Raw genomic sequence first — 57,671 nt, 5'->3', positions numbered from 1 at the left:
TCTTGCGATGCAGAAATAGTTGCGGTAGCCACTTCGGTACGCTGTTTAACTTGAGCTTCAGACTTTGCCTTGCGTAGACCACCTAAGGCTAGACCTACGGTAGGCAGAACCTGAACATCTGCGTTCTCGAGCACCGCTTTATAACCTTCAGATGTTGGCCATGAAGCACGGTGAACTGAACCTGAACGCCACCAGCTCCACACCTCATCAGTAGCAAAGGGTAAGAACGGCGCAAAAAGACGCAATAGTGCGTCAAGAGTTGTTGCCAAAGCCGCTAGGACAGAAGCTTGTTCTTCTTCACCACGAGAACCATAGGCACGATCTTTAATAAGTTCTACAAAATCATCGGTGAAAGACCAGAAGAACGTCTCGCATAATTGTAGAGCACGAGCATACTCGTACTTTTCAAAAGCAAGAGTGGCTTCTTCTACTACCTGTGCAAGTTTTGCCAGAAGAGAACGATCCAAAGCGTTGGTCAGAACACTTGTTTGTTCTGCAGTAGTCAATACAGAATCTTGTGTAGCGCCAAGACCGAGCACGAACTTTGAAGCGTTCAACAGTTTGATGGCAAGACGACGACCGATTTTCATTTGTCCTTCGTCATAGGCGGTATCTGCACCAAGACGAGCAGAAGCAGCCCAATAACGCACCGCATCGGAACCGTACTTTTCGAGGACTTCATTGGGGACAACAACATTGCCCTTAGACTTAGACATCTTCTTACGGTCTGGGTCAAGAATCCACCCTGATAGAGCAGTACTTGCCCATGGAACAGAGTTCTCCAAAGAATGCGAACGGACCACCGTGGAGAATAACCATGTACGAATAATGTCATGCCCTTGAGGACGCAAATCCATCGGGAACGTTACCTGATGAAGCTGTTCATCTACTGCCCATCCGGTAGCAATCTGTGGAGTCAGTGATGATGTAGCCCAGGTGTCAAGAACATCGGGGTCTGCAACGAATCCGCCGGGTACACCGCGCTGATCTTCGGTGAACCCAGGGGCAGGCTCTGCTGCCGGATCCACCGGAAGCATCTGCTCATCAGGAATAATGGGCTCGTCGTAGTTTGGTTCGCCATCTTCATCAAGCGTGTACCAGATAGGGAACGGCACACCGAAGAATCGTTGGCGAGAAATCAACCAGTCGCCGTTAAGACCCTCCACCCAATTCTCATACCGTGAACGCATGAACGAGGGGTACCACGTCATCGCACGGCCACGTTCGAGTAGTTCTTCTCTACGTGATACGTCACGTCCACCATTGCGGATATACCATTGACGGCTTGCCACAATTTCAAGAGGCTTATCGCCCTTTTCGTAGAACTTAACGGGGTGAGTAATCTTTCGTGGCTCGCCATCCATCTCTTGAGCTTCAACAAGCATCTCAACAACAGTTTTCTGTGCAGTGAAAACGGTGGCACCAGCCATACGTTCGTAGTTAGCTCGTCCTTGCTCGTCAGTAATCCACTCGGGGGTGTCACGGCTGAAACGTCCGTCACGACCAATCAGAGCACGAGTAGGAAGCTGTAGTTCACGCCACCATGTGACGTCTGTGGTGTCGCCAAATGTGCAAACCATTGCGATACCCGCACCTTTATCGGGCTGAGCCAACGGGTGAGCCTTAACCTCCACACTGACACCAAATAGCGGTGAAGTAACAGTAGTACCGAAAAGTTCTTGGTACCGTTCATCATCAGGGTGAGCTACAAGAGCTACACAGGAAGGCAACAATTCGGGGCGGGTCGTTTCAATCCACACTTTTTCACCATTGGGGCGGTGGAAAGAAATACGATGATATGCACCTTCACGTTCTTTATCTTCTAACTCTGCCTGTGCAACTGCCGTGCGGAACGTGACATCCCACATCGTAGGTGCCTCTGCCATATAGGCATCGCCATTTTTGAGGTCGTTAAGAAACGCAAGCTGAGAGACCTTACGTGAATGAGCATCAATAGTTCGATACGTATGAGACCAATCAACAGAAAGCCCCAATGTGGTGAAAAGCTGCTCAAAGACCTTTTCGTCTTCAGTAGCTAGAGTCTCACATAATTCAATAAAGTTTTGGCGCGAAATACGTGGCCAGTCACGCTGATTTTTTGCGGGTTTTTCCGGTGCTACAAACTCTGAGTCGTAGGGGATAGCTGGGTCGCAAAGAACACCATAATAGTTTTGTACGCGACGTTCAGTTGGCAGACCATTATCGTCCCAACCCAATGGGTAAAAAACATTTTTTCCACGCATGCGCTGATAGCGGGCAATAACGTCAGTCTGGGTATAAGAGAACATATGCCCCACATGCAAAGAACCCGATGCGGTCGGTGGTGGGGTGTCAATAGAATATACTTCTTCGCGTGTTGTCTCACGGTTGAAAGCATACGTTTTTTCGTTAGCCCAACGTTCAGAAAGTTTCTTTTCGAGACCTTCTAAGCCGGGACGGTCAGGAACATTAATTGTTACGGGCGTGTCTGTGCCCTGGTTATTTTCAGCCATGCTGGTAATTCTCTCATGCTCTGGTTCTGTTCTGGGGGAAATCTGAGGTGATATCGGCAGGTGAACCCCCAAAAAATGAAAAAATACTCTGTCATTTTTAAGGAATAACTTCCGAAGATGAGCTATCTGTCGGTAAGTTGGAAATATGGTAGAGACTTATATTCCTCAAAATCCTTTTGATGCTCAAGCCCGTCACGGGAAAATTGCTGTTGTTACCGGCGCTTCCTCCGGTATTGGTAGAGCCACCGTCGAACAGATGTGCGCTAGCGGATGGACAGTATATGCCGTCGCACGTCGTGTTGAACGTCTTGAAGAACTCGCTCAACGCACTGGAGCCATCCCCACCCCACTAGATATTACCGATAGTGAAGCCGTTCAGACTGTTCGCACACAGGTCCTTGAACAAACTGACGGAAAGCTACACGCCCTCGTCAACATTTCTGGTGGTGCTGTAGGAGTCGACTCCGTCGCTGAGGGCAACCCCGAAGACTGGGCTTTTATGTATCGACTGAACGTCTTGGGTACTTTAAACATGATTCAAGCGTTTTTACCAGCACTGCGTCAGTCTGAAGAAGGAACCATCCTCAACCTCACATCTACTGCTGCTGAAGCTGGATATGAAGGTGGCGGCGGATATAACGCCGCAAAATTTGGGCAACGTGGACTGACCGAAGCGCTCCGTCTAGAAGAAGCAGAACACAATATCCGAGTCATTGAAATTAGCCCAGGAATGGTTCACACTGAAGAGTTCTCTGCTAAGCGTTTAGGCTCTGCTGAAGCTGCCCAAAAAGTCTATGAAGGTGTCGAGAATCCTCTGACCGCAGCAGACGTTGCACAAACCGTAACTTTTGCTGTCAACGTTCCGCACCATATCAATCTAGACCGAGTGGTGATGCGCCCAGTAGCTCAAGCTGCACAATATAAAGTGATTCGTCATCTTTCTTAAACTTCTCAAGAAAGTGCTCAACGCGCCAGAACAAAAATTGTAATTTGGGTGAGTCTGCTCGCCACCAAAAACTCCATAACCACCATTATGTAGCGTTCGAACATAGCTTTGACACAAGATATGGGGTTAAAAGACCTCAAAAACACTATTTAGCTGTGGATAACCTCCAGAAAGGTGAACACTTCAGAAAACACCCTGTTAGACAGACTCCCAAAACCTGCCTAAAATTAAGGTAGTTGCAAAGACCCGGCCATCACCGGCGAGCAATCCGGAAGAACAGGCCGTACCTGCACCTAACCACTATATCGTTGCGACGAGGATAGACTGCGGAATAGATACAGCCCTAGTAGAACCGGACGGGTAAGCCCGTCACAGCAGTCACGAAGCGACTGATAAACGCTCGACTGCATTGTCTCCCCAACAGTAGACTGTTGGGGAGACAATGCACGTTAAGTAAAATCAGTAAGCAAGGTGGTACCGCGCCATATCAAGAGACCTTGAACGGCGTCCTTGCACGACCCATAAACTGACAAAACTTAAGGGATCATTCGTGACCACGAACAACATCTACCCACGCGTTAGCGCATCCGGCGCACAAAACGTCGAAGCTTCTCCCTCATTTCCCGCACTTGAAGAATCCATCCTCGAATACTGGAAGAACGACGGAACCTTCGCCGAATCAGTCAAATACCGTGAAGCAGGAGAAAACGGCTCCAACGAGTTCGTCTTCTACGACGGACCTCCCTTCGCCAACGGACTACCACACTACGGACACCTGCTCACCGGATACGTCAAAGACCTTGTAGCCCGCTACCAAACCCAACGAGGCCACAAAGTTGAACGCAGATTTGGCTGGGACACCCACGGACTTCCCGCCGAGCTTGAAGCAATGAAACAGTTGGGAATGACCGACAAACAAGAAATTCTCGACATGGGAATTGACAGCTTCAACGACGCCGCACGAAGCTCCGTGCTCAAATACACCAATGAATGGCAAAACTACGTCACCCGTCAAGCCCGCTGGGTAGACTTCGAAAACGACTACAAAACCCTCAACATCGAATACATGGAATCGGTGATTTGGGCCTTCAAACAACTCTACGACAAAGGCCTCACCTACCAAGGCTTCCGCGTCCTGCCGTATTGCTGGAAAGACGAAACACCGCTATCCAACCACGAACTCCGCATGGACGACGACGTCTACAAAGACCGTCAAGACCCATCTGTCACCGTAGCGTTCACCATTACCAACGACACCTCACTAGCGAAGAACCCTACCATCGCACAAGAACTCGCTGGGGTAGAAGCCATGGCATGGACAACCACACCATGGACCCTACCGACGAACCAAGCGCTCGCAGTTGGTCCTGAAATCACCTATGTGGTGGTCGCTGGTGCCGGCAACTACTCAGAACGTCGTTTCCTTATCGCCGAAGACTTGCTCAACAACTACAGCAAAGACCTCGGCTACAATGAGGCTCAAGAGGCGCAAGAAGCTATTATTAGCCGCTACCAAGGTCGTGATTTAGAAGGTCTACGATACGAGCCACTATGGGACTATTTCACCGATACCGAAAAATGGAACACCTATAAAGCGTGGCAAATTCTCGTCGCTGAATACGTCACCACAAGCGATGGTACCGGCCTTGTTCACCAAGCACCCGCCTACGGTGAAGATGACCAAAAAGTCTGTGAAGAATACGGCATTCCCGTCATCCTCTCTATTGATGAGGGCGCAAAGTTCTTACCTCTCTTTGGTGAAAAAACTCCGAGCGGGCAGAATGATCTTGCCGAAATCGCTGGCGTACAAATTTTTGAGGCGAACCGTACCATCATCAACGCGCTCAAAGCGCAAGGTACTTTATTGCGTGAAAAATCCTATGTGCACTCCTACCCCCACTGCTGGCGTTGCCGCACACCGTTGGTCTACCGTGCTATCACCTCATGGTATGTCAAAGTCACCGACTTCAAAGATCGCATGAGTGAACTGAACCAGCAGATTAACTGGATTCCTGAAAATGTTAAAGACGGACAATTCGGAAAATGGGTAGAGAACGCTCGTGACTGGTCCATCTCCCGAAACCGTTTCTGGGGTTCACCCATTCCCGTGTGGGTTTCAGACGACCCAAATTATCCTCGCATGGACGTGTACGGTTCATTAGCTGAACTCGAAGCTGACTTTGGACGTCTGCCTCTGAACAAAAATGGCGAACCAGACCTACACCGCCCATACATTGACGAATTGACTCGTCCCAACCCCGATGATCCCACCGGAAAGTCAACGATGCGTCGTGTAGAGGATGTCCTTGACGTATGGTTCGATTCGGGTTCTATGCCTTATGCACAGGTACACTATCCCTTTGAAAATAAAGAATGGTTTGACAGCCATAACCCCGCTGACTTCATCGTAGAGTACATCGGTCAGACCCGTGGCTGGTTCTACACCCTTCACATTCTCGCTACAGCGCTTTTTGACCGTCCCGCATTCACGAATGTCATCTCTCATGGCATTGTGCTTGGCTCAGACGGACAAAAAATGTCGAAGTCTTTACGAAACTACCCAGATGTCTCTGAAGTTCTGGACCGTGATGGTTCTGACGCAATGCGCTGGTTCCTAGTTTCTTCACCTATTTTGCGTGGCGGAAACCTTATTGTGACAGAAGAAGGCATCCGCGAAGGTGTACGTCAGGTGATGCTTCCGTTGTGGAACGTCTACCACTTCTTTGCTCTATATACGAACGCCGCTCACCAAGGTGCCGGATATCAGGCGCAGCTACGCTATACCTCTGAACATGTGATGGATCGCTTCATCCTCGGTAAAACTCGTGAACTTATCACAACCGTCACCGAGGCGATGGATTCTTATGATGTAAGCGGTGCAACTGAAGCGTTACGCCACTACACGGACACTCTCACCAACTGGTATGTGCGCCGTTCACGCGAACGTTTCTTTGAAGAAGATACCGTTGCTTTTGACGTGCTCTACACGGCACTAACCACTGTGGTGAAAACGGCTGCTCCTTTATTGCCACTTGTTAGTGAAGAAATTTACCGTGGGCTCACTGGGGAACGCTCTGTGCACCTCACCGACTGGCCAGAGGCAGAATTATTCACTGACGAAAGCGATTTGATTCGTCTCATGGAGACGACTCGTTCGATTTGCTCGGCAGGTTCATCCCTCCGTAAGACTCATAAACTACGTGTTCGTCAGCCTCTACGCTCAATGACTGTTGCCGTCACTCACGGTGCAGCACTATCTGGTGTCTATGAGAACATCATTGCTGATGAACTGAACCTGAAAGAAGTGCGACTTCTTGACGCTGCTGATGTGAAACCAACAGATTTTGGTATTTCGCAGCAGCTTAAGGTTAACGCTCGTGCAGCTGGGCCTCGTCTTGGCAAAAATGTGCAACAAGCGATTAAGGCGGCTAAAACCGGAGACTGGTCCGTTGCAGAGGACGGAACAGTCACTGTAGCTGGAGGGTCTATCGCACTAGAATCTCATGAGTATGAGTTGCAAACTATTGTGGATGAAACGGCTGGGCAGTCCCATCAAGCAGTGTCTGTTCTTCCTGGTGGTGGTTTCCTCGTTCTCGACACTCAGTTAACTCCAGAGCTTGAAGCAGAAGGAATTGCTCGCGATGCGATTCGTACAATTCAGCAGGCTCGTAAGGATGCCCAGCTCGTAGTTTCTGACCGTATCGAGCTAACTGTTGCCGCACCCGAGAGAACTCGCCAAGCTATTCAGAGCTTTGAACAGCTAGTTGCTGGTGAGACCCTTGCAACTTCGGTACACTATCAGGACGCTTCAGAACTTTCTATTACAGTGAAGAAGGCCTAATTTGTCAGAAAACATGGATTCTCAATCCTTGTTGAACACCTCAAACGCCGTAGCTACTTCTGATGAAGGTAGCTACGGCGTTGAGGACGTTTATCAAGAGTTACTCTCTCGAGCCCCCGAAAATGCGATGGCACCAAGGTTGAACGCCGTTCAGGACGCCCTAGATATTTTGGGTGCGCCTCATCAGGCGGCTCCGGTTATTCATATCACCGGCACAAACGGCAAAACATCGACAGCTCGGATGATTGAGCGTTTGTTAATTGCTCATGATTTACGAACAGGGCGATACACTAGCCCGCATTTGAGCAAAGTAACAGAACGTATTAGTATCGACGGCCGTCCGGTATCAGATGAAACTTTTGTGCGTATCTGGCAAGAAATTCGCCCGTATCTGGATATGATTGACACCCAGTTGGGTGCTGCTGGTGAACCTCGTATCACCTATTTTGAGGCGTTGACTATTCTTGCTTTCGCTATTTTTGCTGATGAGCCGGTGGACGTGGTTGTCCTTGAAGTAGGTATTGGTGGGGTTTGGGATGCTACGAATGTTGCGCAAGCTCAAGTTTCTGTCGTAACACCTATCTCCTATGACCATACTGATATTTTGGGGTCAACATTGGCTGATATTGCTGCTGAAAAAGCCGGCATTATCAAAGAACAAGGTACGCTCATTAGCGCTGTGCAAGACCCCGAAGCTGCTCAGGTTCTCTTAGAACGTGCTCAAGAAGTTTCTGCTGGCTATCGTTTTGAGGGAGTAGAATTCGGTGTTCTTGCTCGTCGCCCTGGTGTTGGTGGGCAAATGGTAGATATCCGTGGATTAGCAGATACGTATACGGATGTTCCCGTTCCTCTTTTTGGCGAGCACCAAAGCCAGAATGCTGCGGTAGCTATTGCAGCTGTTGAGGCATTTTTGGGAGGAGCTGAAAAGCCTCTTAACGTTGAGCTGATTCGACAAGGATGGGAGGAGTTGACTTCTCCTGGACGTCTGGAGGTTCTTAAAACTGCTCCAACGATTATTCTTGATGCAGCTCATAACCCTCATGGTATTCGGGCTTCTGCCCACGCTTTTAAAGAATCTTTTGCTGTCGGTTCTTTAGGTATTGTCATCGGCATTTTACGAGAAAAAGACGCAGTAGGTATTTTTGAAGCGATTCGTGAAGAATACTTTGATTCTGCTGATTTCCAGACGAAGCTATACCTCACCGCATCTGAATCTGCTCGGGCCATTGACGTAGAAACCCTTAAAGATATGGCTCTTGACGCTGGTCTATCAGAATATGATGTGCAGACATACGAGTGCCTTGACGATGCTTTGAGTGCCGCGGTAGACCAGAGTCTAGAGCATGAGGAACATTCTTCAGCGATTCTTATTACCGGTTCAATTACCGTTATCGGTCAGGTGCGTTCGTCATGGTTACCTGATGGGGAAGGATCATAATGGTTCGTTTGACAAAGGCTCAACGCCAGTGGCGACCAGGGCAGGTAAAGAAACCAAGCTCTATTAAAGTGATGTTTTCTTCTACGGTGCTAACACTGGAAGCTTTTGTGGCGTTCTTTGCGACGTTGGCGATTTTTGGACTAAATTTTAATAGCCCTCTCATCTATAAAATCATAATCTGGGTGCTAGGTCTTGCTTTGATTGGCGCATTTTTAGCTGCGCCAGCGTTTTTACGTAAACCGTGGGGCTATACCTTTGGTTGGGCTTTGCAAGGTTTGTTGATTCTTGCTGGTGTGGCTTTGCCGTCTTTGATATTTATCGGGTTGTGCTTTACGGCTGCGTATTGGTATGCGGTACGTACGGGGGAGCGTCTTGACCGTGAGAATAAAGAGCGTGAACGTGAACAGCTTGAATGGGAGAAGCAGCAGAAAAACCTGTAACCCCTGTTACACTAGGTTGCAAGATGTTGCTTCACAAGGAAGGTTCCGTTCATGAGCGAACGTACTCTGATTCTGATTAAACCTGACGGTGTTAAACGTCAACTGGTCGGTGAGATTCTTCATCGTATTGAGCGAAAAGGATACACTCTAGCTCAGATGAAAATGCTCACGCCCACTGAAAGTCTTTTGGCACAGCACTATAGTGAACACCTTGAAAAACCGTTTTATCCGGCGCTTCTAGAGTTTATGCTCTCTGGTCCTGTGGTAGCAGCTGTTTTTGAAGGTGAGGAGGTTGTAGAAGCTATCCGAACTATCATGGGACCGTCTAACCCCGTGAGTGCCCCTGCCGGAACGATTCGTGGAGATTATGGACGGGCGTGGAGCACCTCTGTGCAACAGAATTTAATTCATGGTTCTGACTCTGTGGCATCTGCTGAGCGTGAGATTGCTATCTGGTTTAATTCCTAAGCCAGTATCGTGCTAATAACCTTCGAGCGGGTGGGGACAACCAAAATTTTGGTTGTCCCCACCCGCTCTTGTCTATCGGTATTGGTAACGTTTTAGAACATTCCAAGAATAATGTCGGAGAATCGGATAAAAATGATTCCGAAGATGAGAACAAAAACTAAAATGATAGCAAACCAAGACCATCCAGCGACGCTCTCACGCAAATGAGAAGGAGCTGGTATAACCCCCGCAATAACGTTTCGTGCAGTAACTCTACCTGTCATGATTATTTGGGCAACCCACACAAACATGCAGAAAAGACACAGAGCATTGATTTTGAACGTGGTGTTATACCAGAGCCAAAAGACGAAGAACGTTGCTAATAAATGCCCGATATTCATGGCTAACCAGTACCAGCGATGAAAACGGGCACCTGTCAAAATAGCGGTGCTAATAGTAAGAACAATGGCATAACCGACTAACCCAATAAATGGATTAGGAAACCCAAAAGCCTCAGCATAGGGTGTGCGCATGACCGTGCCGCAATTGAGTAGCGCGTTAACATCGCAGGAAGAAACATGTGAAGCGTCGATATAAATTTGTAGACGTTCGAAAACAAGCATGCATGAAGATATAAAAGCAGCTGTACCGGCAATCAGCATCAAAAAGGCAAGTCTACGGTCAAAATTTGCCTGTTCTGTGGCGTTCATTGTTAAAGAGCCGTTATCGATCATGTTTTCTTCTGAGGTATAGGTCATGGGAGTCTCCACATGGGGGTACAAAACGTTAACTATCCTACTGTGTGAATCTAGATATTGGCTTTTCTTTTCTCGAAAGAATGCTTTAAGGGCGCTTATTTTAGGAAGTATATGAGAGAATGAGTAGTGGTAGTCTTCTGCCCGCATACAGAAGTAGCTATCCAGTAGGTGGTACCGACACTGCGTTAATCAGTTTTAGACATAACGCTTAAAAGTTCAGTGCACAACGCACAGACTCGGGGAAACTACTGGCTCAGCTCATAGCGTGAAAACCTGTAATATGCCTTCAGACGTGTTCTAAGGTGAAGATATGACACGCTAGACCTTGTATCACATAACGAATAATAGCGTTGCTATAACGTTTGAAATGAGCTGAGTAAGAATAAGCTTTTGTGAGATTTTCTCACCTGAAGCGTAAGAACTAAATGCGGTTAGTTCCTTATGCAGGAGAATGTACATACTATGAGTGAAAACATCAAAAATGATGTTGAGGTGAATGAAACCGAAGCGGACTCATCATCACAAACCGTGTCAGAGGATAACTCGTTAACACTGGATTTAGAAGAAACTCCAGTAGCAGAAGAAACCTCTGAAACTGAAACGCAAACTCCCAAGACTGAGGAAGAACACACCTCAGAACTTGAGAATTCTGAAGCAGAAGATTCTTCTGAAACAGAAGCTGAGCCAGAAGAAAAATCTCAACCTAAAACACAAAAAGAAATTCTCGCAGAAGAACTCAAAAACCTTACTGCTGCAGCTTCAACCTCAAATCTGCTGTTCTTCTCACCAAATCTTGAAGAAATTGCGGAAAAGACGCGTGCAGAACGTGAAGCTCGCCGTGAAGCGCTTGAAGCAGAACGCCGTCAACGTCGACTCGCAGAAATTAATCTTGACGACGACGAAGTTACTTCGCGGCGGCGGCGTCGTCGCCGCCGTGGAGAGCAAGATATCGAAATTGAAGGTGGTACTGAAGGCGATCCTGAAAACACCGTCACCAAGGTACGCACTCCACGCCTATCAGACTCACACACCACCAACCGTGTCACCGGAGTCCGTGGCTCTACTCGCCTTGAAGCTAAGAAGATTCGTCGCCGTGAATCACGCCATTCAGGACGTCGTCAACGCGGTATCACCGAAGCAGAATTCCTCGCGCGCCGTGAATCTGTTGAACGCCAGATGATTGTCCGCCAAAAAGATGACCGAATCCAAATTGGTGTTCTCGAAGACGGTGTACTAGCAGAGCATTTTGTCTCAAAAACTCAACAAGATTCTCTCATCGGTAACGTCTACCTTGGTAAGGTTCAGAATGTTCTTCCTTCCATGGAAGCAGCCTTCATCGACATCGGACGTGGACGAAATGCAGTACTCTACGCCGGCGAAGTTAACTGGGATGTCTCCGGGTTAGAAGGCACTCCACGAAAAATCGAAAATGCCCTCAAATCAGGTGATTCCGTACTTGTACAGGTCACCAAAGACCCTGTAGGCCATAAGGGCGCTCGTTTGACGAGCCAGGTATCGTTACCAGGGCGTTTCTTGGTATATGTTCCTGGCGGTTCTATGACCGGCATTTCCCGTAAACTGCCCGATACCGAACGCGCTCGTCTTAAGAAAATTCTCAAGGATAAACTTCCTGAAGGTGCCGGCGTTATCGTGCGCACTGCTGCTGAAGGAGCTTCTGAAGATGAGCTCACACACGATATTAATCGTCTGCGTGCTCAATGGGAAGATATTAAGAACCTTGCTGAAGCGCCCAAAACCTTGGCTCCTGAGATGTTGTATCAAGAGCCAGATTTGACCATTAAGACCGTTCGTGATGTCTTCAACGAAGATTTTAGTGCCATGGTTGTTCAAGGAGACTCTGCGTGGGACTCTATTGAAGCTTACTTAACTTATATGGCACCGGATCTCGTAGACCGTCTACAACGCTGGGATAACGAAGAAGACGTTTTTGAGCACTACCGTATTGAAGAACAACTTCATAAAGCTCTCGATCGTAAAGTTTTCTTGCCTTCTGGCGGTTCTTTGGTCATCGACCGGACCGAAGCGATGACGGTTGTTGACGTTAACACCGGAAAGTTCATCGGCTCTGGCGGAAACCTCGAAGAAACCGTTACGAAAAATAACCTTGAAGCAGCTGAAGAGATTGTTCGTCAGCTACGTTTGCGTGATATCGGCGGAATCATCGTCATTGACTTCATCGACATGGTTCTAGAATCAAATCGCGAATTGGTTTTGCGTCGTCTGGTAGAGTGCCTTGGCCGTGACCGCACCAAACACCAAGTTGCTGAAGTAACATCTTTGGGTCTGGTACAGATGACACGTAAACGTATGGGAACTGGGCTACTTGAAGTGTTCTCAGAAGCTTGCGAACACTGCTCTGGACGCGGACTACTTGTTCATGACCAACCTCTTAAAGGACGCTCCGGCGGCGCATCAGACTATATTCATCGTTATGAACGTACCGATCGTGAAGATCGTCGCCGTGCTCGTCATCAGAAGTCTGCGCGTATCCGCGAATCTCATGTTGAGACTCCTGCAGAAGAGTCCAACCTTGAACAGGAACATCGTGAAGAGTCTCGTCGCGCCGCAGTTGCTTCTATTGCTGCTGCAACACATGAAAATGACTCTTCTGAAGAATCCTTCGAACCTAAGAATCATCGTAAACGGAAACGTCGTAAAGCCTCACGCCGTGATGAGGATACGAAGAATACCGAACCGTTAGAGGACTCATCAGAGTTGGTGCTGACTATCGGTGGGGAAGTCGTTGAACTTCCTCATGCGCATGATCATGTAGAAGAACAGGAGTCTTCACCGGAAGATTCCTCCTTCACCTTGGAGTCTTTGGAACAAATCTTTGACTCTAAAGAGGGACAACAGCCTAATTCCACTGATATCAATGAGTCTGACAATGATGAAGACGTTTCTTCCCGTTTTACTCAAAACTCAGAGCGTTTAGCTGCCATTCAGGCGGGGGAGGCGCGAGCTCGTGCGGCACAAAAAGCTGGACGAGACGTGCAACGTAAAGAAGAGCAAGACTCTGCTCAGAAAGACGATGCTCCGGTGAAGCGTCGTCGTTCTCGTCGTGCTTCTGCACCGGTATCTTCTGCTGGAGCATCGGTGGCAGTAAGTGTATCTACGGGGGCTAAATCACAAGAGGTTCAGGAGCCTCGAGTCACTGGTGTTGCCCAACCTGGTCGCCAACAGTCTGTTGAGGAAGGAACTGCTCAAGAGGGCAAAGTTTCTGAACAATCTGCTGAGAATATGCCAGCACCTCGCAAGAAGCGTCGTTCTCGTCGTGCGGTAAGTGCTGGTGTAGGTTCTGCGGTTACGCGTCAAGAACTCTCAGAAGGGCATGCAGCTAAAAGTGTTGTTGCTTCTGTCATCGAAGTTTCAACGACTTCATCGCACGAAGAGCATACGGTAATGCTTGGTGTTGGTGTTTCAGCTGACCAGATTAAGCGTGAGGGACAATAATCCTATCGTTTTAAAACGCTAAAGAGGTGGTGTGCTTCAGATGGAGCGCACCACCTTTGTTTTATCTGCTTGTAAAGAAGAGTCATAATCGTTGTCTTCGCTGAAAACTCTAGCTGGTAGAAGCTATTTTTTCTAGGCTAGGTTTAAGCACTTTTACTATAGGTGCGTGAATATCAGGACACGGGGTGCTCTCTGTTGAGAGCTGAGAAAAACCCGCAGAACCTGCTCTTGTTAGTACAAGCGAAGGGATGTCGATTCTATGGGCGACACTTTAACATCACATAGTCTTTCTACCCAAAAATGTGAGTATCCACGGGTGCTTACCATTGCCGGTTCTGATTCTGGCGGTGGGGCGGGTATCCAAGCCGATTTAAAATCTATTGCAGCCCATGGCGGGTATGGTATGAGCGCTATTACTGCGTTGACTGCTCAAAATACTCGTGGTGTGCAACAGGCCTTTTTCCCTCCTGCACAGTTTCTATCCGAACAGTTAGAAGCAATTAGTGCTGATATTGATATCGATGCTGTCAAGATTGGCATGTTGGGAACTTCTGAGGTTATTACTGCGGTTCGTTCATGGTTACAGAAATATCGTCCTCCTATTGTGGTATTAGATCCTGTCATGGTAGCTACAAGTGGAGATTCTCTAGCAGAAGAAGAATCCGTATCAGAGCTTTCTTCATTATTTTCTTATGCTGATGTCATCACTCCTAATGCACATGAGATGGCTGTCCTTTTAGGTGAAGACGCTACGGAGCAATGGGAAGTGCTATGTTCTCAGGGGCAGCGCCTAGCTGATCGTCATGAGGTTGCAGTTCTTGTTAAAGGTGGCCATTGTTCAGGGGAGTGGACTTCTGATGCGCTGATGATGCCAGGTCATAGTGAACCAGTATGGGTCGGATCCTCTGAACGTGTGCAGGTTCGCACGACACACGGTACTGGTTGTTCTTTCTCTGCTGCTTTGGCTACCGAGCTTGCGCGTACAGGATGTTGGCAAACGGCCTTGGAACGCGTCAAGCGGTGGATTACTGGGGCTATTAAAAATGGTGAAAAACTTGATGTTGGTGGCGGCAACGGGCCGATTGACCATTTTTATCATGTTCATTCTGTAATCTCTGAACAAAGTGCGCGACTAAGCGACCTTGATAGGTACCTTCTGCATGCACAGGAGGTCGATATGGTTCGGGTGCGTGAGAGCTTTTCTGAATATGTATGGGAGTTAAGTACCTCTATCAGAGAACAGGTTAACAGCTGTCCTTTTGTTGAAGGTCTTGGTAATGGGTCTTTATCTCAGGACGCTTTTATTTATTATTTAGACCAAGATGGTTTATATCTTAAGGAATATTCTCGGGCGTTAGGTCAGGTTGGTATCGCTGCGCCAGATACTGAATCACGGATGTTCTTTGCTCATGGGGCGGTGGAGGCTGTTGAAGTTGAATCTGAATTGCATCGTCGCTGGGTGAGCCGTTTTAGTGATTCTGCGTATGTTACGGGTATCCCAAGTGCGACGACAGAGGCTTATACCGATTTTCTTCTAGCGCGTACTGGTGAAAGTTATGGTGTTGGTGCGGCTGCTGTTCTGCCGTGCTATTGGTTATACGCTGAGATTGGGAAAAACTTATATACTGCTTATCAGGAGTATGAGGGAAAGCACCCCTACGGGGAATGGCTTGAAGCGTACTCTTCGGAGGAGTTTCAGACATCAGCTCAGCAGGCTGTGAAGTTCGTCAACAAAATAGCTAGAATAGTGCCAGATTACGAGCTTATCTGCATGAAAAACGCGTTTTTGAGGGCTTGTTGGCTAGAGCTGCGTTTCTTTGAAGAACCAATTTCGGCGTGTCACTTGCCCTTGCGGGGGTAGTTGTCGTAGTCTTGTCTTTCGGTGCTTCTTAAGTTCGTTTTACACGTTCGAACCTGAGGGAGATACCACTGGTAGGAAACTACTAGATATGCTCGATGAGCGCGAATCCTTAGAAAGCTCAAGATTCAACGAGAAATCTTCTCAGAGTCTTGTTGCACTACATGTTTTGGTACCAGGATCTGCGCTCTTTCGAAAAATTGTTCAATATAAAGACGTCGAGAGAAGTGAGTTCCCAAGTGGCATACGCGATTGTCCGCGCTGGCGGCCGCCAGGAAAAGGTTTCCGTAGGAGACCTCGTTACCCTTGACCGCGTCGCTGGCGAGCCCGGTAGCACCATTGAGCTACCTGTACTGCTGCTGGTAGATGGGGACAAGGTCACTGCAGATGCAAAGACCCTGGCTTCCGCCAAGGTAACTGCTGAAAAGATTGAAGACCTCCGCGGTCCTAAAATCGTTATTCAGAAGTACAAGAATAAGACCGGTTATAAGAAGCGTCAGGGCTTCCGCGCAGAACTTACTACCGTTAAAATCACTGCGATTAACGCGTAAGTTCCCAACGTCCCGGATTTTCACATAATCTTTTACCTAAGGTAGGCACAGATGGCACATAAGAAGGGCGCAAGCTCCACCCGCAACGGCCGTGACTCTAACCCCCAGTACCTCGGTGTTAAGCGCTATGGCGGTCAGACCGTCAACGCAGGCGAGATTATCGTCCGCCAGCGCGGCACCCATTTCCACCCCGGCAACAATGTTGGCCGTGGCGGAGATGATACTCTGTTTGCTTTGGCAGCAGGTCAGGTTGAGTTCGGTACCCGTAAGGGCCGTAAAGTTGTCAACATTCTCGAAGTAGCTGAGTAATCTTAGCTATTACAGAATGAATAGAAGAGGGCATGCACACCTTGTGTTTGCCCTCTTTTGCATATAGTAAGCTGTTAACCTTCAGAGGTATAGCGTTAAATATCAAGACACTATTGTCAATAGGCGAAATATACGAGAAATAGTGTCTCAACGAAACAAGGAGAATTTTTCGTGGCAGAATTTGTTGACCGCGTTGTACTACATGTATCTGGTGGCCATGGTGGCAACGGTTGCGTATCTGTTCGTCGCGAGAAGTTCAAACCACTGGGTGGGCCTAACGGCGGTAACGGCGGTAACGGCGGAGACGTTATTCTCACCGTTGACGGGCAGTCCACTACTCTATTGGAATATCACCATACTCCACACCAGCGTGCCCCTCATGGAGATATTGGACGAGGCGATATGCACCATGGGTTTAACGGGGAAAATCTCGTACTATCAGTACCTGAAGGAACCGTCGTCAAAGATAAAGATGGCAACGTTCTTGCGGACTTATTGCACGTTGGCGATGAATTTATTGCTGCCCGCGGGGGACAAGGCGGACTAGGGAACGCTGCCTTAGCGTCAGCAAAGCGTAAAGCACCAGGATTTGCTTTATTGGGTATCCCCGGTGAAGAACGCGACATCGTTCTCGAACTCAAATCAATTGCAGATATTGCCCTTGTCGGTTTTCCATCAGCGGGTAAATCTTCGCTGATTGCAGCTATCTCTGCTGCTCGCCCTAAAATTGCTGATTACCCTTTTACCACCCTTATTCCTAACCTCGGTGTAGTACAAGCTGGTGACGTTCGCTATACGGTAGCGGACGTTCCTGGCCTCATTGAAGGTGCTTCGGACGGTAAAGGGTTAGGACATCGTTTCCTGCGCCATGTTGAACGTTCTTCTGCTCTTGTTCACGTTATCGACTGCGCCACTTTAGAGCCGGGCCGTGACCCTATCTCTGACTTTGACATTATTCGCGGTGAACTTGAAAACTACGAAGTTGATCCGACCGCTGGTGTGACAGTTCCTTTGCACGAACGCCCTCAAATCGTTGTATTGAATAAAATTGATGTGCCTGAAGCACGTGAATTGGCTGATTTTGTTCGTCCTGAATTTGAAGAGCGCGGCTACGAAGTATTTGAGATTTCTACTGCCTCGCATGAGGGGCTACGTCAACTGACTTTTGCGATGGCAAAAATTGTTCAAGAAGATAGAGATCAAAGAGCTGCAGAAAAAGAACAAGCTGGTGAAGATATCGCGGTGATTCGTCCTAAAGGATTCCGCCATCGTAAACAGCAAGAATTCATAATTCGTCGCGAAGAACGAAACCTTGAGCCATTGTTCCGTGTGATTGGTAAGAAACCTGAAAAATGGATTTTACAGACAGACTTTAATAATGATGAAGCTGTCGGCTACCTTGCTGATCGTTTTGCTCGTCTGGGTATTGAGGAAGAACTCTTCAAACAGGGTGCTCGCGCTGGAGATGCTGTTGTGATTGGAGAATCAAACGATTCTGTTATCTTTGACTGGGAACCTACGATGGTTGGCGGTGCAGAACTTCTGACCTCTCCTCGTGGAACCGATGTGCGTCTTGAAGAAATTGTTCGTCCAACCCGTGCTGAGAAACGAGCTGAGTACAAAGAACGTATGGACGCTAAGGCTGCTGCTCGTGCAGAGCTTGAGGCTGAAAGAGCAGCGGGGGTTTGGACAGAATCTGTTGATGCTAAGAAAAAAAATAGCTAATTTTCTGGGCTTTCTTTGTCGTATAAGAGTGTCTTCGCAGAGCGCATAATTGCTAAGATTCTATTTTCTCATTGGTGTTATCTCACATTAAGAGTGAGATAACAGGTAGCATATGAGTGGGCTTTGAGCCTGCACCGCACAATAATACTTTGATGGAAGGAACTTCGAATATGCGTGAGGCACTAATTTTAGCGAGTGAACACGGCGAACACGCTGAACATCTTGTATATGGCATCCCAACCTATGTGTATCTAGCATTAGCTGTGATTGCCTTTACCGTAATGTTCTTTATTTGCATTTCTTTTAGTGGTCGTGGTCTTGTTCGTCCTGAACATGCTCCTAACCATATTGGTAGCGATGAAGTTGAAGCACTTGCTGATTATCACGCAAAGCATGGTCACTAGTCTTTGCGTCTTTGGCTCATGAGCTATAACTTGGTGTAGCTTTCGAGCTGATGAAGCATAGCTTTCATTTCAAGGAGTCCTGTGCAGCAGGAAAATGCTGGTCAACCAGCCCCAAAAAATATGCATTTTCGTGTCCCCGGCCGTACTCGGCTGGGGGTTATGGGTGGCACTTTTGATCCCATTCATCATGGTCACTTGGTGGCAGCTAGTGAGGTTGCTGCTCGTTTAGATTTAGATGAAGTCACTTTCGTTCCGACGGGGTTACCTCTTCAGAAAAGTAAGCAGCGGACGGTAACTCCTCCCGAAGACCGCTATTTAATGACGGTGATTGCGACTGCCTCTAACCCTATGTTTACGGTGAGTCGGATTGATATAGATAGAGCTGGCCCAACGTATACGATTGATACGTTGACGGAGCTACGAGCACAACGTCCTGATTGTGATTTGTTCTTTATCACTGGTGCTGATGCTATGAACCAACTTTTGACGTGGAAAGACGCAGATAAGTTATGGGATCTTGCGTATTTTGTGGGGGTGACCCGTCCTGGTCATGAGCTAGAAAAACCAAAGGTTGATCAACAAAACTATGCGTTGATGGAAGTTCCTGCATTGGCCATTTCTTCAACGGATATTAGGGATAGGGCGATGGCGCAAGCACCTATTTGGTATCTGGTTCCTGATGGTGTTGTGCGATATATCGATAAACATCATCTATATGATGGAAAATCTTTGGATGAAAAGAATACGTTAGAACCGTAAAAGAATTCTGCTCATGCGTTATCGTGCAGAGAATTGGTCTTCACCATAGGTTTTCTAAAATGTTGGTATCTTTTACTGTTCAGTATTGCGCAAGAGAATAAACAAGACACCAACACAGAAGTAGCAGCTGTTCTTTTCTTATGAACATATAATGAGATAAAGATCGTGCTGCACTATAGTAGTTGGTAAAATCTTCAAAAGAATATTATCTATTTGATGCTAATAGTTTGAGGGGAATCAGTGACAGAACATAACGCTGAGGAACAGAAAGATTCAGTCGAGGACTCTTACCTCTTCGAATCCTTTGTGACCGAAGACGGAATTGAGGTTCCGCCTCCTACTCGCCCTATGGGGCCACGTCGTCTTGCGCGTTATCGCATTGATGCCGCAGCATATTTGCGTGCTTTACGCGACGGAACTGAATTGCCTGAAGAACCTGTTGCATACATGCCAGCTACCAAGGTTAGCTCACCTGAAACATCGATTAGTGATGAGGCTTTGTCTGTTCAACAACGCTTTTCTGCGTTAGCTGAACAAGGTGACATTCGCGCTCATGATGATTTAAACGGCGAACAGTTCACTGGCGAGAATGATACGCGTGCAGATGTTGGCGTGATAGCAGCTACTCCCGGTGAAGAGGTTTCTTCCTTGCCATCAGAAGGCGAGCAAGAAGATACCCCTGATGCTTCTACGCATGCTGTTTCTGCAAGTGACTATTCTTTTGATGATGAACTCGTCAGCGTAGAAGATTTTGATGACTCCAAAACAACTGATGCGGTAGTGGCGGATGCTGACGAGCCTTCTCTTTCAGACGCTTTATCTGAATCAACATCTGAAGATGAAGCAGAAGAATACCGTGAAGAGCCAATCCTGCCCAAGCCGGTGGCAGCGGTAGATGCACACGGCTTAGATTTAGAATCTTGTGACTATCATCTGTCAGAAGATGTCTCTTCTGCTGGGGAAGAGGATTCTCTTGTGCAGCAGACAGAAGATTCTAATACTTCTATTCCGTGGGAAGGTACTCTTTCGTCTTCTGCGCAGGAAGCTTCCGCAGATTCTGCTGGAGCTAAAGAAACAGCCTTGACTCTAGAAGATACTGTAGAGTCTGAGGAAGAGGAAAGTTTTGTGGGAGTCCTTCCTGCCGCAAGGAAAGATACTTCCTCTGAAGCAACAAACTTTGCTGACGACGTTGCCTCTATCGCTCAGAAAACAGCTAAAGGGCAAGAAGCTCTTACTCAGAGTTCTGTTGTAGAGCAAGAGACATTGAGTATTCGTGAACAGCTTGCTGCTTCAAGTGCGGAATATCATCATGACGCTTCCTCGCCAGTAAATGTAGAAGATTCCGAGAATATGGATTATTCAGCACCTGAGAATGCAGAGAGCGAAGTAGAGTCTTCTTCTAAGATTTGGCTCTTTATTGTGCTGGCTCTTGTTCTTGTGGCTGTTATTGCTGTATGGTTTGTATTCTTTCAATAATTTTTATTCTTAGATGATTCGTATCCTCGGTTTTAGTGGATATGAAGTGTCATGAAAGGACACGATGACTGCTTCCCCTCGATCCGTCGAAGCATTGAAAATTGCGGCTCAAGCTGCTGAGGACAAACAAGGGACAAACCTCTTTGCTGTAGATACTGCCGAGAGAATGGGCCTTATTGATGGGTTCCTTGTTGTTTCTGCGCATAATGAGCGCCTTGTGAACGCCATTGTTGATGCGGTGGAAGATGACCTTCGTGAAAAGATGGACATGAAGCCCACTCGGCGTGAAGGCCGTTCTGGTGGGCGTTGGGTTCTTCTAGATTTTGAAGATATCGTGATTCATGTTCAGCATGAAGAAGACCGTGCTTTCTATGCTCTTGATCGTTTGTGGTCTGACGCTCCGCGTATTCCCCTTGGGTTAGAAAGCGAAGCGCCAGCGTTAGAAGAGGTCGATCAAGAAAAAGATCAGCAAATGATTCGTGAGGATGAGCTCTAAAGCTTGAGGTCATCTTTCTTGCAGAGGCTAAACGTAGAGCAAGCATACAGTTTGAGGTAGTTTAGCTTCTGTAAGAGGGTCTTTGGAGACAAAGAATCATAGCAAAAATCTTCTCAAGATATTTGCCTCCTGTCTTTTTTGTCGTGTATGATAGATGAGTACTTCAGTACAAGAAAAATATATATGGGGATATGGCGCAGCTGGTAGCGCACTTGCATGGCATGCAAGGGGTCAGGGGTTCGAGTCCCCTTATCTCCACCACTTAGGTGCTGGTTTGGACGTAGTCCGAGCCAGCATTTTTTGTCATCAGGGTAAAAGGTTTGAGCCGTGATGACTGTAGATCTGATAGGTTTGCTGGGAATAGTATGTTGGGGGATACTTGAAAAGAAAGGTTCACCCGCAAAATTTATTGACGAACTGTCGCAAAATACCTGAAATATACCCCGTATTTTACTCGGAACACGCTATATTTTTGGGTATGGCTAATAAATCAGTTTTCGCTTCAATTGCATTGGTCGCAACGGCTCTACTTAGCGGTTGCGCTGAAGGATCAGTTCCTGGTCTTACCATCGAAAAGACCTCAGGTTTCGAAGAAAATCGTGACTTCGTGGTTATTGAGACAGAAGTGGTCACTGGCAATGCAGAAATCGGCGAAAAGCCACAACCTGGTACAGCGCGTTTCTTTATCGATCAGAAAGAATTCTCTGGTAACGAACATTCTTTTGGCGCAGAGCCAACTTTCTACCGAGTTAACGCAGACGACATTCATGACTTATCAGGTCATGTTATTGCGGTATCTGTTTATGCTAAAACACCTGAAGAGACTGTTCGGTGCGCTATCAAATCGATGGGAATTTTTGAGCCTGTAGAATCTGCTGAAGCAGAAGGTAAAGGTGCTGCCCACTGTGTTTTGACAATGCACTAAAAGAAAAACTTTTTAATGGTGTGAAGGTTCGTTATAAGACGAATCTTCACACCATTGTTTCGTTAATGTGAAAAACTAGAGGTATGGATTCATTAGGCACTCAAGACCTACGTCAGATGGCGAGTGAAGCAGCTGATGGTGCTGCTCATCTGGGATATCGTATGGCGGGTTATATCCACCAATGGAGAGAAAAACGAGCGCGCAGAGCAGATAAAGAACCTGTTTTTGTTCCTAGCGTTGGCTATGGCACAACACACTGGGTTCGTGTCCTAGGGCGAGCACTCTATAAAACTGATCTCTTCGAAAAGTTTTTTGATGCAGGGCATGATGATGCGCCCGAACAAAAAATCCGTGGTTGGCGTTCTTTCACCGCAATAGCGATTGCTCATGCTGAAGTGTCGGTTCAGATTGGTTCACAGACATTCTTATTGCGAACAGACCGTGGCGGTGTACTAGACGCACAACTAGAAATCTCTCTAGAACCTGGTTTACATCAGGTGATTATGTCAGTTCTTGGGGGAGAGAGCGCAGAAACAACTGTGTATGTTGTTCCACCAGACCAAAAAATTGGTGTTATTTGCGATGTCGACGACACTGTCATGGTGACAGCTCTTCCTCGTCCGCTCCTAGCTGCGTGGAACTCTTTTGTTTTGAATGAGCACGCTCGTATTCCAACTCCCGGTATGTCTGTTCTTTTAGATCGTATCCACCGTGAACATCCTCATGCCCCGTTTATGTACCTATCAACGGGGGCGTGGAATATTACGCCTACATTGCAACGTTTCCTGTCCCGTAACGCTTACCCTAAAGGAACATTTCTGCTAACTGATTGGGGCCCGACCCCTGAATATTGGTTCCGTTCCGGTACAGAACATAAGGTGGATTCGCTTAAGCGTCTTGCTGCAGAATTCCCTGAGATGAAGTGGATTCTTATTGGGGATGATGGGCAAAGAGATCCTGAGATTTATAGCGGGTTTGCGGTGCGTTACCCTCAGAATGTTGCCGCTATCTTGATTCGTAATTTGACGATTGGTGAGTCTGTCTTAGCTTCTGGGCGGGTATGGGGGGATAGCCGCGCTCAAGAAATTACTAAAGGTAAGAGCTGGTCTGAAGCTAATGACGGAGCGAGCCTTATTCGTGAATTGCAAAATAGAGGGCTTCTCAAAGACTAGAGGTGCAATTCGAGCTACCTAGTATTTTGGGGGGCGTTGAGTCGTGTTTGAAGGTTCTACAAGAGGGGTTAAGAAGCTCCTGTAAAAGGCTGCTTGACCCCTCAACGGGGGATGTGATATTTCATCCTAGGCGACACACCAAGAGCAAAAAAGCGTTAAAAATTTCTCTCAGAAGTGCCGGTAACAGCAAAGTTCAGGTTTGGGTTGAATCTCCTCCGTTGAGAACACGGGGCGCATTGGTGACACCTTTTTGCCGGTGTGTTAGAGACCTCCAAAAGGAGGGTGTCTAGACAGGTGTTTAAATGGAATTGTGGATAACTGCCATAAGCCCTATAAATAAGCGAAAAATGCTGTGGATTAAGAGAAATGGCGAGTAGACCACACTATCTAGGGCATCTAGAACTCCTCGCACACTAGATGTAGTATTAATCCGTTCGTTGCTCACCGACTTGATAAACACTAGTCTTCAAAGAGCTCACCACAACGAACCCATAATCCATAGCCCTACGACGAGAACCTATCGCCACCTGCTGGTGATACCAAGGAGATAACAATGTCAGTAACGGTGTACACTAAACCGGCTTGTATGCAGTGCAATATGACATATCGTGCACTAGAGAAAAACGGTATCGAGTACAACATCGTAGACATCACCGAAAACGAGCAAGCGCTCGAAGACATCAAAAAACTCGGTTATCTCCAAGCCCCCGTCGTTATTGCTGGAGACCAACACTGGTCAGGCTTCCGCCCAGATCTCATCAGCTCCTTGAGCGCATAAACCTTTGAACCTCGCATCACCTCTGGCTCATCACCGCACCCTAAACCGCATAGATAAGGTTGGAGCTTCTCATGGAACAACAAACACGCGAAGCAGACTCCACCGTGACCACCACATCTGGTAGCCCTCTGGTTGTTTACTTCTCATCGGTTTCTGAAAATACTCATAAATTTATTCTCAAAACAGGGGTTCGAGCTATACGCTTACCCCTAAAAACTAGCGAAGAGACACCACGAGTACACGAGCCATACGTACTCTGCGTTCCGAGCTACGGCAGACCCGGCGGATCAGGCTCTGTTCCACCGCAAGCCACAAAGTTTCTTAACGTTCCAGAAAACCGTGCCCTAATGCGCGGAGTCATAGGAGCGGGAAACACCAACTTTGGCTCACTCTACTGCGTCGCCGCAGATATTGTGTCAGCAAAATGTCAGGTTCCTGTCCTCTACAAATTCGAGCTGATGGGAACACCCGAAGACGTCACTAACGTTCAAGAAGGATTGGAAAAATTTTGGATTCAAAACTCCCTGTGCCCGGCATGAGCCACGAACCTGGACACGAAGACCCCACCGTGCCAGAAAAGTTCCGCGGACTTGGATATCACGAACTCAACGCTCTTCTTAACCTTTATGATGAAGACGGACAAATTCAGTTTGACGCTGATCGTCAAGCCGCACGCCAATACTTTCTCCAGCACGTCAATAACAACACCGTTTTCTTCCACGACTTGGAAGAAAAAATGGACTACCTCGTCAAACACCAATACTATGAAGAACGCATCTTTGAGATGTATGACTTCGAGTTCATTAAATCTCTTTCTAAATTGGCGTACTCCAAAAAGTTTCGGTTTCCTACCTTTTTGGGTGCATTCAAGTTTTATACCTCATACGCTCTCAAAACCTTTGACGGTCAGCGCTACCTAGAACGCTTCGAAGACCGCGTTGTCATGGTCTCATTGCTCCTTGCTGAAGGTAACGAAGAACTAGCCGTCAAAATTGTTGAAGAAATCATCTCCGGACGATTCCAACCAGCAACCCCAACCTTCTTAAACGCAGGTAAAAAACAGCGTGGCGAGCTCGTCTCTTGCTTCCTCCTTCGTGTTGAAGACAATATGGAATCCATCGGACGTTCCATCAACTCCGCTTTGCAACTATCTAAACGTGGCGGCGGTGTTGCTTTCGCCTTGACAAACCTTCGTGAAGCTGGTGCACCTATCAAAAAGATTGAGAACCAGTCCTCTGGTGTCATCCCCGTGATGAAACTTCTTGAGGATTCTTTCTCCTACGCAAACCAGCTAGGTGCTCGTCAAGGTGCTGGTGCAGTATACCTGCACGCTCACCACCCCGACATCTACTCGTTCCTTGACACCAAGCGTGAAAACGCGGACGAAAAAATTCGTATTAAGACGCTCTCTCTCGGTGTTGTTATCCCCGATATCACTTTTGAGCTGGCAAAGAAGAACGAGGACATGTACCTCTTCTCTCCGTACGATGTTGAACGAGTATACGGCAAACCACTCTCTGATATTTCTGTCACCGAAAAGTACTACGAGATGGTCGATGACGCCCGCATTAAGAAAACCAAGATTAATGCCCGTGAATTCTTCCAAACTCTCGCAGAAGTACAGTTCGAATCCGGATACCCCTATGTCATGTATGAAGACACCGTTAACCGTGCAAATCCCATTGACGGTAAAGTCATCATGTCAAACCTCTGCTCAGAGATTCTTCAGGTATCAGAACCGTCCTATTACAATGCTGACCTAGGATACGAGACCATCGGTAAAGACATCTCTTGTAACCTTGGCTCTCTCAACATTGCGTTGACGATGGACGGCAAAGACATCGGCTCAACCGTTAACGCGGCAATTCGTTCTCTTACCGCAGTATCTGACCTTTCAGATATTCGTTCCGTGCCCTCTATCGAACGCGGTAACTCGATGAGCCATGCCGTGGGACTTGGCCAGATGAACTTGCACGGTTATCTTGGTCGTGAACGCATCAAATATGGTTCAGAAGAAGCTCTAGACTTCACCAATATCTACTTCTATACGGTCACATACCACGCGATTCGAGCCTCAATGGAAATTGCGCGTGAACGCCAAGAAACCTTCGTTGGGTTTGAGAAATCAAAATATGCTAGCGGAGAGTTCTTCCAGAAGTACATCCAACAAGAATGGGAACCTGCAACTGAACGCGTACGTGAACTTTTTGCAGGACACAGCATCCCCACCCAAGAGGACTGGAAAGCTCTTGCAGCTGATGTTGCACAATACGGTATGTACAACCAGAATCTTCAGGCTGTTCCGCCTACAGGTTCTATCTCATATATTAACGGTTCAACATCTTCCATCCACCCAATCGCCTCAAAAATCGAAATTCGTAAAGAAGGTAAGCTTGGGCGCGTCTATTACCCAGCTCCTTACCTTTCAAACGAGAACATCGAATACTATGAGGACGCATACGAGATTGGGTACGAAAAGATTATTGACACCTATGCTGTGGCAACACAACACGTCGATCAAGGCCTTTCACTAACGCTGTTCTTCCGTGATACAGCTACCACTCGTGACGTGAACAAGGCGCAAATCTACGCATGGCGTAAAGGCATCAAGACGATCTACTACTCACGTATCCGGCAGATGGCTCTTGAAGGAACAGAAGTTGAAGGTTGCGTTTCCTGCATGCTCTAATGTCGCTGTGCGCGCATAAACTATGATGGTGTGGGGTAGTAGCACTCGAACTGCCCCACACCAGAGCAACAACACATACATCACATGAGATTGTGAAGAACAGTTCATCGATAAGGAGAACACAATGATGATGAGCGAAAAGGTGAAACTGATTCACCACGTTGAAGCTATTAACTGGAACCGTATTGAAGACGAAAAAGATCTTGAAGTGTGGGATCGCCTAACCGCTAATTTCTGGCTTCCTGAGAAAGTTCCACTTTCTAACGACGTTCAGTCGTGGAAGACGCTCACTCCTGAAGAACAACAACTCACCATGCGAGTCTTCACGGGCTTGACTTTGCTCGATACCATTCAAGGTACTGTTGGTGCAGTTTCTTTGCTACCTGATGCTGTGACTTCCCACGAAGAAGCGGTGTACACCAACATTGCGTTCATGGAATCAGTCCACGCGAAATCATATTCTTCAATCTTCTCGACACTTGCCTCAACTAAACAGATTGACGAGGTGTTCCGCTGGTCTGCAGAGAACGAACACTTGCAGAAAAAAGCAAATATTGTGATGGACTACTATCAAGGTGAAGACCCCTTGAAGAAGAAAGTTGCTTCTACATTGCTAGAATCTTTCTTGTTCTACTCTGGTTTCTACCTTCCGATGTACTGGTCTTCCCACGCGAAGCTCACGAACACTGCTGATTTGATTCGTCTGATTATCCGTGATGAAGCCGTCCACGGATACTATATTGGCTACAAGTTCCAGCGCGGTCTAGAAAAAGAAACTCCTGAGCGTCAGCAAGAACTCAAGGACTACACCTTTGACTTGCTCTATGAACTGTACGAGAACGAAGTTCAATACACTCATTCTCTCTACGATTCTGTGGGCTTGAGCGAAGATGTTAAGAAATTCTTGCACTATAACGCTAATAAAGCGTTGATGAACCTTGGGTACGAAGCAATGTTCCCTGCATCGGTAACAAATGTTTCCCCTGCTATCCTTTCGGCGCTGTCTCCTAACGCTGATGAAAACCATGACTTCTTTTCTGGGTCTGGTTCTTCATATGTTATTGGTAAAGCTGTTAACACTGAGGACGATGACTGGGATTTCTAAACTAGTTTGAAGAGGTTAAAACTCATGGTGGTGTGCTTTCTATCTGAACGGGAGGAAAGCACACCACTTTTCTTAATCTGCAGAAGACATCGGATATCTTGTGTCTTGCCCGAAGACACCATGCGTTTTATCAGCGATGATAGAGATAAATATATTGTTGATATGAGGTTAAGAGGTCTGTGCTGTGCGTATTATTCTTGATACTGAACGCCTTGGAGAACATATTCATCCGTTCTCAGAGTCTGTGGAGTTCTTACGACGTGTTGCGCGCGGAGAAGACGAACAGACACTTCGCCTCTATCGTCCTGCACCAAATATGGCGTTTGGGCGACGAGACAAACATAATCCTTCTTTTGAGGATGCAGCTGAAGCCTCTCGCCGTTTAGGGTTTTTACCGCAGGTGCGACCTGTGGGCGGTCATGCTGCTGCTTATCATGCGGGTTCTTTAGTGATTGACCATTTTGCGCCCTCTGCTGATGCTATTAGTGGGAACAATCGTCGTTTTGAGTTTTTTGCACAATTTTTTGTTCAAATACTTTCTTCGTTAGGTTTTTGTGCAGAAGTGGGTGAGTTGCCGGGGGAGTATTGCCCTGGAGAATATTCAGTGTTTATCCATGCTGGAGAAGGAGAGCGTCTCAAAATTGTTGGCACAGCTCAGCGCGTTGTTTCTGGCGCATGGTGGTTTAGCACAGGGATCGTGGTAGAAGATTCTGCTCCGTTGAGAAAAGTTACCGCAGAAGTCTACCGGCATTTAGCGATACCTTTAGAGCCGAATACTGTCGGGGCGTTGAGCGATGTTATTCCTCAAATCAAGGTTGAAGATGTTGAGGACGTTGTCCTTGAAGGGTATGAGAAGTTCTGGACAGAAAGCATTATTGAATCCCGTAGGCTATAAGATTATGGGGTAATTCATAGAATGCGTTTGCCTTATGCGGGTAGGAATGTGTCGTCCTGAGGTGTCCAGCGTTGCCATCCAAGGGTGAGGTAGAGAGCAAGCGCTGCAGCATTTGTTTCGCTGATGTGGGTGCTTGCAGCCCCATGATGTTGCGTGTGCATCACATCAAGTGCATAGGTAATGAGTTCTTCGGCAATTCCTTCACGGCGTCGTGAAGGTGTAGTAATAAGTTCTAGTAGTGTGGGTGTGTTTTCTGGACCGTTATGGTCTAGACGGTTTTTGAGGCTGAGGAGAACAGCAACTGCTCGACCGTTATCGTCGATGAGGATGGGGGAGGCTTCGGGGTAGAACTCTCCGTGTGTTCCGTTGAGTATCGTTTCTACGTAGTGTTGGGCGTTTTCTTGGGTGGGGAAAGTTGATTCATCGTATGCGCTAAAGAGGAGACGCGCAATGGCTTCACGGTCTTCTTGGCTGGTAGGGCGTAGGTTGAGACGCTGAGGTGATTTGCGCAGTGGAGTGATGGTGTTGGTGATGAGGGTGATGTACTTTTCCATGGCAAGTCCTAAATGTTGTGGGCAACGTCATGTATGTAAACAGGCTAACGGATATTTCTCTTAAGCGGAATAGCCCATCGGTGGTGTCTTCGTGATTTTAAAACGTGGTGGGTGATAAGGACTTAGTCCTTATCACCCACCACGTTTTAGCCTGTGTGTTAGCTATATGTTTATGCTGCGTGGTTGCATGTTGCGCACTGGCAGTTTTCGCAGACGCAGTTGACGCAAGCATCTGAGCAGTCGCCACATTCACATACTGCGTGGTTGCATGTGGGGCAGTTACAGTTGTCGCATTCGCAGGTTGCACAGCTGTCATTGCAGTCGCCACATTCGCAGGTGACGCATTCGTCGTAGTGTCCATCATGTTCACGGTGTACGTGGTCGCCGTGGATGTAGTCTACGTGGTCGTGGTGGATGACTGCGAGGTGGCCACAGTTTGGTCCGTGGGTGTGTGCATGTGCTTCTGATTCGTGGTGTAAAGTTGCGGTACTCATGAGTTATTCTCCTTGGTGTGTTCGTAGACATCGTTAATGATGTGCGTGACGTGATGGTCCGCTACTTCGTACATGATGCTACGTCCTGTCTGTGTGCTGGTAATAACTCCAGCTTCTTTGAGGATTTTGAGGTGGTGGGAGACGAGAGGTTGCGAGACTCCCATGCAGGTGAAGAGTTCGCTGACGGTGTGTGACCCTTTGGATAGATGATGTGTCAAAGCTAAACGCAAAGGGTGTGCTAACGCTGCAAAGAGTGCAACGGAACCACTGTACTCTGTTTCCCACGTCTTCTCGCTATCCATAAAAGAAATTTTATATAAAGATTTCTTTGTGGGTCAAGGGGTTGTTCGATAATGTATAAAAAAATTTTTATGAATGTTAGACACTCCACAAGACACTAGCCTTATCACATGAACTAAGAGCTATAACAACACTAAAAAACGCATGTACACTAAAGACAATGTGCGCTCTTGTACCGCGCACAGTAGATACCGAGCATGCCCCTAGTACGGGCGTGCACAACACACAAACAAGGAGACAGATGTCTGTCGCACATATTTCTGTAGACGTTGCCGGAGAAAAACGCACCATTGAAGACGGCACTACAGCCGCCGAACTCTTCACCGAAGACCGTGATATTGTCGTTGCCCGTATTAACGACAAACTCGTAGACCTCTCAACACCCCTACACGAGGGCGACTCTATCGTCCCCGTCAGCATCCACGAACAAGAAGGTCTAGAAGTCCTCCGTCACTCCGCCGCGCACGTCATGGCTCAAGCAGTCCAAGAGTACCGAAAAGACGCAAAACTCGGCATCGGACCATATATTACCGACGGCTTTTACTTCGACTTTGACGTTGAAGACCCCTTCACCCCTGAAGACCTCAAAAAAATTGAGAAAATGATGATCAAAATCATCAAATCAGGACAAAAATTTGTACGCCGCGTTGTGACCCAAGAACAAGCAGCGCAAGAAATGGCGCAAGAACCCTACAAGCTCGAATTGCTGAGCCTCAGCCAAGGTCCCGGTTCTGGGGCTGACGCAGCAGAAGGCGCCTCCGTAGAAGTCGGCGCCGGCGATATCACCATCTACGACAACGTTCACCCCAAAACTGGGGAAACCGTATGGCGTGACCTCTGCCGTGGCCCACACCTACCCAACACAAAACTTATCGGAAACGGGTACGCCCTCATGCGTGCAGGTGGAGCCTACTGGCGCGGTTCTGAAAAAAACCCTATGCTCCAACGCATTTACGGAACTGCATGGCCTAGCAAAGAAGAGCTTGTAGCCTACAAAGAACGTATCGCAGAAGCTGAACGACGCGACCACCGACGACTCGGAGAAGAACTAGACCTCTTCTCCTTCCCTAAAAACATCGGCCCCGGTCTACCCGTCATCCACCCCAAAGGTGGCATTATCAAACGTGAGATGGAAGACTACGTACGCACACGCCACATCCAAGAAGGCTTCCAATACGTCAGCACTCCTCATATCTCCAAAGAAGACCTGTTCTACACCTCTGGGCACCTGCCATACTACTCAGACGGTATGTTCCCCTCCATGGAACTCGATAACGGAAACTACCGTCTCAAGGCCATGAACTGCCCCATGCACAATGAGATTTTCCGATCACGAGGACGCTCCTACCGAGAGCTACCATTACGACTATTCGAATTTGGAACCGTCTACCGTGACGAAAAATCAGGTGTACTACAAGGACTCACCCGAGTTCGTATGATTACCCAAGACGACTCACACAGCTACGTCACTAAAGAACAAGCACCCGATGAGATTCGTCATCTGCTCAAATTTATGCTCAGCCTGCTAGAAGATTTCGGTATGACAGACTTCTACCTCGAATTGTCTACCCGAGACACAGAAGGCGATAAAAAAGACAAATTTATCGGCACCGACGAACAATGGGAACAAGCAACAGCAGTCCTTGAACAAGTCGCCTCCGAAACCGGTCTAGAACTTGTACCAGATCCAGGTGGAGCAGCATTCTACGGACCTAAAATCTCCGTACAAGCGAAAGACGCCATCGGCCGTACCTGGCAGATGTCTACTGTTCAATATGACTTCAACCAGCCACAACGATTCGGGTTAGAATACCAAGCCTCAGACGGAACACGTCAAGAACCTGTCATGATTCACTCTGCAAAGTTTGGTTCGTTTGAGCGCTTCCTTGGTGTGCTCACAGAACATTATGCAGGTGCCTTCCCCGCATGGCTATCGCCCGTACAAGTTGTAGCAGTTCCCGTAGCAGAAGCTTTCAACGACTATATGGCAGATATTGCTACCAAGCTTCGAGCTGAAGGGGTTCGCGTAGAAGTTGACTACGGAACTGATCGTTTCCCCAAAAAGATTCGTACCGCTTCCAAAGAGAAAACACCGTTTATTCTCATCGCCGGCGGAGAAGACGCAGAAAATGGGGCAGTGTCGTTCCGCTACCGTGATGGCTCCCAAGAAAATGGTGTGCCTGTAGCAGAAGCTATCCAACGCATTGTTGAACACATCAAGAACCGTGTGAACGAAGACCCTCGCGCAACAACTGAAACACCGGCAGAATAGAAGAAAAACCTATACAGCCGAGACATCTCATGTGTTGAAACTGTCGCTCTTGTAAAGAATCCTTCCGACAAGGAAAAACTTTACAATAGCGACAGTTTGCTTTAACACAGCAGACAGGAGGAAAAAACCAGCGCTAAAATAGAGAACTATGACACATAAACTATTGCAAGCATCATCAGATATCGGAGGATACCCACAACTAGCCTCCACCACCAGCCATGACATACACCAAGCGTTAGAAGAAGCCGTACAGGCTCAAAAACTTGCGTGGAACAACATCTGTGCAAATAGCGAAACCCCAACCTTTGCAAACACTATTGAACCGTTAGAAGACAGCTACCGAGAATTCTCACGAGCAACAGGCATCTACTACACGTACCTGTCCTCTATGGGAACACCAGAAATACTAGAACTCAGCGAATACTGGGAACCCAAACTCGCCGAACACACAACTGCCATGGCGAATAACGAGCCTCTTGCTACTCGCATCGCCAACGTCGAAGAGCAAAACCTCACCTCAGCACAACAACGAGTGCTCAAGCTCTGGAAAGAAACATTCACCGACGCAGGAGCATACCTCAGCAAAGATGCACAACAACAGCTCGCAGCAATCGAGGCCGAACTAGCAAAACTGAGTGCAGAATTCTCTAAAGCACTGCTGACCGGAGCGCAACAAGCAGCACTTCTCATCCACGACGAAGAAGAACTTGCAGGACTCGACGAAAGCACCCGAGAACGTCTTGCCCTCAACGCCGCAAAGAACGGACACGAAGGAGCGTTCCTTCTACCTCAAGATCTCTTTGCAGCACCGGCACTTCTTGAATCACTAGAGAACCCCGCGACCCGCGAAAAATATTATGCAAACTCCATCAACCGTGGACGAGCACACACTCGCGATGCCGGTAGCGCAGATACACCACAAACCATCCAAACTGGCGCAAAAATGTCATACCTGCGAGCGCAACGAGCAGCACTCTTCGGAGCAAAGAACCACGCAGAACTGGCCATTCGCCGAGCTGTAGCACAAAAATCTGATGAAGCATTAGCGATGCTTGAAAAAATGTTGCCACAAGCATTAGCAAACTTCCGTAAAGAACTAGAAACCATGGCAGAAGTTGCGGGAGTGTCTGTTGAAGACATCCATGCTGCTGACGTACCTTACTACCTCAAACGTGTGGCAGAAGAGAAATATCGTGTCGATATACAAGCTCTACGACCCTACTTTGAGCTTAACTCTGTAGTAGAACGAGGCGTCTTCTACGCCGCTGAAACTCTTTACGGAATCAGCTTCACCGAACACACCGAACTATCGAGTTATTACCCCGACATGCGGGTGTGGGACGTCAAAGACGAGAACGGCACTCTTATCGGTATTTTTGCTCTTGACCCGTATGCTCGCGCCACCAAACAAGGTGGAGCGTGGATGAACGACCTCGTACCACGTGATGAACGCATCCAACAAGTGCCAGTAGTGCTCAACACCCTCAACATTGCAGAACCTGCTGAAGGTGCACCGGCGCTACTGACCCTTGATAACGTACGGACACTTTTCCACGAATTTGGCCACGCACTACATTCCTTGTTAAGTACCGCTAAGTATCCTTCTGTTGCTGGTACGAACGTTCCCCGTGACTTTGTTGAATATCCCTCACAAGTTAATGAGATGTGGATGTTCCACCCAGCAGTAGTAGGGAACTACGCACGCCATATTGATACAGGAGAAACACTCCCACAAGAACATATTGATGCGCTACGCGCTAGCGAACAGTGGGGAGAAGGATTTGCCACCAGCGAATATCTAGGAGCCGCCCTCCTCGATATGGCATGGCACACCCGCAGCGTTGAAGACGGGCTCATCGACAGTTGTGAAGATGCTAAAGCCTTTGAAGATGAAGTGCTCAAACGTTATGGCTTCGACCAATACCCAGTATCTCCGCGCTACCTTACCGGAATGTTCAAACACATCTTTGGTGGAGGATACGCCGCAGGATACTATGCTTACATCTACTCCGAGATGATGGACGCAGAAACTGTTGATTGGTTTGAAGAATCCGGGGGAGCAACCCGCCACAACGGTGAAACCTTCAAAAACGCTATTCTCGCAACAGGAAATAGCCAAGACCCGGCAGAGTCCTTCCGACAGTTACGAGGACGAGACCCACGAATTGAACCATTATTACGTCGACGTGGACTACTTGAAGAATAGTTAGAGGAGTATCACACTCGTATAATCTGTGTGGATGCTACCGGAAAAGACTTATCCGGTAGCATCCACAAGAATCTTTTAGCAACATTCACATAGAGCGTATGAGCCTACAGGTACACTAAAGACCATGGAGTACACCACCGATAGCTTTGAACTGCCACAAGTCCCAGATGCTTTCCAACGGCTTTGGACACCTCACCGTAAGGCATACGTCAGCGGAGGGCAAAAAGACTACCAAGAACAGACGTGCCCCTTTTGTAGTGCTCCCGAACGCTCCGACGAAGAATCTCTGATTGTTCATCGAGGTAAATACGCGTACGCCATCTTAAACCTCTACCCATATAACCCAGGGCACCTGCTGATTCTGCCCTACCGGCATATCCCATATTACGATGACGCAACCGTCGAAGAACTAACCGAAATAGGGATTCTCACCCAACAAGTGATGCGTGTGCTACGTCAAGTCAGCAAAACAGACGGATTCAACATTGGGATGAACCAAGGCAAAATTGGGGGAGCCGGAATAGCCGATCACCTACACCAGCATATCCTCCCACGATGGTCTGGCGACACCAATTTCTTACCGATTATCGCCCACACAAAAACCATGTCACAGACACTAGGACAGATACACACTCTCGTAAAACAAGGGTGGGAAGAATACCTTTCAACGACAGCCAAAACTCTTTAGAGAAGGCTAAACAACTTCTAACGCACCCTTCAGCTGTTTTGCTGCGCTACGAACATCAGCAGCTTCAGTTAAAGCACGCACCACAACAATACGTGAGGCACCTGCCTGACAAACCTCTGACACCGTATCCACGTTAACGCCACCAATAGCAAACCACGGTTTCTGACCGGCAAACTGAGCAACCTGCTCAAGATACTCCACGCCTGTTGCTGCACGCCCCGGCTTCGTCGGCGTCGGCCACACCGGCCCACACGCAAAATAATCAATATTCTTATCGGCAGCAGCCTCCTGCCCCTGAGACACCCCATGTGTTGAAGCACCTACAAGAACATCGGCACCTAACAACCTGCGCGCCTGCACCGCAGAAAGATCGTCTTGACCTCGATGAAAAATATCAGCACCCATAAGAGCAGCAACATCAGCACGGTCATTGACCGCAAAAAGCTTATCGTGACGACGTGCCACCTTTTTGAGAATCTCTAAAGCTGCTAGCTCCTGTTGCACAGAAATCTTCTTATCACGCAGCTGAATAATATCGACACCACCACTATAGGCTTCATCCAGAAAAGACTCTAAATCTCCACGAGATAAACGCGCATCCGTACACAAGTACAAGCGTGCTTTTTGAAGCTTTTCAAGGCGCTCGCGACGAAGCGTTGAAGAAGAATCCACGAAAGAAGTGGCGAAAGGCTGTTGTTCATAAACGGACATAGTTTTGAGGTCTCCTTGTATCAAAAAGATTGAGGCTTATACTTAGAGTGACCTACGGGAGCGTCAGATATATCGCGCCATATCACAGTAGATATATCTTCACGACGCTGAGAGGGCTAAGAGAGCCGACCGTCTTACTTGATGCGGGTTATGCCGCCGGAAGGAAGTGTTCGTCATGGGTGCGACGTTGTTTAACCCGCACGATGAAGATTCAACTATTCATCAATATATACCCGAACTATCCAAAGAACCACCCTCAACAGTAGATATTGCAGTCATCGGTGCAGGAATTATCGGATTATCGACCGCGTACCGTCTCCAAAAAATAGGGTATAGCGTTGCTATCTTAGACCCACAACCCGCTTCAGAAGCAACACGAGCAGCCGCCGGAATGCTTGCCCCAGCATCTGAAACACAATTTCGCCAAGAACCATTAGTTCAGCTGATGAAACGGGCAGCGCAACTATACCCATCATTTGCACAACACATTCAAGAAGAATCCGGTATTCATGTTGGTAGACAAGAAACAAAAACCCTCGTATGCGCCTACGATCATGCTGATAAAAATGCTCTAGAAGACCTCCAACAATATCAACAAGAGCTAGGTTTAGAAACCCAAAAAATATCCATCCGAAAAGCTCGTTCTCAAGAACCAAGCCTCTCATCGCGTCTTGCAGGAGTCGTGGAAATAGCCGGCGACCACCAGATTAACCCGCGCTGGTACTGCCAAGGGCTCATACACCTCTTACACGAACAGCTCTACCCTGTGAGAGCCCAAAAAATTCTTCTCGACGCAGACCAAACACACGCCCGCAGCATCTACTGGGAATACCAAAACCCCACGACAGGGCAACAGCACACCGGAGAACTCCACGCAACATATATCATCGTCGCTAACGGCCTCGGAACCTTAGAACTTCAAGGCATACCAGCGCTCAAAGAACTCCCTTTACGACCCGTCTACGGTGATGTGCTTCGTCTCCGCGTACCTGAAAACCAGCGCCCCTTCATCACCTCAACAATTCGCGGTATCGTCCGTTCCCAACCTGTTTACATCGTTCCCCGTGAAGACAACACCGTCGTTATCGGTGCAACATCACGTGAAGACCATATGCCCGGTATCAACGCTGGCGGAATATACCAACTACTACGTGATGCAAGAGAACTTATCCCCGCCATCACAGAACTCGAACTCTACGAAATAATCTCACGAGCACGCCCCGGAACACCCGACGACCTGCCCCTCATCGGCACAATCGAACACCACGGTAAAGCACTCAAAAACCTCATCCTCTCAAACGGCTACTTCCGTCACGGAATACTGCTTTCAACACGAGCAGCAGAACTCGTAGAACACCTCATCACCGAAACCCTCACCGAAGACGACAGAAAAGACCTCTACGCTTGCCGTCCACAACGCTTCACGCCAACCCAACAAAACCCTAAACCAACAGAGGAAAACCCCAATGAACATCACCCTCACAATTAACGGTGCAGAACACACCTATACGACACCACAAACCATCAAAAAACTCGTCGAAGACACCATCAACACCGCCCTCAACAACCAAGGAAACACCCAAGACGGAACACCCCTTGGCATCGCCGTAGCACTCAACGACACCGTACTACCACGCAACCAATGGGCACACACCACCGCAAACCACCATGACAGGCTAGAAATCATCACCGCCGTACAAGGCGGATAACACCACCAGCACAAACAACAAACTCGAGATAAAAAGAACATGACACCAACAAACATTCCACCACTGAACATCGACGGAGTAGACCTCAACTCACGACTCATCATGGGCACCGGAGGAATCACCTCACTACAACACCTCGAAGAAGCACTCCTCAGCTCAGGAACAGAACTGACCACCGTCGCCATGCGACGATACAACCCCAGCGGAAAAGAATCTCTCTACTCCATTCTGAAACGCAACAACATCAAAATTCTGCCGAACACCGCAGGCTGCTACACCGCAAAAGACGCACTACTAACCGCAGAACTTGCCCGAGAAGCACTCCAAACACACTGGATTAAGTTAGAAGTCATCGCAGACGAAACAACACTCCTACCCGACACCTACGAACTCATCGAAGCCACCGAAACACTCGCCGAACGAGGCTTTACCGTATTCGCCTACACCAACGATGACCCCATCACCGCACGACACCTACAAAATGCAGGCGCCAGCGCCGTCATGCCCCTCGGCGCACCCATCGGCACAGGACTAGGAATACTCAACCCACACAACATCCAACTCATCACCAGCGAACTAGACGTTCCCGTCATCATCGACGCCGGCATCGGAACAGCCAGCCAAGCAACACAAGCAATGGAACTAGGCTGCGATGCTGTCCTCCTCGCCTCATCCGTCACCCGAGCCCAAAATCCCGTAGCAATGGCAGAAGCCATGAAATACGCAGTACACGCCGGATACCACGCCTACCATGCTGGACGTATCCCCACCCGAACCCACGCGCAGGCCTCATCACCAACCGAAGGACGAATCCTCACCGGAGCACCCACCCAAGAAGACCTCACCACCTAACCTCAACGAAGAAAGCACCCCAACCATGCCACTGGCACCACTGACCACACCCAAAAAACAACTCAGCACACAAGAACAACTCCGCTACGGGCGACACTTCACCCTGCCCGGCATCGGAGAAGAAGGACAACGACGACTCGCCAACGCAAAAGTCCTCAGCATCGGAGCCGGAGGACTCGGCTCACCCCTACTGCTCTACCTCAGCGCAGCAGGAGTCGGAACCCTCGGCATCATCGACCACGACACCGTCGAATACAGCAACCTCCAACGCCAAATCATCCACAACAACAACACCATCAACACACCCAAAACACACTCCGCACAACAACGCATCCACGAACTCAACCCACACACCAACGTCCACACCTACCACGAAAAACTCAACGCAGACAACGCCGAAAACATCATCAAAAACTACGACCTCATCATCGACGGATCCGACAACTTTGCCACCAAATACCTCACCAACGACATCTGCGAACACCTCAACAAACCACTTATCTGGGGGAGTATCTCCCAATACACCGCACAAATCTCACTCTTCTGGGCACACCCCAAACACCTCAACACCACCCAACACACCCAAGGAACCACCCTCCGAGACCTCTACCCACAAATACCAGCAGCAGACTCCATCCCCACCTGCGCACAATCAGGAGTACTCGGATCCCTCTGCGGAACCATCGGCTCCATCATGGCCACCGAAGCCATCAAACTCATCACCGGAGTACCCGAACCACTCCTAGGAAAACTCTGGATGTACGACAGCCGAACACACACCACCAAAACCCTCAACATCACACCCGACCCACACCGCACACCCACACCACTGACCGAAACACTCCAACAAATACAACAATCAACATCACAACCCCTCAACGTACCCGAAATCACACTCCACGAAATCAACCAACACCCCGAACACTACACACTCATCGACGTACGCGAACACCACGAACGCAACAACGGACACTACCAAGACCACGCACACATCCCACACCAAGAACTCCTCACCCTCATCAACAACACCCCAAACCCCCTAGAAAACATCAACAACACCCTCACCAAACACCTCAAAAACAACACCACACCAGTGTTCTACTGCGCCAGCGGAAAACGCTCAGCACTCATCGTCCACACCCTCAAAAAACAACAACCACACATAACAGCCCTATCCCTTACCGGAGGATTCAACCAAACACCTATAAAATAAAAAACATGTCTAGACCCATAACACGACTCATCGGCCAAGGCGTACGCTACGCCACCAAACTCCGCGGAGGCGGATCCGCATTCCCCGGACTCGTCATGGAAAAACTACACCCCAACTTCGTCCCCGAAGAACTCGCAAAACTACCTCACGGCGTAGTCGTCGTCTCTGGAACCAACGGAAAAACCACCACCACAAAAATGGTGGTCCAACTACTCCAAGCCCAAGGGCTCAAAGTCTTCACCAACAAAACAGGATCAAACTTCGTTCGAGGAGTTGCCGCCTCACTCCTCGCAGAAATGAGCCTCACCGGAAAACTCGACGCAGACATCGCCGTCCTCGAACTCGACGAAGCCCACGCCGTACACTTCGTCAAAAAAGTCAAACCACACTACGCACTACTACTCAACGTCCTACGCGACCAACTCGACCGCTTCGGTGAAATCGACACCACCCGAAAAATGCTCACCACCGTAGCAGAAGCAACCACCAACACCGTCGTACTCAACCGAGAAGACCCACGCATCCTCAGCATCGCAGAACACATTAAAACAGGAACACACACCAACTATTTCGGACTCAGCCAAAAACTCCGAACCATGTTCCCCTCCGACGACGAAATGCGCTCGCAACAACGCACCAGCACTAAAGAAAACCTCCCAGAAGCCACCGTCACCCTCAACGACTTCAACGGAACCAACGCAACATTCACCCTCAACGGACACACCGCACAAGGAAAAATCAACCTCTACGGCGTCTACAACATCTACAACGCCGCCGCAGCAATGGCACTCACCCAAGCGGTCATGGGAGAAAACCTCAACGAAGAAAAACTCATCGAAGAACTCCAACACATCACACCCGCTTTTGGACGAGGCGAAACCCTCACCATCAACGGCCAAACACTACAACTACTACTCGTCAAAAACCCCTCAGGATTTAGACTCTCCCTCGCCAGCGCAGACGCACAAGACTACGCAACCATGATTACCATCAACGACCAATACGCAGACGGCAGAGACGTCTCATGGCTCTGGGACGTAGACTTCCATACTTTACAAAAAACTGGAGTCAATACCGTCTCCGGAACCCGCGCATGGGATATGGCACTACGCCTAGAACACGACGAAATCACCACCGAACACGTCGAAGAAAACCTCACCGAAGCACTAGAACACTTCATCAAAAACTCCCACGGCAAACCCATGCGCATCTTCTGCACCTACACCGCCATGCTTGCCATCCGTAAAGAACTCTCCAAAATCACCAACGTAGAGGACATCTCCTAATGAGCAACAAAACACTCACCATCGTCCAACTCTACCCACAAGATATGAACATCTATGGAGACTGGGGAAACACCCTCGCCCTAGCACGTAGAGCAAAAGCCCACGGATACACCCCCGAAATCATCGACTACAACCCCTCCGACACCTTCCCCGAAAACCCCGACATCATCCTCGGCGGAGGCGGACAAGACTCCGGACAAAGCATCATCCAAGAGGACCTTCACGCCATCGCCCCCAAACTCAAAGAACTCGCAGAAAACGGCACACCCATGCTCGTCATCTGCGGACTCTACCAACTCTTCGGACAAGAATTCCGCACCAACCAAGGAGAAACACTCCAAGGCATCGGCATCTTTGACGCCATCACAATCGGCGGAGAAGAACGACTGATTGGAAATATCGTCGAAGAATCCGAAGAATTCGGAACACTCATCGGATACGAAAACCACTCCGGAATCACCACACTCTCCGACGGCACCCGCCCCCTAGCCACCGTCACCAAAGGCGAAGGAAACAACACCACCGACACCACCGAAGGCGCTCGCAAATACAATGTCATCGGCACCTATCTACACGGCTCACTCTTGCCGAAGAACCCTGCCGTCTCTGACTTCTTAATTGCAGAAGCTGCCAAGAAAAAATATGGGGAATTTATTCCTCAAACAATAGATGACACGACTATTGACCGTGCACGTGAAAGCGCCATGAATCGACCCCGTTAATGCGGTGTCATTGAAACTGTTTACAATAGAACCTAGTATCTAAAGAGAACCTGCGCTGATGAGCCACATCAGCGCACAGCAACAAAAGGAGACAACGTATGTCAGGTCACTCCAAATGGGCAACAACCAAGCACAAAAAAGCAGCTATCGACGCTAAACGTGCAAAAGCATTTGCCAAATTTATCAAAGCTATTGAAGTTGCAGCTCGTATGGGTGGCGCAGACGTATCCGGTAACCCTGCACTAGACCTCGCTGTTTCTAAAGCTAAGAAAAACTCTGTCCCTAACGACAACATTGACCGTGCTATCAAACGTGGTGCTGGTCTCACCGGTGAAACCATCGACTACACCGAAATCATGTATGAAGCCCGCGGACCTCAAGGAACAGCTCTTTATATTGAATGTTTGACCGATAACCGTAACCGTGCAGCAGCAGAAGTTCGTACTGCCGTTACTCGCAACGGTGGCACTATGGCCGATCAGGGATCTGTAGCGTTCCTCTTTGAACGCAAAGGCGTTGCCGAAGTGACCAAAACCGAAGGTCTTACCGAAGACGACGTCCTCATGGCAGTACTTGATGCTGGAGCTGAAGAAGTTATTGATGAAGGCGATATTTTTACTGTCGTATCAGAAGCAACTGATCTTCCAGCCATCCGCCAAGCACTGACTGAAGCAGAACTTGAATATAACAATGACGACCCTGTCTTCCGTCCTACCATGAATGTCGAAATTGACGCTGAAGGTGCTCGCAAATTCCTTAAACTAGCAGATGCTATTGAAGAACTTGACGACGTTCAGAACGTTTATTCTAACGCCGATATTAACGAAGCTGTTATGGAAGAACTTAACGCAGACTAAGGAGATAGTAGGCACAATGCCCCTATCCACAACACAGCGCCCGAAACTTGCGAGTATTCCGCGAGTTCCGGGCGCTGCCCGTATTCTTGGAGTAGACCCAGGGCTGACACGGTGCGGTTTTGGTGTTATCGATATGACCGCTAACCGCCAAGCCCGCTATGTGAAAGTTGGTGTGGCAGGAAGCGCCCCCGCCCAGAAACTTGACCAACGTATTTTCACTGTTTTTCAGGCGGCAGAAGAATGGCTAGAGGTGTATCAGCCAGATGCTTTAGCCATTGAACGAGTATTCGCGCAAGAGCAAGTCAATACGGTGATTGGAACTGCTCATGCTTCTGGTGTTGTGATTGCTGCTGCTGCTGCACGTTCCATTCCCGTATATTTTCATACTCCTTCAGAAGTTAAAGCGGCTGTAACTGGTTCCGGTAAAGCAGATAAAGCTTCTGTAGGAAGAATGGTCACGCGTATCCTTAAATTAGAGAGGCTACCTCAACCTGCTGATGCCGCAGATGCTTTAGCTATTGCTATTTGTCATGGGTGGCGTGGTGCAACGGTCGGCTCTGGTATTGATATGAGCGTTGGTGTGCAAACTCATCAAGGTTCGCGGCCTCGCCCTCAGTTGGGTACGCTAACCCCAGCCCAAAGAGCGTGGAAAGCGGCAGAAGCTCAAAGTGCTCGTCGTGGGCGAGGACAATGGAAATAGTACATATATTCGAATAAGATAGAGATTATGATTAGCACCCTCACGGGAACCGTGACTCAGATTTCCCTCAATAGCTTGATCCTTGACGTCAATGGTTGGGGGCTGATGGTACATACCCCAGCTCGAACACTCTCTCAGCTTTCGCAAGGGGAGACAACTACTCTTTTAACAAGCTTTATCGTTCGTGAAGATTCCATGACTCTTTACGGCTTCTTAGAACCGGCTGAGCGTGAAGCCTTTGACCTTTTACTATCAGTTTCTGGTATCGGTCCGCGTATCGCCTTAGCAGCATTGTCGGTGCACACGGCCCAAGATATTGAACGAGCTATTGCCACAGGAGACGATAAAGCGTTCACTAAAGTTCCTGGTGTCGGCCCTAAAACTGCTCGAAGAATTGTTTTAGAACTTGCCGGAAAGCTGATTCTCAACGCGAACTCCGACACAGATCAGCTACCGCTTAACACTGGCATAGCATGGAAATCTCCCGTTCTCGAAGCGCTCATAGGATTAGGGTGGAGCGAAAAAGACGCAGAACGTTCGGTGGAGTCGTATCTAAAAAAGAGTGCACATCCTGAGAAGCTATCTGTGCCACAAGCCCTCAAAGAAGTCCTCGCAACATTAGGGCAACAACACAGCACCCGTCATTAGCACTCACGAACATTATCGCCTCAAGAATGAAGAACGGATACTTTGGTGAACCATCGCGCAACAGAACCTGAATATCGAGAGCAACGGCTCGTTGGGTTAGAAGAAGAACCTGAAGAAAAAATGATTGAAGCCGCTTTGCGTCCCCAATCATTAGATGATTTTGTAGGTCAGCAACGTGTCCGACAGCAGCTCTCACTACTTCTTGAAGCATCAAAACTGCGCGGTAAGTCAGCAGACCATGTGCTGTTATCTGGACCTCCCGGTTTAGGAAAGACAACCTTGTCGATGATTATTGCCGCAGAGATGGACGCGCCCTTGCGTATTACCTCAGGGCCAGCTATCCAACATTCCGGAGATTTGGCTGCTATTCTTTCTTCTTTGACTCCCGGTGAAGTTTTATTCTTAGATGAGATACACCGTATGTCTCGTCCAGCAGAAGAAATGCTGTATATGGCGATGGAAGATTTTCGTGTGGATATTGTGGTCGGGAAAGGTGCTGGCGCTACGTCTATTCCTCTGGAACTTCCACCGTTTACGTTAGTGGGGGCAACTACTCGGGCTGGTCTTTTGCCGGGGCCTCTACGAGACAGATTCGGTTTTACCGGGCACTTAGAGTATTACTCAACAGAAGAACTGGAAAAAGTGTTGCGCCGTTCCGCTGGACTTATGGATATGAATATTAGCGCTGAAGGTTTTGCGGAAATTGCAGGACGTTCTCGTGGCACTCCTCGTATCGCTAATCGTCTTTTGCGTCGTGTACGAGACTGGGCATTAGTGCACGATATCCCTCATATCAGCGCCGTAGAAGCTGGACGAGCTCTTGACATGTATGAAGTAGACTCGCGGGGGCTTGACCGCTTAGATCGTTCCGTCCTTGAATCTCTTATTCATAAGTTTGGTGGTGGTCCTGTTGGACTGTCAACTCTTGCTATTGCCGTAGGCGAAGAAGTTGAAACAGTAGAGACGGTCGCAGAACCTTATCTTGTCCGTGAGGGGATGATTGGTCGTACACCCCGAGGCAGAGTAGCGCTTTCAGCTGCTTGGGAGCATCTGGGGATAGAACCTCCAGAACAACTCTCATAAGATAAATATGTGGTTTTACCCAATTGCCTTACTGAGCTTAACGGTATTGCTAATCCTGATGTTATTGATGTTGGTCAGGTTATTGTTATTCAGCTTGGCTAATAACAAGGCGGGGCTGAGCATCACTTTTGTGTGGTGCTCAGCCCCGCCTCTTTTTTATTTGTTGGTTTTTAGGGCGGTGTAGGCGACCCCTCCCATGACGGCTGATAGGAGGAAATACCAGGGGTGACCTAGTACGGCTGGGATGAGGAATGCTACTGCGCCGATGGTTGCAAATAATGCAATTTTTTGTTTATCTGTCATGATGTTTTTCCTTTGTGATAGAGTCGGGGGGGGGGGGTAACGCCCTCCCGCCCCTGATTAGTTCGGTTATTCAGGAGCGGGAGGGTTTTTGTTACCTACTTTTCTATTTAGTCTTCTTGATGGTAAAAGGGACAATAAAAAATATTATCGCCGATAGCTCCCACGTTTTGGCTGAGAATCAATCCACTCTTTCGCATTTTCAGGCAAATAAAGTGCTTTACCGTTAGGTAACACGAAATCAGCTTTTAACGGGCGAGCCTTCATATGAACACTCACATTCTTACGAGTAAAACCTGCATAATCAGCAATATCGGACATTTGCCACAGAACTGGTATGTTATCACCTTCGTGATTTTCCATGATTCCTCCAAAATATCATGAGCTACAGTATGGCTGATTTTCTACGAGTATGGGTGCCTTGATCACTGTCGTAGTGGTCATCATGTAGTCATCACTCTACTGTGGTAAGCGTTGATATATTGTCATCCTTGCTCCTATATGTTTGTATCCACCAGTAGTTACAAATGATGAATGGTGCCATATCTTCATAAATATGTCTGAATTTATGCCCTGTAGACTCATCAACCTATGCGGATTATTCGTTCGTGAACTACGATAGAGCGTGGAAACTTTTCTGCCAAGAAGTATTTTCTGATAAATACCTCTTGGTTTCAGTGATGACATGCACAGTTATCGAACATTGTAGATACTCACCATCAGAAGAAAAGTTCTACCAAATACGAATAAATATGTTGAGCACATCGTTTGCTGAGTATCAAGAAGTTAACGCATGTAGGTCGGGAGAGTAAAGGGGCGGTATGGCTAAGCGAAGCCAACGAGCTAAAGCGAGTAGAGCGCTGATTGCCATGGCTGTGATAGTCGTGGCTTTATGTGCTGGAATCTTTGCTAGCACATCCTACGGAGGGTCATGGCGAGCTAAATTTGCTTTAGACCTCTCTGGTGGAACACAAATGATTCTTGCGCCTAAAGTCAACGGGGCACAAGACCAAACAGTTTCTGCTGAACAACTAGAACAAGCTGTTGAAATTATCCGTCAACGTGTTGACGGATCCGGTGTGTCCGAAGCAGAAGTGACGACCCAATCTGGGCGTAATGTTGTTGTTTCAGTACCAGGAACCATTGATCAGAAAACACGTGAGCTCATCCAAGCCTCTGCACAAATGGATTTTCGTGCAGTAATTTACTCGACTTCTCCAGAGCCTGTTACAGACGAGAAGAAACTCGCTGACGATAAACTTCCCCACCCCGAAGGCGAAGCAACAGACGGTTCCGATATACGGTGGGTCACCCCAGAACTCTGGCGTGAATATGAAGCAACTGACTGCACAAGCGGGAAAAGTCCTAACGCCGAACACCAAGACCCTCACCAAGCTATTGTGGCTTGTGCAGTATCTGGGCATGAAAAATATATTCTTGGACCTGTCGAATTGAGCGGTTCAGATATTGCGAATGCGACAGCATCTCAAGTGACCAATAGTAATGGTGTATCAACGGGACAATGGGGCGTTAACATCAACTTTGATGAAAAGGCCCGCGAAAAGTTTAAAGACATCACTACTCGTCTTTATGGAATCTACGGAAAAAACCAGCAAGACCCACGTGCCCGTTTTGCGATTATGCTCGACGGCGCAGTTCTTTCTTCACCAGTAGCTCAAGCAGTGATTGCCGACGGTAACCCACAAATCACCGGTAACTTCACAGAAGAAAGTGCACAGTCTCTTGCCCAGCAGCTCAAATACGGGGCTCTACCTATTAGCTTCACCATTCAATCCGAACAGCAGATTTCTGCAACATTAGGTTCTGACCAGCTCAAGATGGGACTACTTGCTGGTGTCATCGGTTTGCTATTGGTCTTTGTCTATTCACTTTTCCAATACCGCTTACTAGGATTTGTCACAATTGCATCGCTGATTGTTGCTGGTGTTATCTCTTATCTGGCAATTATTTTGCTTGGGTGGTCTATTAACTATCGTCTTTCCCTTGCCGGTATTGCTGGTTTAATCGTCGCTGTTGGGCAGACTGCTGACTCCTTCATCGTGTACTTTGAACGTATCCGTGATGAAATTCGTGGGGGTCGCACTATCCCCGCTGCAGTAGATCATGGCTGGCGTCGTGCTCAACACACGATTCTTGCTTCTAAAGCAGTCAACCTCCTTGCAGCAGTGGTGTTGTACATCTTCTCCGTCGGATCGGTTCGTGGATTTGCGTTCACCTTAGGTTTGACCGCTATCGCCGACCTCATCGTTGTGTTCCTCTTTACACATCCTGTTCTGACGCTTCTTGCTCGCACCAGATACTTTGGTGAGGGCGGACGATTCTCTGGCCTAGATCCTGTTGCCCTTGGTGCTACACCGTTATATCGAGGCGCTGGTCGTTTGCGCACTGCAGAAGAATCTGAGCATATGAGTATCGCTGAACGTCGTCGAGCTGCTGCTCGCGCCCAAGAAAACGCTCAAGAAGTAGAGGCTTCTCAGAGCACACAGAAGGAGGGGTAATTGTGGCTAACGCACTTGCTCGTTTTGGTAACGATTTACATTCTGGACAGCGTTCATACCAGTTTGTTGGAAAACGTAGATTGTGGTTAAGCATTGCAATGGTTCTCGTTGTTTTGTCCCTTCTCATTCCCGTCGTCAAAGGAGGGTTCAATCTAGGTATTGAGTTCCGAGGCGGTTCAGAGTTTACGATTTCTGATACTTCAAATACCGATATTTCGGTAGGGCAAAAAATTATTGCAGAGCACGCCCCTGAAGCCTCTGACGTTCGAGTGACTCATATCGCTGCGAAAACTATCAGGGCGCAAATGAGCCAGCTTAACGATGAAGAGACTCTTGCGGTAAAAACTGCCCTTCAAGAGGGGTACGGTGTTTCTGCAGACGACGTCACTTCGTCCTTTGTTGGGCCAAGGTGGGGCGCCGATGTGACCAGACAAGCACTTTACGGACTTGTCGCGTTCGTCCTTCTTGCTCTTATCGGTATGGCTTTATACTTCCGTACGTGGAAGATGTCTCTATCTGCTATTGCGGGATTGCTTTTCACCGTAATCGTGACAATCGGAATTTACGCTTTAGTAGGCTTTGAAGTGACTCCTAGCGCAATCATCGGTTTCTTAACCATTTTGAGCTATTCACTCTATGACTCTGTGGTAGTTTTCGATAAGATTCGTGAGAATACCGAAGGCATTGAAAAACGCCGTGACCTCACCTACGGTGAACAGATTAACCTTGCAACGAACCAAACTCTCGTTCGTTCCATTAATACTTCTGTTGTGGGCGCATTACCCGTTGGTGCAATTCTTTTCATTGGTGCGTTCATGCTTGGTGCTGGAACTCTGCAAGACCTCTCGTTAGCTTTATTCGTCGGCATTATTGTGGGAACGATTGGAACACTCTATGTTTCTGCACCAATGTATGCGGCGTTGCGTCTAGGTGAGAAAGAAATTCGTGAGCATACACAGATGGTAGAAGATATTCGTTCTGGAAAAGTTATTGAACCAGAAGATGCTTCTGAGACTTCTGAGCAGAGTTCTCTCAACGAAATACGCATTGAAGTCAACACGATTTCATTGGATCGTTAACGTTGATTAGACAATAACTATAATTTTTGTTAAAAATCGGTAGCTATGAAAAGAAATAGCTACCGATTTTTTATTTTTGTTATAGTGCGAACAATATAAGGCTAAAATAGCCATACTAGCCTTGGAAGGATGAACACTATGGCGGATTCAGCACACACAGCACAAGATATTGTTTCACAAAAGGTTGTTGGTAACCTTCTTCCTACGACTCTTGGAGGATCACATCGGGTGATGTCTGCCTCAGAGCGTATTCCTACTCGTCATGTTTTCGGACGTTCTGTTCAGACTTCACGAACAAGTCCTACACGTTATTCACCAGTACTTGCTCCAGTGATTCGCACTGTTAAAAAATTTCATCCCGAAGAGGATCTTGATGTAATACAACGGGCCTTTACCGTTGCCGATAAATATCACCAAGGGCAAAAACGTAAAAGCGGTGACCCCTACATTACTCACCCTGTTGCCGTCACTACAATTCTTGCTGAGATGGGAGCCACTGGTCCTGTTCTTGTGGCTGGGCTACTACACGACACCGTAGAAGATACTCCGTATACGCAAGAACAACTCATCGAAGACTTTGGGGAAGAAGTTGCTTATCTTGTTGATGGCGTCACGAAATTAGACAAAGTAACTTACGGGGAATACGCCTCGATAGAGACGATTCGTAAATTAGTGCTTTCTATGAGTAAAGATATTCGCGTCTTATTGATCAAACTTGCTGATAGGTTGCATAATGCTCGTACGTGGCGTTTTGTTCCTTCTGGCTCTGCAGCTAAAAAAGCTGAAGAGACTCTAAAAATCTATGCTCCTTTAGCGCACCGGCTTGGTTTGAGTGCTCTTAAATGGGAGCTAGAAGATCTTTCTTTTGCTGCGATGTCTCCAGAGATTTATCGTGAAATTGTGCGCATGGTGGGGGACCGTACACCTAGACTCGAAAAATATTTGGATGAAGCCAAAACGACGATTGAACAGCGTCTTGCCAAAGTTGGTATTAAAGCTACTGTTCATGGGCGTCCTAAGCATTATTATTCTATTCATCAGAAAATGAAGTCGAAGAATAAGAGTTTTGACGAAATTCATGACATCTTAGCTGTTCGTATCCTTGTCGATGATGAAGACACTTGTTATGGCGTATTAGGGCACGTAATGTCCTTATGGACCTCGGATCAGGGACGCTTTAAGGACTATATTAAATCTCCTAAAAATAATCATTATCAATCGATACATCTAACATTTGTTGGTCCAGGAAATCTTCCTCTCGAGGTTCAAATACGAACCTATAAGATGCATGAAGAAGCAGAGTATGGTGTTGCTGCACACTGGAGATATAAGGCTGCTTCTCGTGGTGAAGATCTTGGAAAAATTGATGCTTCTGGTCGTAAAAAATCAGAGAATAAATCTTCTACTTTTAATGCTGGAATTTTACAAAATATCGCAGAGATATCGAATTCAACACCAGAGCCTGTAGCGTTCTTTGAAGAGTTAGCTTATCACTTAGAGACTGACGAGATTGTGGTGATGACCCCTAATGGTGACGGCATTATCTTACCTGTTGGAGCCACACCGGTAGATTTCGCCTATGCTATCCATTCTGAGGTTGGCGAGAAAACTGTTGGCGCTATCGTGAACGGAAAGATAGTTTCCTTATATACGGGATTAAACTCTGGCGATGTTGTCGAGATTCGTACGTCAAAGAGCCCTCAGCAAGGACCCAGTGAAGACTGGCTAAAATTTGTGCGTTCTTCTAAAGCTCGCCAAAAAATTCGTCAGTATTTTGCTAAAGGTCGTCGATTAGAAGCTATTGATAAAGGCCGCGACGCATTAACTAAGGCAATGCGTCAGCATGAGTTGCCTCTGCAAAAGATGCTGACTGCAGATTTATTGATGCAAGTAGCCCATACTTTCCACCAAAATGATGGTGCTTCTTTGTACCATGCCATTGGCGAAGGAAATATCAAAGCTCAAGATGTCATCTCAAACCTCGTAAATATCTACTATGGCGATGAGGACGATAACCTTGAGGTATTGCCATCCGATTTTGATGAAGATATGTTCTCTTCTCGTCGCACAGTCAGCGATAACGGAATCGTTGTTCCCGGTGCAGATGGTATTTTGACGAAAATTTCTAAGTGCTGTAACCCTGTCCCACCGGATGAAATTCTTGGTGTCGTCACGCGTACTAGCGGAATATCGGTTCACCGAACAGACTGCCCTAATATGCGCAATATGGGGGACGAACCACGAGTAACTGAGGTTCAGTGGGCGTCAAGTTCTCAGGCTGTCTATCGGGTCAATATTCAGGTTGAATCGATAGACCGTAAATCCTTGTTGATGGATCTGACCAGAGCCATCGGTGAGAACCATATTAATATTTGTCATGCTCGAGTGATGACAAGTGAAGATCGCTTCGCTATTAACCGTTTTTCGGTGGAAGTACGTGACCGGTATATGTTGGATCATGTTCTTAATGTTCTTAAGAATGTTGAAGGAGTCTATAAGGTGTATCGTCTCACAGGAGCAAAGCCCGTACACGAAAAATCTTCTACCAGTTAAACTTTCATAGGATGTGAGGTCGGGATGTTCTGGGATATTTGTTGAAGAGCCTGTTGAGCTTTTCGACGGTGAGGAAGATATTTCTTATGCTCAAGGTACGTGTGCATGGCTTCGACTGTGCACCCTGAAAAAGATGGTGCAGATAAGAATTGTTCAACGCTGCGACGGGCAATGGGCTCGTCGTGGTGATGAATCGTTAAATCTAGTGCAGTTCGTAGTGGGGTAGTGACATGCACTTGTCCTAAAGCCAAGTAGTCGGTGGTCGAGAACTGGTTTTGATGAGTGATAATGTTCTCTTCTTGAGCTTTACGAGTATTGATTCTTGAACGACAATCAAAATCTATATAGATATCATGACAAGGAGAGGGCACACAACCCCATACCCAGGCTGCACTATAACGAGATATTCTGCCTCTTGCAAAATATCGATGGGGGATTTTTAAGCTCAGCGCGCTAACTCTCAATAAAGGGGTGAGACGTAAAGCTGAAGGAGCGTAAATATGGGGGAGTAATTCCTGATAGCGATGTTCCTGAGCGAAAACCCTTAGCTCTTGCAGAGTGCCGTTAAACGTATCTTTATTGAGAAGTTGAGAACAATATAATTTCATTTGTTGCTCAGAACTTAGCGAAGAACAAACTATAGGTGTTGTTGGAGGTCTAAGACCTTGTTGATGTTCTATTCCTAAAACACGTCGTGGGTGTTTCTCGACGAACAAGGGGCAGGGCAATGATTGAAGAAGGGAAACAGAAGATTGAGAAGAGGTCGGTGATTTGCTCATACACTTATTATGTGGTGGTTCTGAGCGAAACTATGAGTAGAAAAAGATCTGTGGATATCTTCTTTTCTACCTATGGGTAATGGTGGGGCCTACACGTGACGACTAGACCCCACCATCGCCCATAAGACCATATAAATGATATTTAATAGTGTCATTTGATAACACGCGCGAAAAGGCTCCCCTTGTATGTTTACTGGGGAGCCTTTTCGGTGCATGTTTTCGGTATGGGTTTTCGGAGGTGTTGTGTGCCCGTTACTCCCGTACAGAAAACTATTTTTTAGGCGTTAAAATCTGCAGAAGATGCCTGTAACGTGCTCAACCATGTACGACGTGCGTCGAGAGCTTCTTGAGCTTTCTTAATCTTCTGAGCATTACCCGTTGCTTCTGCTTTCTTCAGATCTTCTTCAAGACCTGCGATAGAATCCTCTAGCTGAGCAAGCATGGAGTTTGCACGGGCTTTCTTCTCAGGGTCGCTCTTAGACCACTTAGCATGTTCCGCATTGTAGATAGCGTCCTGAACCTTTTTAAGTTCACCTTCAATGCGACGTACTGCATGGCGAGGCACACGACCAGCCGCATCCCAACGGTCTGCAATAGCTTCGAACTGAGCTTTTGCAGCTTTCACATCAGTGACTGGTAAAATGGCTCGTGCTTCTTCTAGAAGTTTCTCCTTGACCTCAAGGTTAGCTTCAAACTCTTTATCTAGTTCTGCATGAGCTACTTTACGAGCTTCAAAGAAACGATCTTGTGCGGCACGGAAACGAGTCCAAAGAGCGTCATCTTCACGGCGAGAAGCACGCGGGGAGCTCTTCCAACGGTCCATGAGGTCACGGTACTTTGTTGCAGTAGCTGCCCAATCGGTAGAAGTAGAAAGTTCTTCTGCCTCTGCGATGAGCGCTTCTTTAATACGTTTAGCTTTAGCATTCGCCTCATCGAGAGAGGAAAAATGTGCGCGACGATGCTTGTCAAAAGTTGTACGAGCAGAACGGAAACGAGTCCACAAGCTATCTTCTACACTCTTGGGTAGATGGTGAGTGCGCTGAGTAGTTTTCCACGCATCAAATAGTTCGTTCATGCGAGCATGAGAGTTCTTCCAATGGGTCTTCTCAATATCTTGAGAAGCAATAGACTCTGCTTCGCTCACAATTTCTTCACGAGCCTGAAGAGCAGCCTCGCGTGCCGCTGCCTGTTCTTCTTTTTCAATAACTGCACGTTCAGCAATTTTTCCGGTAATAGCAATAAGGCGCTGCTGCAAGTCTGCATAATCGCCAACCATGTTGCGAACAGCAACCTGAGCGCCGAGCTGCTCTACAGATTTCTGCAAATCAGAAACAGCTGCACCATGCTCAACACGTGCTTCAAGAAGTGAAATCTGAGCTTGGATATTTTCAAACTTGCGAGCAAAGTATGCGAGGGCTTCGTCGGGGGTAGCTTCTGGAAGCTGGCCGACAGCGTATTCTTCTCCCTCGACAATGACAAAAACGTGTCCATCATCGGATACTCGGCCAAACTGGCGTGCTTTATCGAGGTCTACTGGGGTGTTGTCGTCGGATTGTGTGGTCACCGCTATAACTCTTTCACATGAGGCGCACAAGCGCGTTAAACAAACAAAAGCCGCATTCTCCGGCTAGTTCCTCTGCGTATCAGAGGCGCACATCACCGCGAATGCGTACCTCTCTAGAATACCTTCAGCTTTAAAAACTAGCAACGCAACACGTGAAAAAACCTCTATGAGAATGAGTTTCAAACTACATTTTAGGCAGATGGCTCCTGTTGATGTTGGGGGATAGCAAACAACCGAGTACCCTAGAATGAAGAACTAACAAATACCACCGACTTCATCTTCTCGTATATATAGGAGTAACATATGGCTCGCAAGGCTTCGCTATCTGGTTTTCCCGAATTTCTTCCGGAAGAACGCCTGGTAGAGAATCACGTATTGGATACTCTCCGTACCACTTTCGAGCTTCATGGATTCTCGCCTATTGAAACTCGTTCGGTAGAAACTGTGGAGCAGCTACTACGTAAAGGTGAAATCGACAAAGAAGTTTATGGTATCTCTCGACTTCTTGAAGATGACGCTTCAAATAACGGCACAAAAAAAGATAAAGAGAAACTAGCTCTTCACTTTGACCTCACGGTTCCTTTTGCTCGTTACGTTGTGGAGAACGCCGGATACCTCAACTTTCCTTTTATGCGCTATCAGATGCAGAAAGTGTGGCGAGGAGAACGACCACAAGACGGTCGTTTCCGTGAATTCACCCAAGCTGACGTAGACGTTGTAGGCGACGGTACCCTACCTTTCCGCTACGACGTAGAACTCGCTTTAGTCGTCGTTGACGCCCTATCGCAGCTGAATATCGGAGACTTTAAGCTCAGAGTCAACAACCGAAAACTATCTGAAGGCTTCTATCGTGGTATCGGACTTGACGACACAGCAGGGGTGCTCCGCTCTATCGACAAGCTCGAAAAAATTGGTGCAGATGCAGTAGCGCAGCTGCTCAAAGATGAGCTTGGCGCTAGCGACGAACAAGCACAAGCTGCCTTAGCATTAGCTCAAATCAGCGCAGAAGACACCTCATTCGTTGAACAAGTGCGCGCTTTAGGTGTCGACCATGAGCTCCTCGAAGAAGGTCTTACTGAATTAGCGCAAGTTGTTGGAGAAGCGACAAAACGTGCCCCTGGCCGCGTGATAGCAGACTTATCGATTGCTCGCGGTCTGGACTATTACACCGGAACTGTTTATGAGACAGTCCTTGTTGGGCACGAAAAGCTCGGTTCAATTTGTTCTGGAGGGCGTTACGAATCGCTAGCTTCTAACGGCAAGAGAACCTTCCCTGGAGTAGGACTTTCTATTGGCGTTACACGCCTTGTCTCACGTATCATCGCAGAGAAAATGGCAGAACCAACCCGTAAAGTTCCTTCTGCTGTGTTCGTTGCTCTCACCCATGAAGAGATGTGGTCTGAAGCTCAAGATGTTGCTGTGGCGCTACGCTCAAGAGGCGTTGCTTGCGAAGTTTCTGCACAAGCAACCAAATTTGGTAAACAGATTAAATACGCAGAAAAACGTGGGATCCCGTTCGTCTGGTTCACATATGAATCCGAACATGGTGAACTGACCCATGAAGTGAAAGATATTCGCTCTGGAGAACAAGTTTCAGCAGATCCCCTGCAATGGAGCCCTGCAGATGAAGACCTTAAAGTACGCGTAATTGCCACAGAAAACGCTTAAATACAGTACGGCCTATAAGTTTTCTATAGAAATAACTTTTTGAATATTTTTCAGTTCTTCATTCGCTGAGGAATATTAAGATTACGACTAGAATGACTATCACATCTTCGTGAACATATCACCTGAATATTAGGTGATACCCCGTGGAAAGGAATCGAGTGCTACGCACACATACTCTCGGCGAGTTAACCGCCGAACACATTGGACAAACCGTCACCCTAACCGGATGGGTAGCGCGCCGTCGCGACCACGGCGGTGTCGCATTCGTTGATTTACGCGACCGTGAGGGCGTTACGCAGTGCGTTTTCCACGATGAACAAGACTTTGAACACCTCCGTAACGAGTATGTTCTTAAAGTTGTTGGCGAAGTAACCCGACGCCCAGAAGGTAACGAGAACCCTCAGCTAACTACCGGCGAGATTGAAGTTGAAGTTAAAGAAACCGAAGTTCTCAATACTGCTGCGCCATTACCCTTCCAAATCGACGAACACGTAGAAGTTGGTGAAGAAGCTCGCCTCAAATACCGTTATCTTGACCTGCGTCGCCCCGAGCCAGCACGCTTGATGAGCCTACGCTCTGAAGCAAACCGTGTTGCACGTAATGTTCTTGCAGAAGATGGATTCACTGAAGTTGAGACTCCCACTCTGACTCGTTCCACACCAGAAGGTGCCCGAGACTTCCTCGTTCCAGCCCGCCTAGCACCTGGATCTTGGTATGCGCTTCCCCAATCTCCCCAACTTTTTAAGCAGCTCTTGCAAGTCGGCGGTATCGAAAAGTACTACCAAATTGCTCGTTGTTACCGTGACGAGGACTTCCGTGCAGACCGTCAACCGGAGTTCACTCAGCTTGATATTGAGGCATCTTTCGTTGACCAAGAAGATATTATTGATCTTGGTGAACGCATCGTTGAAGCCGTATGGAACCTCATTGACGTCAAAGTTCCACGTCCTATTGAACGTATTACGTTCAAAGACGCTATGGAAAAATACGGTTCAGATAAACCCGACTTGCGTTTCGGTCTGGAACTAACAGAACTAACAGACTACTTTAAAGACACGACTTTCCGAGTCTTTAAAGCTCCTTATGTTGGTGCTGTTGTTATGCCTGGTGGTGCCTCTCAGCCTCGCCGCACTCTTGACGCATGGCAAGAGTGGGCTAAACAACGTGGCGCAAAGGGACTAGCTTATGTCCTGATTCAAGAAGACGGTGAACTTACGGGCCCTGTTGCAAAGAACATCACTGAAGCGGAGCGTGCTGGTCTAGCAGAAGCTACTGGCGCGAAACCTGGCGATTGTATCTTCTTCGCTGCAGGTGAAGCTAAAGCCTCTCGTGCTCTGCTTGGCGCGGCACGTGTCGAAATTGGGCATCGGACCGGCCTTATTAAAGACGGAGAATGGTCTTTTGTCTGGGTTGTTGATGCACCCATGTTTGAATCAGCAGCTGATGCTACCGCCTCTGGTGACGTAGCGCTGGGGAACTCCTCATGGACTGCAGTACACCACGCGTTTACTTCACCTAAACCGGAGTTCTTAGAGAACTTTGACCAAAATCCTGGTGAAGCTCTCGCGTACGCATACGATATCGTATGTAACGGTAATGAAATTGGTGGTGGATCTATCCGTATTCACCAGCGCGACGTTCAAGAACGTGTCTTCGCTGTGATGGGCATTGGTGAAGAAGAAGCTCGCGAAAAGTTTGGATTCCTTCTTGATGCGTTCTCATTCGGTGCGCCTCCGATGGGTGGTATCGCTTTCGGTTGGGATCGTGTGCTGCAGCTTTTGGGTGGTACCGATTCTATTCGTGATGTTATTGCTTTCCCGAAGACTGGTAACGGTTTTGACCCGCTAACAGCGGCTCCTGCACCAATTACTGCACAGCAACGTAAAGAAGCTGGTGTTGATGCAAAACCTAAAAAAGATGAAAAATAGTCTTT

At 47.8% G+C, this 57,671-nt stretch carries 50 protein-coding genes, 1 tRNA gene and 2 riboswitches (1 of these 53 running past the window's edge); of the genes, 41 read left to right on the top strand and 10 right to left on the bottom strand.

From position 1 onward, the window contains the following. A protein-coding gene (valS, locus tag ACN084_RS03475; protein WP_419105907.1) for a valine--tRNA ligase crosses the window boundary here: on the bottom strand, nt 1–2,492 show its 5' portion. The gene continues 136 nt to the left of window position 1, outside the view; only the first 2,492 of its 2,628 coding nucleotides appear in the window; it begins with the start codon at nt 2,490–2,492; its stop codon lies beyond the left edge, outside the window. A gap of 145 nt (nt 2,493–2,637) precedes the next feature. On the opposite strand from valS, the gene ACN084_RS03470 reads away from it, so the two are divergent. From ACN084_RS03470 to ndk, 5 genes are all read left to right on the top strand, one after another. After that, nucleotides 2,638–3,438: an SDR family oxidoreductase gene (locus tag ACN084_RS03470; RefSeq protein ID WP_419101347.1), complete on the top strand. Its 801-nt coding sequence runs from the start codon at nt 2,638–2,640 to the stop codon at nt 3,436–3,438. Nucleotides 3,439–3,988: 550 nt separating this feature from the next. Continuing rightward, on the top strand, nt 3,989–7,279 hold the full coding sequence (gene ileS, locus ACN084_RS03465; protein ID WP_419105906.1) for an isoleucine--tRNA ligase: 3,291 nt from the start codon (nt 3,989–3,991) through the stop codon (nt 7,277–7,279). Nucleotides 7,280–7,292: 13 nt separating this feature from the next. Continuing rightward, nucleotides 7,293–8,717 carry a bifunctional folylpolyglutamate synthase/dihydrofolate synthase gene (locus tag ACN084_RS03460; protein WP_419106033.1) on the top strand — a complete coding sequence of 475 codons (1,425 nt, stop codon included), beginning with the start codon at nt 7,293–7,295 and terminating at the stop codon, nt 8,715–8,717. Continuing rightward, nucleotides 8,717–9,157, top strand: a complete 441-nt coding sequence (locus ACN084_RS03455; RefSeq protein WP_419105905.1) for a DUF4233 domain-containing protein — start codon at nt 8,717–8,719, stop codon at nt 9,155–9,157. The genes ACN084_RS03460 and ACN084_RS03455 overlap by 1 nt, the downstream gene beginning before the upstream one ends. 51 nt (nt 9,158–9,208) lie before the next feature. After that, nucleotides 9,209–9,625, top strand: a complete 417-nt coding sequence (gene ndk, locus ACN084_RS03450) for a nucleoside-diphosphate kinase (protein ID WP_419105904.1) — start codon at nt 9,209–9,211, stop codon at nt 9,623–9,625. A gap of 92 nt (nt 9,626–9,717) precedes the next feature. Here ndk and ACN084_RS03445 read toward each other — a convergent pair whose 3' ends face one another. Next, nucleotides 9,718–10,362 (bottom strand): vitamin K epoxide reductase family protein, encoded by a 645-nt coding sequence (locus ACN084_RS03445; RefSeq protein ID WP_419105903.1) that lies wholly within the window; start codon nt 10,360–10,362, stop codon nt 9,718–9,720. Between the two features lie 462 nt (nt 10,363–10,824). Here ACN084_RS03445 and ACN084_RS03440 point away from each other — a divergent pair, with 462 nt between their 5' ends. The 17 genes from ACN084_RS03440 to ACN084_RS03360 all read left to right on the top strand — a co-directional run bounded on the left by ACN084_RS03440 (nt 10,825) and on the right by ACN084_RS03360 (nt 28,978). Next, entirely contained in the window at nt 10,825–13,836 is a 3,012-nt protein-coding gene (locus ACN084_RS03440; RefSeq protein ID WP_419105902.1) for an Rne/Rng family ribonuclease, read from the top strand. Between the two features lie 171 nt (nt 13,837–14,007). After that, nucleotides 14,008–14,102, top strand: a riboswitch (TPP riboswitch). Further along, nucleotides 14,096–15,697 carry a bifunctional hydroxymethylpyrimidine kinase/phosphomethylpyrimidine kinase gene (locus ACN084_RS03435; protein ID WP_419105901.1) on the top strand — a complete coding sequence of 534 codons (1,602 nt, stop codon included), beginning with the start codon at nt 14,096–14,098 and terminating at the stop codon, nt 15,695–15,697. Its footprint overlaps the riboswitch before it by 7 nt. Before the next feature lie 236 nt (nt 15,698–15,933). After that, nucleotides 15,934–16,245 carry a 50S ribosomal protein L21 gene (rplU, locus tag ACN084_RS03430; RefSeq protein WP_419101641.1) on the top strand — a complete coding sequence of 104 codons (312 nt, stop codon included), beginning with the start codon at nt 15,934–15,936 and terminating at the stop codon, nt 16,243–16,245. A gap of 51 nt (nt 16,246–16,296) precedes the next feature. After that, a complete protein-coding gene (gene rpmA / locus ACN084_RS03425; protein ID WP_419101340.1) occupies nt 16,297–16,554 on the top strand; it encodes a 50S ribosomal protein L27 in 258 nt (85 codons plus the stop codon). Between the two features lie 171 nt (nt 16,555–16,725). After that, nucleotides 16,726–18,279, top strand: coding sequence for a GTPase ObgE (gene obgE / locus ACN084_RS03420; RefSeq protein ID WP_419101339.1), 1,554 nt, complete (start codon nt 16,726–16,728; stop codon nt 18,277–18,279). A 170-nt stretch (nt 18,280–18,449) separates the two neighbouring features. Further along, on the top strand, nt 18,450–18,683 hold the full coding sequence (locus ACN084_RS03415) for a hypothetical protein (RefSeq protein WP_419101338.1): 234 nt from the start codon (nt 18,450–18,452) through the stop codon (nt 18,681–18,683). 120 nt (nt 18,684–18,803) lie between these two features. Further along, nucleotides 18,804–19,442 (top strand): nicotinate-nucleotide adenylyltransferase, encoded by a 639-nt coding sequence (gene nadD / locus ACN084_RS03410; RefSeq protein WP_419101640.1) that lies wholly within the window; start codon nt 18,804–18,806, stop codon nt 19,440–19,442. Between the two features lie 240 nt (nt 19,443–19,682). Beyond that, nucleotides 19,683–20,918 carry a hypothetical protein gene (locus ACN084_RS03405; RefSeq protein WP_419105900.1) on the top strand — a complete coding sequence of 412 codons (1,236 nt, stop codon included), beginning with the start codon at nt 19,683–19,685 and terminating at the stop codon, nt 20,916–20,918. Between the two features lie 64 nt (nt 20,919–20,982). Continuing rightward, entirely contained in the window at nt 20,983–21,414 is a 432-nt protein-coding gene (gene rsfS, locus ACN084_RS03400; RefSeq protein ID WP_419101336.1) for a ribosome silencing factor, read from the top strand. A 185-nt stretch (nt 21,415–21,599) separates the two neighbouring features. Next, nucleotides 21,600–21,675, top strand: a tRNA-Ala gene (locus tag ACN084_RS03395). Nucleotides 21,676–21,892: 217 nt separating this feature from the next. Continuing rightward, complete coding sequence (locus ACN084_RS03390; RefSeq protein ID WP_419101335.1) at nt 21,893–22,339, top strand: hypothetical protein; 447 nt, start codon at nt 21,893–21,895, stop codon at nt 22,337–22,339. An 83-nt stretch (nt 22,340–22,422) separates the two neighbouring features. Beyond that, a complete protein-coding gene (locus ACN084_RS03385; protein ID WP_419105899.1) occupies nt 22,423–23,511 on the top strand; it encodes an App1 family protein in 1,089 nt (362 codons plus the stop codon). 553 nt (nt 23,512–24,064) lie between these two features. Then, nucleotides 24,065–24,289: a glutaredoxin-like protein NrdH gene (nrdH, locus tag ACN084_RS03380; protein ID WP_419101333.1), complete on the top strand. Its 225-nt coding sequence runs from the start codon at nt 24,065–24,067 to the stop codon at nt 24,287–24,289. A gap of 71 nt (nt 24,290–24,360) precedes the next feature. Then, on the top strand, nt 24,361–24,828 hold the full coding sequence (nrdI, locus tag ACN084_RS03375; RefSeq protein ID WP_419101332.1) for a class Ib ribonucleoside-diphosphate reductase assembly flavoprotein NrdI: 468 nt from the start codon (nt 24,361–24,363) through the stop codon (nt 24,826–24,828). Further along, nucleotides 24,825–26,978: a class 1b ribonucleoside-diphosphate reductase subunit alpha gene (gene nrdE, locus ACN084_RS03370; RefSeq protein ID WP_419101639.1), complete on the top strand. Its 2,154-nt coding sequence runs from the start codon at nt 24,825–24,827 to the stop codon at nt 26,976–26,978. Before nrdI ends, nrdE begins: the two co-directional genes overlap by 4 nt. A gap of 106 nt (nt 26,979–27,084) precedes the next feature. Then, nucleotides 27,085–28,083 carry a class 1b ribonucleoside-diphosphate reductase subunit beta gene (gene nrdF / locus ACN084_RS03365; RefSeq protein ID WP_419101638.1) on the top strand — a complete coding sequence of 333 codons (999 nt, stop codon included), beginning with the start codon at nt 27,085–27,087 and terminating at the stop codon, nt 28,081–28,083. Between the two features lie 184 nt (nt 28,084–28,267). Next, nucleotides 28,268–28,978: a lipoyl protein ligase domain-containing protein gene (locus tag ACN084_RS03360; RefSeq protein ID WP_419105898.1), complete on the top strand. Its 711-nt coding sequence runs from the start codon at nt 28,268–28,270 to the stop codon at nt 28,976–28,978. A 32-nt stretch (nt 28,979–29,010) separates the two neighbouring features. Here ACN084_RS03360 and ACN084_RS03355 read toward each other — a convergent pair whose 3' ends face one another. The 3 genes from ACN084_RS03355 to ACN084_RS03345 form a co-directional block, all read right to left on the bottom strand. Beyond that, nucleotides 29,011–29,532 carry a GNAT family N-acetyltransferase gene (locus ACN084_RS03355; RefSeq protein WP_419105897.1) on the bottom strand — a complete coding sequence of 174 codons (522 nt, stop codon included), beginning with the start codon at nt 29,530–29,532 and terminating at the stop codon, nt 29,011–29,013. 170 nt (nt 29,533–29,702) lie between these two features. After that, a complete protein-coding gene (locus ACN084_RS03350) occupies nt 29,703–30,026 on the bottom strand; it encodes a hypothetical protein (protein ID WP_419101329.1) in 324 nt (107 codons plus the stop codon). Continuing rightward, on the bottom strand, nt 30,023–30,328 hold the full coding sequence (locus ACN084_RS03345) for an ArsR/SmtB family transcription factor (RefSeq protein WP_419101328.1): 306 nt from the start codon (nt 30,326–30,328) through the stop codon (nt 30,023–30,025). Before ACN084_RS03345 ends, ACN084_RS03350 begins: the two co-directional genes overlap by 4 nt. Before the next feature lie 239 nt (nt 30,329–30,567). On the opposite strand from ACN084_RS03345, the gene thrS reads away from it, so the two are divergent. The 3 genes from thrS to ACN084_RS03330 all read left to right on the top strand — a co-directional run bounded on the left by thrS (nt 30,568) and on the right by ACN084_RS03330 (nt 35,495). Beyond that, entirely contained in the window at nt 30,568–32,598 is a 2,031-nt protein-coding gene (gene thrS, locus ACN084_RS03340; RefSeq protein WP_419105896.1) for a threonine--tRNA ligase, read from the top strand. A gap of 148 nt (nt 32,599–32,746) precedes the next feature. Then, nucleotides 32,747–34,804: a M3 family metallopeptidase gene (locus tag ACN084_RS03335; RefSeq protein ID WP_419105895.1), complete on the top strand. Its 2,058-nt coding sequence runs from the start codon at nt 32,747–32,749 to the stop codon at nt 34,802–34,804. A 127-nt stretch (nt 34,805–34,931) separates the two neighbouring features. Then, complete coding sequence (locus ACN084_RS03330) at nt 34,932–35,495, top strand: HIT family protein (RefSeq protein ID WP_419105894.1); 564 nt, start codon at nt 34,932–34,934, stop codon at nt 35,493–35,495. 6 nt (nt 35,496–35,501) lie between these two features. Here ACN084_RS03330 and thiE read toward each other — a convergent pair whose 3' ends face one another. Continuing rightward, nucleotides 35,502–36,206 carry a thiamine phosphate synthase gene (gene thiE / locus ACN084_RS03325; RefSeq protein WP_419105893.1) on the bottom strand — a complete coding sequence of 235 codons (705 nt, stop codon included), beginning with the start codon at nt 36,204–36,206 and terminating at the stop codon, nt 35,502–35,504. Nucleotides 36,207–36,250: 44 nt separating this feature from the next. Beyond that, nucleotides 36,251–36,388: riboswitch (TPP riboswitch) on the top strand. On the opposite strand from thiE, the gene thiO reads away from it, so the two are divergent. From thiO to ACN084_RS03270, 11 genes are all read left to right on the top strand, one after another. Further along, a complete protein-coding gene (gene thiO / locus ACN084_RS03320) occupies nt 36,382–37,695 on the top strand; it encodes a glycine oxidase ThiO (RefSeq protein ID WP_419101323.1) in 1,314 nt (437 codons plus the stop codon). Its footprint overlaps the riboswitch before it by 7 nt. Continuing rightward, on the top strand, nt 37,673–37,915 hold the full coding sequence (gene thiS / locus ACN084_RS03315) for a sulfur carrier protein ThiS (RefSeq protein ID WP_419105892.1): 243 nt from the start codon (nt 37,673–37,675) through the stop codon (nt 37,913–37,915). Before thiO ends, thiS begins: the two co-directional genes overlap by 23 nt. 39 nt (nt 37,916–37,954) lie before the next feature. Further along, nucleotides 37,955–38,767 (top strand): thiazole synthase, encoded by an 813-nt coding sequence (locus ACN084_RS03310; RefSeq protein WP_419105891.1) that lies wholly within the window; start codon nt 37,955–37,957, stop codon nt 38,765–38,767. A 25-nt stretch (nt 38,768–38,792) separates the two neighbouring features. Further along, nucleotides 38,793–39,980, top strand: a complete 1,188-nt coding sequence (locus tag ACN084_RS03305) for a ThiF family adenylyltransferase (protein WP_419105890.1) — start codon at nt 38,793–38,795, stop codon at nt 39,978–39,980. Further along, nucleotides 39,977–41,266 carry a MurT ligase domain-containing protein gene (locus ACN084_RS03300; RefSeq protein ID WP_419106032.1) on the top strand — a complete coding sequence of 430 codons (1,290 nt, stop codon included), beginning with the start codon at nt 39,977–39,979 and terminating at the stop codon, nt 41,264–41,266. Before ACN084_RS03305 ends, ACN084_RS03300 begins: the two co-directional genes overlap by 4 nt. Continuing rightward, on the top strand, nt 41,266–41,988 hold the full coding sequence (locus ACN084_RS03295) for a type 1 glutamine amidotransferase (RefSeq protein ID WP_419101319.1): 723 nt from the start codon (nt 41,266–41,268) through the stop codon (nt 41,986–41,988). Before ACN084_RS03300 ends, ACN084_RS03295 begins: the two co-directional genes overlap by 1 nt. Before the next feature lie 98 nt (nt 41,989–42,086). Further along, entirely contained in the window at nt 42,087–42,845 is a 759-nt protein-coding gene (locus tag ACN084_RS03290; RefSeq protein WP_419101318.1) for a YebC/PmpR family DNA-binding transcriptional regulator, read from the top strand. A 16-nt stretch (nt 42,846–42,861) separates the two neighbouring features. Next, nucleotides 42,862–43,545, top strand: coding sequence for a crossover junction endodeoxyribonuclease RuvC (gene ruvC, locus ACN084_RS03285; protein WP_419105889.1), 684 nt, complete (start codon nt 42,862–42,864; stop codon nt 43,543–43,545). Between the two features lie 27 nt (nt 43,546–43,572). Then, nucleotides 43,573–44,193, top strand: coding sequence for a Holliday junction branch migration protein RuvA (gene ruvA, locus ACN084_RS03280; protein ID WP_419101316.1), 621 nt, complete (start codon nt 43,573–43,575; stop codon nt 44,191–44,193). Nucleotides 44,194–44,313: 120 nt separating this feature from the next. Then, nucleotides 44,314–45,276: a Holliday junction branch migration DNA helicase RuvB gene (ruvB, locus tag ACN084_RS03275; RefSeq protein WP_419101636.1), complete on the top strand. Its 963-nt coding sequence runs from the start codon at nt 44,314–44,316 to the stop codon at nt 45,274–45,276. Between the two features lie 9 nt (nt 45,277–45,285). Then, nucleotides 45,286–45,378 carry a LysM peptidoglycan-binding domain-containing protein gene (locus ACN084_RS03270; RefSeq protein ID WP_419105888.1) on the top strand — a complete coding sequence of 31 codons (93 nt, stop codon included), beginning with the start codon at nt 45,286–45,288 and terminating at the stop codon, nt 45,376–45,378. Between the two features lie 54 nt (nt 45,379–45,432). On the opposite strand, the gene ACN084_RS03265 is transcribed toward ACN084_RS03270, so the two are convergent. Further along, the gene (locus tag ACN084_RS03265; RefSeq protein WP_419103735.1) at nt 45,433–45,579 is read right to left on the bottom strand and encodes a hypothetical protein; all 147 of its coding nucleotides are present in this window, start codon (nt 45,577–45,579) and stop codon (nt 45,433–45,435) included. A gap of 144 nt (nt 45,580–45,723) precedes the next feature. Continuing rightward, entirely contained in the window at nt 45,724–45,939 is a 216-nt protein-coding gene (locus tag ACN084_RS03260) for a hypothetical protein (RefSeq protein WP_419101313.1), read from the bottom strand. Between the two features lie 458 nt (nt 45,940–46,397). Here ACN084_RS03260 and secD point away from each other — a divergent pair, with 458 nt between their 5' ends. The 3 genes from secD (at nt 46,398) to ACN084_RS03245 (ending at nt 51,727) form a co-directional block, all read left to right on the top strand. Beyond that, nucleotides 46,398–48,095 carry a protein translocase subunit SecD gene (gene secD, locus ACN084_RS03255; protein WP_419101312.1) on the top strand — a complete coding sequence of 566 codons (1,698 nt, stop codon included), beginning with the start codon at nt 46,398–46,400 and terminating at the stop codon, nt 48,093–48,095. A 2-nt stretch (nt 48,096–48,097) separates the two neighbouring features. Continuing rightward, complete coding sequence (gene secF / locus ACN084_RS03250; protein ID WP_419101311.1) at nt 48,098–49,174, top strand: protein translocase subunit SecF; 1,077 nt, start codon at nt 48,098–48,100, stop codon at nt 49,172–49,174. A 231-nt stretch (nt 49,175–49,405) separates the two neighbouring features. Next, the gene (locus tag ACN084_RS03245) at nt 49,406–51,727 is read left to right on the top strand and encodes a RelA/SpoT family protein (protein ID WP_419106031.1); all 2,322 of its coding nucleotides are present in this window, start codon (nt 49,406–49,408) and stop codon (nt 51,725–51,727) included. Here ACN084_RS03245 and ACN084_RS03240 read toward each other — a convergent pair. After that, nucleotides 51,724–52,098 (bottom strand): hypothetical protein, encoded by a 375-nt coding sequence (locus ACN084_RS03240; RefSeq protein WP_419101310.1) that lies wholly within the window; start codon nt 52,096–52,098, stop codon nt 51,724–51,726. The genes ACN084_RS03245 and ACN084_RS03240 overlap by 4 nt on opposite strands. Nucleotides 52,099–52,783: 685 nt before the next feature. Further along, complete coding sequence (locus ACN084_RS03235) at nt 52,784–54,070, bottom strand: DUF349 domain-containing protein (RefSeq protein ID WP_419101309.1); 1,287 nt, start codon at nt 54,068–54,070, stop codon at nt 52,784–52,786. Nucleotides 54,071–54,373: 303 nt separating this feature from the next. On the opposite strand from ACN084_RS03235, the gene hisS reads away from it, so the two are divergent. Continuing rightward, complete coding sequence (gene hisS, locus ACN084_RS03230; protein WP_419105887.1) at nt 54,374–55,738, top strand: histidine--tRNA ligase; 1,365 nt, start codon at nt 54,374–54,376, stop codon at nt 55,736–55,738. Nucleotides 55,739–55,896: 158 nt separating this feature from the next. Then, nucleotides 55,897–57,666 (top strand): aspartate--tRNA ligase, encoded by a 1,770-nt coding sequence (gene aspS / locus ACN084_RS03225; protein WP_419106030.1) that lies wholly within the window; start codon nt 55,897–55,899, stop codon nt 57,664–57,666. The last annotated feature ends 5 nt before the right edge of the window (nt 57,667–57,671 follow it).

The organism is Rothia sp. P7208, from assembly GCF_048512915.1.
Lineage (GTDB): Bacteria > Actinomycetota > Actinomycetes > Actinomycetales > Micrococcaceae > Rothia.
This window is presented reverse-complemented; position numbering and strand designations above follow the sequence as displayed.

Coding starts and splice junctions, on each gene's coding strand:
- ACN084_RS03470 (WP_419101347.1), top strand. CDS start 2,638: ATGGTAGAGACTTATATTCCTCAAAATCCTTTTGATGCTCAAGCCCGT.
- ACN084_RS03460 (WP_419106033.1), top strand. CDS start 7,293: ATGGATTCTCAATCCTTGTTGAACACCTCAAACGCCGTAGCTACTTCT.
- ACN084_RS03455 (WP_419105905.1), top strand. CDS start 8,717: ATGGTTCGTTTGACAAAGGCTCAACGCCAGTGGCGACCAGGGCAGGTA.
- ndk (WP_419105904.1), top strand. CDS start 9,209: ATGAGCGAACGTACTCTGATTCTGATTAAACCTGACGGTGTTAAACGT.
- ACN084_RS03445 (WP_419105903.1), bottom strand. CDS start 10,362: ATGACCTATACCTCAGAAGAAAACATGATCGATAACGGCTCTTTAACA.
- ACN084_RS03440 (WP_419105902.1), top strand. CDS start 10,825: ATGAGTGAAAACATCAAAAATGATGTTGAGGTGAATGAAACCGAAGCG.
- ACN084_RS03435 (WP_419105901.1), top strand. CDS start 14,096: ATGGGCGACACTTTAACATCACATAGTCTTTCTACCCAAAAATGTGAG.
- rpmA (WP_419101340.1), top strand. CDS start 16,297: ATGGCACATAAGAAGGGCGCAAGCTCCACCCGCAACGGCCGTGACTCT.
- ACN084_RS03415 (WP_419101338.1), top strand. CDS start 18,450: ATGCGTGAGGCACTAATTTTAGCGAGTGAACACGGCGAACACGCTGAA.
- nadD (WP_419101640.1), top strand. CDS start 18,804: ATGCATTTTCGTGTCCCCGGCCGTACTCGGCTGGGGGTTATGGGTGGC.
- rsfS (WP_419101336.1), top strand. CDS start 20,983: ATGACTGCTTCCCCTCGATCCGTCGAAGCATTGAAAATTGCGGCTCAA.
- ACN084_RS03390 (WP_419101335.1), top strand. CDS start 21,893: ATGGCTAATAAATCAGTTTTCGCTTCAATTGCATTGGTCGCAACGGCT.
- ACN084_RS03385 (WP_419105899.1), top strand. CDS start 22,423: ATGGATTCATTAGGCACTCAAGACCTACGTCAGATGGCGAGTGAAGCA.
- nrdH (WP_419101333.1), top strand. CDS start 24,065: ATGTCAGTAACGGTGTACACTAAACCGGCTTGTATGCAGTGCAATATG.
- nrdI (WP_419101332.1), top strand. CDS start 24,361: ATGGAACAACAAACACGCGAAGCAGACTCCACCGTGACCACCACATCT.
- nrdE (WP_419101639.1), top strand. CDS start 24,825: ATGAGCCACGAACCTGGACACGAAGACCCCACCGTGCCAGAAAAGTTC.
- ACN084_RS03355 (WP_419105897.1), bottom strand. CDS start 29,532: ATGGAAAAGTACATCACCCTCATCACCAACACCATCACTCCACTGCGC.
- ACN084_RS03350 (WP_419101329.1), bottom strand. CDS start 30,026: ATGAGTACCGCAACTTTACACCACGAATCAGAAGCACATGCACACACC.
- ACN084_RS03345 (WP_419101328.1), bottom strand. CDS start 30,328: ATGGATAGCGAGAAGACGTGGGAAACAGAGTACAGTGGTTCCGTTGCA.
- thrS (WP_419105896.1), top strand. CDS start 30,568: ATGTCTGTCGCACATATTTCTGTAGACGTTGCCGGAGAAAAACGCACC.
- ACN084_RS03335 (WP_419105895.1), top strand. CDS start 32,747: ATGACACATAAACTATTGCAAGCATCATCAGATATCGGAGGATACCCA.
- ACN084_RS03330 (WP_419105894.1), top strand. CDS start 34,932: ATGGAGTACACCACCGATAGCTTTGAACTGCCACAAGTCCCAGATGCT.
- thiE (WP_419105893.1), bottom strand. CDS start 36,206: ATGTCCGTTTATGAACAACAGCCTTTCGCCACTTCTTTCGTGGATTCT.
- thiO (WP_419101323.1), top strand. CDS start 36,382: ATGGGTGCGACGTTGTTTAACCCGCACGATGAAGATTCAACTATTCAT.
- thiS (WP_419105892.1), top strand. CDS start 37,673: ATGAACATCACCCTCACAATTAACGGTGCAGAACACACCTATACGACA.
- ACN084_RS03310 (WP_419105891.1), top strand. CDS start 37,955: ATGACACCAACAAACATTCCACCACTGAACATCGACGGAGTAGACCTC.
- ACN084_RS03305 (WP_419105890.1), top strand. CDS start 38,793: ATGCCACTGGCACCACTGACCACACCCAAAAAACAACTCAGCACACAA.
- ACN084_RS03295 (WP_419101319.1), top strand. CDS start 41,266: ATGAGCAACAAAACACTCACCATCGTCCAACTCTACCCACAAGATATG.
- ACN084_RS03290 (WP_419101318.1), top strand. CDS start 42,087: ATGTCAGGTCACTCCAAATGGGCAACAACCAAGCACAAAAAAGCAGCT.
- ruvC (WP_419105889.1), top strand. CDS start 42,862: ATGCCCCTATCCACAACACAGCGCCCGAAACTTGCGAGTATTCCGCGA.
- ruvA (WP_419101316.1), top strand. CDS start 43,573: ATGATTAGCACCCTCACGGGAACCGTGACTCAGATTTCCCTCAATAGC.
- ruvB (WP_419101636.1), top strand. CDS start 44,314: ATGATTGAAGCCGCTTTGCGTCCCCAATCATTAGATGATTTTGTAGGT.
- ACN084_RS03265 (WP_419103735.1), bottom strand. CDS start 45,579: ATGACAGATAAACAAAAAATTGCATTATTTGCAACCATCGGCGCAGTA.
- ACN084_RS03260 (WP_419101313.1), bottom strand. CDS start 45,939: ATGGAAAATCACGAAGGTGATAACATACCAGTTCTGTGGCAAATGTCC.
- secD (WP_419101312.1), top strand. CDS start 46,398: ATGGCTAAGCGAAGCCAACGAGCTAAAGCGAGTAGAGCGCTGATTGCC.
- ACN084_RS03245 (WP_419106031.1), top strand. CDS start 49,406: ATGTCTGCCTCAGAGCGTATTCCTACTCGTCATGTTTTCGGACGTTCT.
- hisS (WP_419105887.1), top strand. CDS start 54,374: ATGGCTCGCAAGGCTTCGCTATCTGGTTTTCCCGAATTTCTTCCGGAA.